This window comes from Streptomyces sp. NPDC054866 (assembly GCF_053610745.1).
The window spans coordinates 55,227-112,897 of record NZ_JBSGZA010000013.1 but is presented as its reverse complement, the minus strand read 5'-3'; the positions used below and the strand labels follow the sequence as shown (position 1 = coordinate 112,897).

Here is a 57,671-nt window from a genome sequence, read left to right as displayed (position 1 = left end):
GGCGTACCGCTTCACCTTTCCCGAGGCGGTACGAGGGATCGCTGCCACCTCGTAGAAGGCGGCGGGCACCTTGAACGGTGAGAGCTGTTCCCGGCAGGCGGCGAGAATCTCTCTCCTGTCGAGGACACCGGCGTGTGCCGGGACCAGGTAAGCGGCCGGGACCTCACCGTGGATGTCGTCCGAGAGGCCGGCCACGGCGGCGTCCTGGATTCCCGGCAGCGCCAGCAGCACCGCCTCCACTTCGGAGGGATGGATGTTCTCCCCGGCCTTGATGATCAGCTCGCTGACCCGGCCCGTGAGGGTGATTTCCCCGTCGGTGCTGATCCGGGCCAGGTCGCCGGTGCGGTACCAACCGTCGCGCAGGACCTCGGCCGTGTCGTCGGGCCGCTGGTGGTACCCGGCCATGACACCGGGCCCGGAGACCCACAACTCGCCCTCTTGCTCGCCCTCTGCCGGGGCTTCGGAGTCGCGGCCGTCGCCGATGCGCGCCCGCATACCTGGCAGCACACGGCCGCAGGAGCCGGCCGCCCTGGCGGCCCCCGGCGCCGACATGGTGACGGGCCCCGCCTCAGTGCTTCCGTAATGATCGAGGAACGGAACCCGGCAGACTTCCTCGAAAGCCCGCTGGAAAGCGGGAGGAGCGGTCGCACCTCCGCTGACGCAGCCACGCAGGGCGGGCGCCCCGAGGCCGCCGTCCCCTACTTCGTCAGCTACTGCGTCAACGAGCTTGCGGTACGTCGCCGGTACACCGGCCAGCAGCGTGAAAGGGTCTTCGGTCCGGCGGAGTTCACTCAGCACGTCCGTCACGGAGAACCGTGGAAGGAGCTTGGCGGACGCTCCCGTCGCGGTCACCCCGAGGACGCACAGGAGCTGGCCCATGGCGTGATGGAGGGGGAGGGGCCAGAGCAGGCGGTCGTCCGCCGACAGGCCGAGGACGTCGACGAAACCGGACGCCACCGATGACAGCCGGTGGCGCTGGGTGGACAGCACCCCCTTGGGCAGGCCGGTCGACCCGGAGGTGTAGAGGAGCCAGGCCACCTCGTCGAGCCCGAGATCATCCGGAGCCGACACAGGCGGCTCGGTGACGGCCAGGGTCGCGTACCGGAAGATGCCCGCTTCGCCGACCGAACCACCACTCGTCTCCGCCGCCGCTGCCGCTGCCGGGGATTCGTCTCGCGCCCCGGCATCTTCGAGGAGCACCACGCCAAGGTGGGGGCGCTCCCGCAGCAGAGGCCGCAACTGGTCCAGGGAGGGCCGGTCGGTGAAGAGGACCCGGGCGTCGCTGTCGTCCAGCAGGTGTGCCAACTCGGCGGTGGTGCTTCGCGGGTCCATCGGCACCCCGACCGCGCCCGCCCTGGTGACGGCGAGGACGCTCTCGACGGCCTCCACCCGGCTGCCCAGGAGGATCGCCACTCGTTCCCCGTGCCGCAGACCGAGGCCGACGAGGTGTCCCGCCAGCCGGCCGGTTCGCAGTTCCAGCTCTCCGTAGGTCACCTGGGAACGGTCGTCCTGGAAGGCAGTCTTGGTACCGAAACGCCGGGCATGCTCCCGCAGTAGATCAGGCAAGGGGCGGAGGGCGGTCATGTGCGCTGTCACCAGGATGAACGCTTCCTCTGGATACGGGAGTTGCCGTGATCACGATAGACGACCCGCGCCGAGCAGGGGGAGCGGCGCCCGACGCGAGCCGCGACGGAGCGGAGCTGCTGTACTGCGTGGTCATGGATTGAAGTCCGCTACGGGAGCGGTGAGTTGGCTACCTTGACTCTGTCGGGGATCTTGGGGTTTTCCGGTACGCCAGCATGACCAGCTGGCATGCTCGGCCTGTTTCGAAGGCCGATCAAGTTCCGTCTCTGACCGCGCAGATCGCGCGGGCGAGCAACCCGGGCGATACGACGGCGATATGGGTAGGTAAACGCTTTGACGGACTGTGGCGCGACCACGACTTCACCGGCGGGTACCCATGCGACGGGCGCCCTGGCGCTCGGCGGCCGTCCAGTTGCTGGCGCCGAGTGGCTGGAGGCGTCATTCCTCATGGGTGATATTCCGGACCTGTGCTTCAGTACGGCTTTTCCTGGGCGAGTTGGCGTTCGAGGGGGGGTGCGGTAGCAGGGGGTGATGCGGGTGGTCGCCAGGAAGGTGGTCAGGCGGCTGATCTCGTCGTTGATGGCGGTGCGTGCCACTGCGCCCGGGTCGGCGAGGAGGCGGTGGTTGATGTGTCCATCCGGGTGCTGCGCCCAGGCTCCGATGATGTGGCCGTCCCACCAGATGGTGGGGCCGATGTTGCCGTTGCGGTCGAACAGCGCCGCGGTGTGGGCGGGGTCGAGGTACCAGTGGCGGTGGCGCCAGCCCATCGGGGTGGGGTCCAGGCTGGGCAGCAGCGCCGCGCCCGGTTCGCGGGGTGTGACCTCTTCGAGGTCTTCGAGGTCTTCGAGGTCTTCGGGCAGGAGGTAGCCGGTGCCTTCGTCGAGTTCGACGGCCTGGGCGCCGGTGGCGGCGATGGCTGCGCGGGTGTCGCGCAGGCTCCAGCCGGTCCACCACTTCACGTCATCGGCCGTGGCCGGCCGGAAGGCGGCCAGGTAGTGGCGGGCCAGTGTGGATCTCGCCTCGACGGCGGGCACGGCGGGCAGCGGCTGAGCGGGCGTCCAACGAAACTGTGCCGAGGTCCATGATCCGGCCGGTCGGGAGCGGCGGATGCGGCCTTCGGCCGCGAGGACACCCAGGACGGTCGAGCTGGCGCGCTGTCGGGACTCATAGGACTTGCCGGGGAAGGTGATCAGTTGCTCGCGCAGGGCGGGCACGTCCGCGGCCAGTTGGGCGGCGCTCGCCTCTCCACGTGCCGCCATCGCGGTGAGCGTGTCCTGTTCCACGGCGATGTAGCGCCGCTCGTCCCAGCCGAGGGACCGAGACAGCTTGTCCATCGCATCGGCGCGCAGGCGGACGGGGTCCTGCGCGGTCGCGGAGCGTACGGCGAGCGCGAGGTGGGCGGGCACCACGAACATGGTTCGGCGCATGCACCGTATGCGTTCCAGGACGGGTCCGTCGGCCGCCGTCTGGTAGAGAGCGTGGTCGATGGCGTCGGCCGTGGGGGTGTGGATGCGGGCGGCCGCGGTGAGGAAGACGGTCGCCGGGTCGGTGGCGTGCAGGCCGATGAGGGCCTTTGCCACCTCGTGCACAGTGTCCACGCGGGTGGGGCCATCGAGCAGCTGCCGCCGGACGAGACGGGCGCGGCGTTGGTCGGCGGTGATGCGGGGCAGGGCGTTCGTCATGGCTGGCTCACGTGGTCGGTCCGAGTCATGGGGTTCTGCTGCTCCGGTCGACCGGCGGGCTCGCTTGCGGGCGGGCCGGAAGGGGCTGGGTGGGCAGCACCGGCCGGGCCGCTGGGGGCAGCGGCCCGGCCGGGAGGCGGTTGTCCGGGAAGTACCGGTGACGGTGATAGGCGGTGGTGTCAGCGCACGAGCTTGATGCCGAAGCGGGCGCCGCCGAGGGCGAACTGGATGGCACTGTGCATGTGGGCGTACATCTCCATACCCCGGCTGGAGACGATCGGTCCGAGGTCGACGACGTCCTGCCAGCCGTAGGCACGCAGGAGCTCGGCGACCTGTGCCTTGGCATCCGCGTCCTCGCCGGCGATGAACATCGTGTGCTCGCCGCCGCCGATGTCCTTCGGGTTGACGGCTGTCTCCTGCTCCTGGGTGACACAGGCCTTGACCACCTTCGTTTCCGGCAGGGCGCGCTGTAGGCGCTCGCCCAGGCTGTCGGAGTCCACCGGATCCAGGGCGGGCATCACACCCCAGGGAGTGGGCCAGGGGTGTTCCCGCTCCGGGTTGTAGAGGAAGGGCACGGCGTAGTCCATCAGGGTCTTGCCGGCCAACTGGTCACTGATCGAGGTGAGCGCCGCTACCGCGTTGGCGCCGTCGATGCCGTTGATGACGAAGTCGGCCTCCGCCGCCGCCTCCCCGAAGGTCATGAGTTCGATGCCGGGGTGATCGGCGAGCCACTGCCCGAACGGCGCGGTGCCCATGAAGTCGGGTTCGGTGCGGGCGAGGGTGGCCTTGGGGTCGCGGGTGCCTGTGACAACGGTGTGGCCGAGTTCGGTGAGCTTGGCGGCGTGCGCACGGCCTCCGCCGCCGGTACCGAGGACTGCGATCTTCATGCCGGCACTCCGTTCTCGTGGCTGTTCTCATTGCCGGTTTCGCACAGGAACCAGTGGTTGGCCCACGGATCCTGGAAGACGGCGACCGTGCCGCGCCTCGGCGAGGGTGGCTTCGATGTCCTGGGTCCCGAGGAAGGGCACCGCCTTGCCGGTCTGCCAGAACTGCGACAGGTCACCGGACTGCGGGTTGCCTTCCCACATCAGCCCGACCTGGGCGCCGCCCGGGCCGGTCCCCATGATCGGGTAGCCGGGGTGTGCGCTGCTTGCCATGGACTTTCTCCTTCACGGCCCCCCGTTGACTACATCTCCACCATAACATTGGTACGGACGTCCGTACCAATAGAGTGGTGCGAGAGTGACCCCCCACGCAAGGAGCCTGGCCACCGTGACCGAGAAGACCCGCCGCACACGCCGACACGACCCCGACCGCCGGGAACGGATCGCTGAGGTGGCCGAAGAGCTGATCGCCGAACGCGGCTTGGAGGGGCTGACCCACCGGGCGATCGCCGAGCGAGCCGACGTCTCGCTCTCCTCCACCACCTATCACTTCGCCGACCGCGAGGCCTTGATCCGCGCCGCCCTGGAACGCGCCGCCGACCGCTTCGCCGGCTTCGTACGCTCCTGGGCCCAGGAGCACGCCACCGCCGGCCCCGACCAGATCGCCGAGGCCCTGGCCGACAGCGTCCTGGCCTGCCTGGGCGAAGGCCGCACCAACGCGGTCGTCGAGTACGAACTGCACGTCGCCGCCCTGCGCCGCCCGGAACTGCGCGAGGCGGCCGGCCTGTCCGCACACGTCAGCACCGAGGTCATGACCCCCCTGGTCGGCCCTCTCGCCGCCGCGACCATCCCCCCGCTCATGACCGGACTGTGCCTGCACGCGATGACCGCACCCACAGCCCCCACCCGCGACGAAATCCTCACCATCCTCCGCCACGCCCTACTCCCACCCCGCTGAACACGGCGACAGGGTGACGTCGCACCTACTCGGGATAGGGAACGCCCGCGCCGCCGGACGGTTCGCCCGGATCGCGGGCGGCCAGGCGACGGCCACGCGGCGTGCGCGGCCGGAGAAGGGGAGGCAATCCCTGCACCGCAAAGATGCGCCCGAGGAACGGCGTCCGGCCGAGCTACTCGCGATGTTGCCCGGCTGGGCCGGGGAAAAGTCCTGGCGGCAGGTGGACGGGGTCACGGGCGGCACGGCGCGAACCACCATGAACGCGCTTCTGACGAGCATCTGCCGGCGTACGGAAGTCCGTGAGCACCCTGTAGGTCCCCCTCTGGTGGGTGCGGATTTGAGTCGGTGAGGTGATGGTGGGGCGGGGGTGTCGAAGAGCATCTGGAAGTGCCGCTGGTATGCCGGGTGTTGGGCGTCAGCGCGCGGGTTTCGGCTTGTTCCGTCAGCTGGCGGTCACATCTCCCGGAACGGTGTCGGCCGGATCCATGGAGCGGTGGGGGCACGCCGTCGTGCGGGCCGACCCGGATGACTTGAACGCATTGTCCGACCGCTCGTGTCCGAAACGCTCGGGGGCGCGGGGTGATCGGTGCGATGCGCCGGTGACAGGCCCTGAGCGGGGTGTCAAAGTTTCGTCACGCGGAACCCAGCGGGCCTCCGGCCGGACCCGTGCCCCTGTCCTGATGCCCTGGCGCCCGTCCTTGAGACGCCAGTTCATCGCAGCACATCTCACCAGTACGCCCTCAGTCCGCAACGCCGCGGGCCCAGGGCTGGAGAGGGCACACGATGGCTTCATGGAACTGGAACGACCAGCAGAAACCCACCGCGACGATCGGCGTCCGAGCCACCGCCGGAGCGGTCACCGTCCAGGACGACCCGCAAGCAGCCGAGCGGCCCTACGTCTTCGTCCGCGGCTACGACTCGAAGCTGCACGCGAACTGGTGGGACGGCGGCAAGTGGGCGTGGGCGGATCACGGCACACCGCCCGGACGTACTCTCCTCGAAAAGGTCGGCTCCCTCACGGTCCGCGACACACCGAGCTCGGCACAGCGCCCGTACACGTTCGTCATCGCTGACGACTCCAGGCTGTACGCGAACTGGTGGGACGGCAGCACATGGCACTGGAGCGACCACGGCACGCCCAGTGGGCGCAAGGTCCGCGAGGGCGTCGGAGTCGTCGTGGTCCAGGACAGCCCGGCAGCGGCCGAGCGCCCCTACGCGTTCGTCATCACCGACGACTTCCACCTGTGGTGCAACTGGTGGGACGGCGCAGCGTGGCACTGGGCCGACCACGGCACCCCGCCCGGCCACACCATCTCCCGCCCGCTCGGCGTCACCACCGTGCGCGACACGCCCACCTCCTACGCCCGTCCCTATGCCTACGTCATCACCTCCGACTCCACGGTCTGGTGCAGTTGGTGGGACGGCAGCACCTGGACGTGGGCCGATCACGGCAGCCCGGCCGGTCAGCCGGTCAAGAAGGGCGCCGGTGTCATCAGCGTCCAGGACAGCCCCACCGCGCCTGAGCGGCCCTACGTGTTCGTCCAGGGCTACGACTCCAAGCTGTACCTGAACTGGTGGGACGGCAGCACCTGGCACTGGACCGCCCAGGGCACCCCGAGGGGGCGGCTCATCCTCGACTCGGTCGGCGCCATCACCGTCCAGGACGCACCCACCGCCGCGCAGCGCCCCTACGCCTTCGTCATCGGCGACGACTCCGAGCTGTACGCGAACTGGTGGGACGGCAGCGCGTGGAAGTGGGCGGACCACGGCACCGCGACCGGACGCGTCATCGAACGCCCCGGCGAGGTACTCACCGTGCAGGACACCCCCAGTGCCGCCGAGCGCCCCTACGCGTTCCTCATCACCGACGACTCCGAGTTGTGGGTCAACTGGTGGTCCCTGCCCTAGCCCATCGAGGCGAGCGGGCCGCGGGCACACCCTGCGGCCCCTCTCTTCGCTTCTCCCCGCGCAGGAGCGACCACCGAGGGTCGCATGGGATCACCGAGGGCTGTCGGCTTGGGCCGCCGCTCAGGCGGGGCCGTCCGCTGCGGGGCCGGTCGGCCAGGCCGGATAACCCCGCAGTTGTTCCACCACTCACTCCGCAACTGTCCACGCCGCGAGTCAAGTTCGGCGAAGGGGCGTTGGCGAACACGGTGGGCGGGCGCACACTCACCACAACCTGCCGGGCGGACGTTGGCGACAATGCGATCCCACCCCCGGCCAGGTCCTTGCCAACGCGCACCGACCTCAACCGTTCCGCCTCGTGATGCGCAGAACGTCGTAGTGGCGGTTACGGCTTGGTGATGCGCCAGCTGCCGGTGCTCACGTCGGCGCGGTTCACGTAGCGGCTGGTGCTCACCTCGTGCCACTTGTCGTCATGGGCGGCGCGGCCATTGATGTCGAGGAAGCCGCCCTGGCCGTCGTTGAAGTCGTTGAGCAGGTGGACGATGTCGCCCACGCGCACCTTGCCGTCCTGGGCGGAGGACTTCACGGCGAGGACGCGCCAGCTGCCGCTGCTCCGGTCGCGATTCTTGGAGTCGGTGGTGCTCACGCTGTGCAGCGCGCCGGCGAGTGTGGCCGGGGCGCGCCCGTTGATGTCGAGGTAGCCGCCCTGGCCGCCGTTGAACTGGTTCTCCAGGTGCACGATGTCGAGGCTGAGGACCTCGGTGCCGTCGGCCTTGCCGGAGGCCGAGGTGATCTTCCAGGCCCCGGACAGGCGGTCGCGGTTGGCGGTGGCAGCGGTGCTGACGCCCTTCTTCGCGCCCGCCTCGGTTGCGTTGCCGTAGATGTCGAGGAAGCCGCCGTCCTTCGAGGTGTACTCGTTGTGCAGTGCGATCACGTCGCCGTACTTCAGTTCGTTGGCCATGCTTCTCCCCACCCTTGGAGGTGCGGCGCCCACGCGCCGCACCGTCGCAGGACGTATGTATGTGATTGCGGGACGTGCAATGTGCGAGAGGGATGGGCCGGATGGCGTGGTGCCACCCGGCAGGGAGGGGTTATGCCCGGACTTGCTGGAAGGCCCAGAGGCTGTTGTCGGAGCCGCGGTGGGGGACCACGATGCGGTTGTCGTGATACCTGGCCGGGATGGGCAGGCCGGGCAGATTGCCGCCGAGGCGGTCGACTTGGGTGAAGGTGTCCTGGTTGGGCTTCTGCTGCTCGGTGACGTAGAGGCTGCGGTCGTCGGCGACGACGAAGACTTCCAGACGGCCATCCATGGCGATGATCGCCGTGGGGGTTTCCATGATCTTCCCCGACAGTGGCTGCGGGGTGTTCCAGCTGGCGTACCCGGCCTGCTGGGCGGCGTGGTAGCCGGTGGTGCCCGCCCGCCAGAAGACGCGGACGCGCTGGTCGGCGTCGGTGACCGCGAACGGACTCCCCACGACACCGGCATTGCGCTCCGAGACGATGAAGTACGTGGTCCAGCTGGTGCTGGAGTCGGCGGCCTTCTGGGCGATGCCCCACACCTCGTCGGAGGCGCCGTGGACGAAGACCTCCAGGCGGCCCTCGCCGTTGCGCGCGACGGTGGGCGCCAGCTTGTTGTTGGCGGCGGTGCCCCCGCCGAGGCTGTCGGGCTGGTTGAAGCCCGCGTAGTCCACCTGGATCTGGTCGATGTGCCACAGGGTGCTGTCGGTGCCGTTGTAGAAGACCGATATGCGGCCGTCCGCGTTGAGCGCGGCCGCCGGGTTGCTGGCCGCGCCGGAGGCGATCTTCGCCGGGTTGCCCCAGCCACCGTTGATGACCTGCTGACGCAGGTGCCAGATGCTGTTGTCCGGGCCGCGCCAGAAGACGTGGATGTGCCCGCCGGGGCTGCGCAGGGCGACGGGACTGCCGTCGACCGTGCCCGCGGTGCCGGGGAACGGGTGCCAGTCCTTGTTCCAGCTCCAGTCGGCGTTCTGCCACTTGTGGTAGAGATCGCTGCCGCCACCGCGGACGAAGAGCTCAAGACGGTCGTCGGCGTTGGGCGCCACACCGGGGTCGTTGACGATGCCCCCGCCGAGGCCTAGCCCTGCCTGCCAGACAGAGCCGGGTGTTGTTGAAGGTGCCACGGAAACCCCCTGCTAGAAGCGAGATGGAGTCGTGCCGATAGGGACAGTAGCCACGGATCGCCGACCGTGAGCTCCCCTGTGCCGACGATTGGCCGGGAAGCAGCCCCCCGGCCGGATAGACCGACTTGCGCCTTGTCTGCCAGTGCCCACAACCTGCGGGGTCGCCAGAGGCCACCACCGCCCCGGCCCGCGACTACCTGCACCACCGCCCCGGGCCAGGCGCCGAAGGCGGCCAGCCCGATCAGGACAGGAGACAGGGAGCCACTGAACGAGCCCCGGCGGCCGCAGCGGACCACCGGGGCCCAACGGACCGGGTAGGTCAACTGACCCAGTTGAACGGGACGTTGAGGTACGTGCCGTGCTTGACGATCGGCCCGTCGTAGGTGACCTTGTTGCCTTGGCCGTAGTCGACGATGACCAGACGGTCGCCCTTGAAGATCCGGATGTCTTTGCCGATGGTGTGCACGGCATCGAAGTCACCGGAGAAGCCCGCCGGAAGCTGGGCGAAGGTGCCGTGCTTGACGATCGGCCCGTCGTAGGTGACCTTGTTGCCCTGGCCGTAGTCGATGATCACCATGCGGTCGCCCTTGAACATCCGCACCTCGTTGCCGATGTTGATGACGTCGTCGATGTCCTGGGCGAAGTCCGCCGGGACCTGGGCGTACGTGCCGTGGCCGGTGACCGTGCCGTTGTAGGTGACCTTGTTCGCCTGGGAGACGTCGACGATCACCAACCGCCCGCCCCTGAACAGCCGTAAGTCATTGCCGATGAAGTGCACCCCGTCGATGCCGTTGGCGAACTTCGGGGGCACCTGGGCGAAGGTGCCGTGCTGGGTGGTCTGCGCGTTGTACGTGATCTTGTTTCCCGAGGCCGTGTCGATGCACAGCACCTGGTCTCCGCGGAACAGCCTGATCTCACTGCTGATCGCCACTGCTGCACTGATCATGGTGCGCTCCCCTTCCTCGCAGGACGCCCTCGACGCAACGCGCATCACCCCAGCGGCGGCCACACGGTCGTCGCCGTACGGCACGTAGGGAGGGCACCCCGGAACCTATCCCTCTCGCGCCTCAACGTCTCCCGGGTATACGGCACTTCGACCGATTCGCATACCATCGGCCGGAAAGACCCGCCTTGTGTTGAAGAGTGAAGCAAGTGGGGCGATCTTGCCTGAGCGGGTCCAGGCGTGGGGCAGTTGACGATTCCGGAGCCTGCCGTTGCTGGGGAGGCGCGTCGGGTTCGGAGCCCGCCCACGGCGTGACGCTTCGGCTCGACGACACAGCGGACAGCCGGACTCCGGCGTGGCCGTCACTGCCCCGCAGGCGTTGAACTGACTCCGTAACTGCCCACGCAGCGAGTCAAGGTTGAACGAAGGGGCGTTGGCGAACACGGTGGGCGGGCGCACACTCACCACAACCTGCCGGGCGGACGTTGGCGACAACGCGATCCCACCCCCGGCCAGGCCCCTGCCAACGCCCACCGCCCCTCCCCGACAGTTCCGGCTCGCGTTATGCGCAGAACTTTTGGATAGGCGCTTCGATGATGAGATCCGCAGCCGTGAGGAGCTGGCCGCGTTCGTTCGTGGTCTTCAGCAGGAGTACTTGGGGCGGGGGTATGAGCGGGAAGACGCCAGCCTGGACAGCTCTCTTGCGGCCCTTGCGGCCCTTGCGGCGTGGTCGTCGAACGGGGCCGAGCCTGGCAGGCGCGCCGCCCGGGGCCGACGAGCTGCACTGCCATCCCAACGGAACGGATAGCAGTGCGCTCTGTGGTCAGGAGGGGTTCGGCGGCCGAATCGGTCTGGCGCCCAAGCCGGAGAGCGGGACGGGCATCAGGGCTTGAACGGAAGCGTGCAGGCCGAAGCCACGTACCCCGTTACGCCCTTGTAGGTCACCTTGACCCACTCATTGTCGTTGATGGTCCCCTTGCTGCCGCAGAAATTGTGCTTGCCGCCGTAGTAGTGCTTGTAGCTCTGCCCGTTCATGAGGGCCTGTCCCGCAGCGCCTTTGGGGAACAGACCAAGAGCCGTGCTGGTCTTGGACGTCTTGGCCCGGATCTTCACCGATTCTTCCGCCCAGATCTTCGATGTCGCAGCCGAAGCCGCAGGCGCCGACACCATGACTAGGGATGAGGCGGCGGCGGCACCGATACCGAGCATCGTCAAGGTCTTCCGCAAGGCAAGTTCTCCTTGGTGTACTAAATCTGTATCTGTCGGGCAGGCCCGCCTGAAGTGAGAGGGCCTGCCCTCCGGTGGGCTGACTCACCGATCGTTCCAGGACCCGCCAACGCTTCGCCAACAACCTTGTTACGGGCGAGGGTTAGCCGCCGCTGCGTCCGGTGTCGGCCGCACTCGCGTCCGATACGGAAGCCGACCTGGAACAGGCGGGTTAGCAGCCATCCCCTGCCAGGGCCTTCGTTCCCGTCTCCGTCTCAGGGCGCCGGGGGGGCGGATCAGATCAGTTCTTGTGGTCCGTGGTCAGCCGGCGCGCGGGGTTCCCGTGGCGAGTGCGGTGGTCACGGGGTGAGACGGTGAAGTGAACAGCCGTGCGGTGGGCCCCGACTCGACCGCATGTCCCTCGGACATCACGACCAGGTTGTCCGTGCGGTCGGCGACGAGGCGCAGATCGTGGCTGACCAGCACCAGGGACAGCCCCCGTCGGTCGCGAAGCTCGGCCAGCAGGTCCATCACGTCGAGGGCGGTGTCCGCGTCGAGGGCTGAGGTGACCTCGTCGCAGATCAGCACGTCGGGGTCGGTTGCCAGAGCGCGGGCTATGGCGACGCGTTGGCGCTGGCCGCCGGACAGTTCGTGGGGGTAGCGGTCGGCGAAGGCGGCGGGCAGGCCGACCTGGTCCAGGAGTTCCAGGACGCGGTCGGGGACCTCGGCCCGCCCGGTACGGCGATGCAGCAGGAGCGGTCGGCGCAGGGTGGCCCCGACGGTGCGGCTGGGGTTGAGGGTGCCCAGCGGATCCTGCGGCACGAGTTGGAGGCGGCGGCGCTGCTCGCGGGAGCGGCCGTGCGCAGTGGGGGCGAGACAGGTGCCGTCCAGGCTGACGGTGCCCGCGGTGGGGCGGTGCAGGCCCACGAGGGTGCGCAGCAGCGTTGTCTTGCCCGAGCCGGAGGCGCCGACGACGCCGAGGCTGGTTCCGGCGGCGAGGGTGAGGTCGATGGCGTGCAGTACGGGGACGCGGCGGCCGCGGTGGAGGTGGGCGGCGTGCAGGCCGGACGCGGTAAGGGTGGAAGGGCCGTTGTGCTGTGTGGGTGCGGGCTCGCCCGGGACGGGTGATGGGCGGGCAGCCGCCCGGAGACGTGGGCCGGTCAGGTCAACGACGTCGTCGGCGAGGCGGGTGATCAGGTCGGGGTCGTGGCAGGACAGGCCGATCGCTATGCGGTGGCTCTCGGCGAGGTGGCGCAGGAGGTCGGCGATCTCGTCGCGCAGCGCCGGGTCGAGTCCTGCGGTGGGTTCGTCGAGGAGGAGGACGGCGGGTCGGCGGGCCAGGGCGCGGGCGAGTGCCACTCGCCGCTGCTGGCCGCCCGACAGGCCGCCGATGCGGCGGTCGGGCAGGCCGTTGTCGGTGGGCAGCCGGACTTCGGCGAGCTGCGCCCGGATTGTCTCGGGGCTTGCGTCGACGGCGACTTCGGCGAGCAGGCGGCGTACCTTCATGCGTGGGTTGAGGGCGGAGCCCGGATCCTGGCCGACGTAGGCGAGGCGGTGCCGGCGCAGGGTGCGCAGGGCGGGAGCGGGCAGGGCCAGGGGGTCCTGACCGAGGACAGTGACGCTTCCTGCGGTGCGCTCGGTGCCCGGGGGCAGGGTGCCGGTCACGGCTCGCAGCAGTGTGGTCTTGCCGCAGCCGGAGGGGCCGACGACGGCGGTGATGCGGCCGGGCGCCAGCTCCAGGTCGGCCCCGTCCAGCAGGAGGCGGCCGTTCGGAGCAGTGATGGTGAGCCCCGAGATTCGTACAGTGTTCGCCCCGTCTGTCGCTTGGGTGTCGGAGTACCAGTCGGGCATGTGGTTCACAGCGCGGGCACCGCCTTCCGGCCGGTTGTGGGGACGAGGGCGGCGGCCGCCAGGTTGACGGTCATGGCGAGCAGGCCGATGGCGATGCTGGGGGCGAGGACGGCCCACGGATTGAGGACGATGCCGCCGGAGTTCTCCCGGATCATCAACGCCCAGTCCGCGGCGGGTGGTTGGGGGCCGACTTGGAGGAAGCCCGCGGTGGCGACGAGGTAGACGGCGGCGACGAAGCGCAGCCCGAACAGCGCGAGCAGGGTGGCCCGCAGGTTGGGCAGCACCTCCCGGACCACGAGGTACCACAGGCGTTCGCCGCCGACAGTCGCTGCCTCGACGTATCCGGAGGCCGCCACGGGCGCGGCGGCGCCGGCGACCAGGCGCACCGCGTACGGGACGCCCAGGACGACGGACGCGGTGACGACGGCGAGTCGTCCGCCGTCCGGCCAGGACAGGGTGACCAGGAGGATGCCGAGCACCGCGGGCAGCAGCATCAGTACATCTGCGGTGCGTTCGACGATGCGTCCGATGGCCGGGCGCAGGGCGCTGACGGCGCCGAGCACGGCGGCCAGCGCCGTGACGAGGACGGCGACGAGCAGGGACGTGATGACGAGTTCGCGTCCTCCGGCGAGCACACGGCTGAGTACATCCCGGCCCAACTGGTCGCCGCCCAGCAGCGCGTCGCCGCCGGGTTCTGCGTATGGGGCGGTGACCGGGGCGTCGATGGCGTGCGGAGCGAGCCAGGGTCCGGCCAGGGCGAGCACGGTGAGCAGCAGGGCGGGCAGCACGCGCAGGGCGACGCGGCGGCGGGCGTGGCGCGCAACTGGTTCCGGTTTTACGACGGTCGTGGTCATGTCCGGCCTCCCGAGGCCCAGGAGCGTACGAGGTCGGCGAGCATCAGCACCCCGGTGATGACGGCTCCCGTGACGGCGACGACACCTGCGATGACCGGGCTGTCCCTGTCGGCGACCGCACTGGCGAGGACTGAGCCGATGCCGGGGTAGTTGAAGATGGTCTCCACCACGACGGCGCCGCCCAGCAGCATGCCGGTGGAGGTGGCGATGCCGGCCGCGATGGTGGGCAGGGCGCCGGGCAGCAGGTGGTGGGTGAGGATCCGGTGCCGGGGGAGTCCGTCGAGGACGGCGGTCTCGATGTGCGGGGCCTTGGCCTCGTCGGCGAGGGCGGCCCGCACGATGCGTGTGTTCCAGCCGATCTGGGGGATGGCCAGGGCGAGGACGGGCAGGACGAGCATCCGCCAGGAGGCGGGCGAGCCGTCGGCGTCGGTCAGGGTGACGGCGGGCAGCCAGTCCGTCCACAGCGCGAAGACGAGGACGAGGGCGACGGCGACGACGAACTCGGGCAGCGCGAGGATGCCGGTGGCGCTCGCCGACACAGCCCGGTCCAGTGGGCCACCCGGCTTGGCCGCCGCCCAGCAGCCGAGCGCGATCGAGGCGACGAGGGTCACGAGGAGCGCGAGCCCGCCGAGCAGCAGCGTGTTGGGAAAGGGGCGGGAGAGCAGGTCGGCGACTGGTTCCCCGCGGGCGGAGGTGCCGAGGTCGCCGGTGGGCAGGCCGGTCATCCAGTCCCAGAACCGTTCCGCCACCGGCCGGTCCAGACCCAGCAGATGGCGTCGCTGGGCGAGATCCGCCGCGCTCTCGCCGCGCTCGGAGGTGGCACGCGCCGCGTCACCCGGAAGCAGCTCGACGGCGGCGAAGACGACGGCGAGCAGCACGGCAAGCAGCAGCATCCGGCGTGCGAGTACACCGACCGCGTACGCCGCCGTACGCATCACAGCCCGAACCGGCCGCGGCACCAAGGCCGCGGCCGGTTCGCCCCGGGTCAGCGAGCCAGCCATGCAGTCTCAAGCTGGACGCGCCCGTAGCCGGGCAGGGTCGGCAGATTGCGCACGGCCGCCCCCGCGAGGTCAATGCCGTCGGCCATGCCCCACAGCAGGTAGCCGGACTCGTCGTACTCGATCTGCTGGAGCTCGTGCAGCACCTTCGCACGCGCTGCCGCGTCCTTGGTTCCCATCGCCTTCTTGTACGCGGCGTCGAACTCCTTGTTCTTCCAGCCGGCCTCGTTCTGCCCGGAATCGGACACCATGGTCTTGCTGGCGAAGAACACCACGGAGTCGTTGGTGCCCCAATAGGTGATGTACAGGTCGCCCTTGAGCCAGGTCTTCTCCCAGAACGTGGCCGACTCCTGCTTGACCACCTTCACCTTGATCCCGGCCTCGCGGACCTGGGAGGCGAAGAGCGTGGCTGACTCTGCGAGACCGGCGATGTCCTCGGTGGTCAGCAGCTTGTACGTCTTCGATGTGTCGAAGCCAGCTTCCTTCAGCAGTTGCTTGGCCTTTGCCAGGTCGCGCCCCCGCTGCGGGATGTCCTTGGCGTAGGCGGGGTCGCCGGTGCCGAGGATGTCGTTGGCGACGGTGCCGTAGTCGGACAGCACCTGCTTGACCATGGCCTCGCGGTCCACGGCCAGGCGCAGCGCCTCGCGCACCTTCGCGTCCGCGAACGGCCCGTCGGTGGTGCGCATGACGATCGGCATCGCCATGTCGTTGGGGCGGCGCACGACCTGGATGCCCTCGCGCTTCTCAGCCGTACGGGCCGCCACCGCACCGACGTTGGAAGCGACGTCGATCTGCCCGGCGAGCAGCGCGTTGGCCATCGCCTGGGGGCTCTCGAAGATCTTCACCTCGATGGCGTCGAGGTACACCTCCCCGCCGTACCAGTCCTCGTTGCGGACCAGCCGGGCGTTGCCGGAGCGGAACCAGTCCAGCTTGAACGGGCCGGTGCCCGGCGCTTTGCCGAGGTCCTTCTCCGCCGTGTCCTTCTTCAGCACGAACGTCGTCAGGCGCGTCAGCTGCGGCAGTTCGGCGTTGGCGTACTCGGAGACCAGGACCACGGTGTCGTCGCCCTCGGCCTTGATGTTCTCCGGCTTGATGCCCGGCAGACGGGACGCGCCGGAAGGGGTGTTGCGCAGCCGCTTCAACGACCATACGACGTCGTCGGCGGTGACCGGCGTGCCGTCGTGGAACTTCGCACCCTTTGCGAGGGTGAAGCGCCAGGTCTTCAGGTCGTCCGACGCCTCCCAGCTCGCGGCGAGGCGGGGAACGGTGTTCGGCTTGGTGCCGGGGACGGTGAGGGTGTCGTGGACCAGCGAGATGACCAGGTAGTCACTCTCGTTGGCCTGGGTGCCGTGCGGGTCACGGGTGATGGCCGAGGCGCGGCCCAGCGCACCGACCCGGAGGGTGCCACCGCGCCGCGGCTTCTCGCTCGCCTTCGCGGGTGACTTGGCCGAGGTCTCGTCCCCGCCGCCGCAGGCGGCCAGCAGCGCGGCCGCACTCATCCCACCGCCGGCCCACAGCACTTGACGCCTGTTCACGTTCACGTACGACCTCGTTCCAGTCACATGGGACAGATTGCTTAGGTGTGCCTACCCTAAGAAATCCCCTGAGCGCAAGGCATGCATGGGCTCTTCCCCTTGATCTGTCGGAGCGTCAATCGGCGCACAGGCGCGCGCATCGGCGCACGTGAGGCCGGTAGCCCGCAGTAGAAGCACTGAGTTCTAGTTAGGGTTGCCTTACCTAAGTGTGGCTGATACGTTTCCGCAGCGATCGCACAGCCGACCCACAGGAATCTCACAGGCCGGCGTTCCGAGCTCCACCTGCACCCCGCACCCACATCCGAAAGGGATGTCTGCGCCATGCCCACGGGAGCCGCACCCGTACGGCAGCTCACTGCGAACTCCGTCGACGAGCTGACCGACATCGCCCACAAGATCCTCGCCGAGTTCGGCAGTTCGGCCGCACGGCCCGAGCTGCTCCGCCGGGTGGCGACCGCCGCCACCCGCCTCGATGAAACACTTCTCCAAGCCTGTCGCCCGGTCGACACGGACGACGGCCTCTACATCCTGCGCGGCCTGCCCGTCGAAGACGACGGAATCGGCCCCACGCCCGGCAGTTGGGCCACCGCGGGAGACCGCGCCGCCGCCTGGGACGTGATCCTCCTGCTGCTCGCCACGGCCATGGGCCACCCGATCGCCTGGGAAGGCCAGCAGGAAGGGCGCTTCGTGCACAACATCGTGCCCTCGCCCGGCCGCGAGGCCGAACAGACCGGCGCGAGCAGCACCGTGCTGCTCAGCCCGCACACCGAGGACGCCTTCCACCCCGGCCGCGCCCACCTGCTGCTGCTCGCCTGCATGCGCAACCACGACGCCGTCGCCACCACCGCCGCCGGCATCCCCAAGGTCCGCCTCAGCCCGGAGGACATCGCCCTGCTGTCCCGGCCGGTGCTGCCGATCCTCCCCGACGACGCCTACGCCGAAGCACAGTCCTTCACAGGCGAGGAGCCGCCGAAGGTCCCCGCCCTGTGGCAGACCGAGAACGGCCTGACGCTGCGCTACGACCCCGCCTACACCCCGCTCGACGAGGCTCCCGCCGACTACCGCGCCGCCTACGACCGGCTGACCGCCGAACTGGAACGCGTGTCGGTCGCCGTCTCCCTGGAGCCCGGTGACGTCCTGGTCGTCGACAACGACCTGGTCGTGCACGGCCGGGTGCCGTTCAAGGCCCGCTACGACGGCACCGACCGCTGGCTCAAGCGCGCCTCCGTCCGCGTCCCCGGCCGGCGCAGCCGCCCCCTGGCCGAGGCGGACGAACACGGCTACGGGCAGTCCGCGCTCGTGGCCCTCGTCTGACCCCCCGTCAGCATCCCCTCAATCCCGAAGGGAAAGCCGTGACCGGCACTTCCGCACGCACGGACAACGCCCCGACCGACATAGCCGCAGACGACAAGACCCTGCGCATCCTCAGCACCAGCGACATAGCCGGCATCGAGATATCGCTCAAGGACGTGGTCGGCGTCGTCGAGCAGGCGTACCGCACCCTGGCGGACGGCAGGTCGGCCAACCCGCGCAAGCTCACCGTCAAGCCCGAGGACGGCCACTCCGTCTCGTATGCCATGCTCGGCCGCGACGGGGTCCGCGAAGTCGTCGCGATCAAGACGTCGTACAAGCACGGACTGGACAAGTCCCGCGACGAGCAGCACTACTACACGGCCCTCACCATCTACGACGACACCACCGGACTGCCGGTCGCGATGCTGGACTGCGGCCGCATCGGCTCGCTGCGCACCCCGGCCGTCTCGGCACTGCTGGCCCGGGAGTGCGCGGCACCCGACAGCCGCGGCGCCCTCGTCATCGGCACCGGAACCCAGGGCCGGCTGGCCCTGCCCTTCCTGCTCACCACCCTGCCCCAGCTGGAACGCCTCATGGTCTACGGCACCCACCCCGACGGGCTCACCGCTGTCCGGGAGCAGCTCCGTCACTACTTCCCGGACCGGGAGGTGGAGGTCGTCGACGACGTACGCGCCGCCGCGGCCGACGCCGACGTAGTGGTCGCCACCGCCGGACAGCACACGCCCGCCTCCGTCGAGGCCGCCGACCTGAAGCCCGGCGCCGTATCGATCCTGGTCGGCCACGGCATCGCCCCCTCGACCCTGCACCAGGCGGACCGGGTGATCGCGACCAGCGAGGCGCAGATGAAGGTCACCGGCACCGACATGGCCGACCCGGACGGCAACTTCCCGCCCGTGGACGCGGAGTTCCCCGAGGTCCTTGCGGGCCGGGCCGAGGGCTGGCGCGCGGGGGACCAGCGGATCTTCGCCTACAACAGTGGCCTGGTCGTCACCGACATCGCGCTCGGCCACCGATTCGCGCAGCTCGCCATCGAGCAGGGGCTGGGAACGCGGGTGTCGCTGTGGCAGTGACCAACCCGACGGCCGCGCCCCCACTGCCGGCCCACCCGGATCCATGGCTCGACGCGATCCTGGCAGGCCCGCTGCCGCACGAGCTGTCGTACGCGCTCGGCGGCCCCTTCCATCTGCTGCTGCCCGACCGCTTCGACGCCAACGCCGCCGCCTTCACAGCCGTCCTCGACGAGTTCGGCGTCGAGGGACGCGTGTACTACGCGAAGAAGGCGAACAAGGCCGCCGCATGGATCGAGCGGTGCGCCCTGTCCGGGACGGGCGTCGACGTCGCCAGCGCCGGCGAGCTCCAGGACGCTCTGGGGCACGGGGTGCGCGGCGAGCACATCGTGGTCACCGGGCCCGCCAAGGCGGACGCCCTGCTGCGCGTCGCCGTGCTGCAGAGCTGCCTGATCGCCGTGGACGCCCTCGACGAACTGGACCGGGTCAGCGCGGTGGCACGGTCCGTCGGCCGCCCGGCGCGCGTGCTCCTGCGGCGGCTTCCGCCCATCCAGCCCCACAGCCGCTTCGGGCTGGACGACGGCGAGTTGGAGACGGCTCTCGTACGGTGCCGGGACGCCGGACTCACGATGGAGGGCTTCTCCTTCCACCTCTCCGCCTACGACCCGCTGATGCGTGCCGAACTCGCCGCCGAACTGGTCGACCTGTGCCTCAAGGCGAGGACGCTGGGCCTGCGCGCCGACCGGATCAGTATCGGCGGCGGGTTCGCCGTCGACTACACGGACGCCGAGCACTGGGAACGCTTCCAGCGCGACCAGCGCCCCGAGCACTATCACGCGGGCAAGTCCTTCGTCCCGGCCGACTTCTACCCGTACCACTCGCCGGTGGCGGGCCCCGACGCCCTGCGCGCGGTCCTCGCCGCGGACGGTCTCGCCGGGCAGCTGCGGGAGGCGGGCGTGCAGCTGCTCCTCGAACCCGGCCGGGCGCTGCTGGACCGGGCCGGCTGCACGGTCTTCCGCGTCCAGGGCGTCAAGGACCGGCCCGGGTACGGCATCGTCACCGTGGACGGCAGCAGCCTCAGCCTGTCCGAGCAGTGGTTCAACAGCGAGTACCTGCCGGATCCGGTGCTGCTGCCCGCCCAGGCACCCCAGGGTGAGCCGTACGCCGCCTGCGTCGGCGGTGCCACCTGCCTCGACTCCGACATGATCACCTGGCGCAAGGTGCGGTTCCCCACCCGCCCGGCCCCCGGTGACCTGCTGGTCTACCCCAACACCGCCGGCTACCAGATGGACTCCAACGAGTCCCCCTTCCACGAGCTTCCGCTCCCCCCGAAGGCCGTCCTCGACACCGCCGGCGGTACGACCCGCTGGCGGCTCGACCGCCATCCACTCGCCTGACTCTCTCCCCTCAAACACAGGAGCCATCCGATGGACAAGGCGCTCCCGCGCCCCGCCGTGGTCGGCAGCGTCTCCGACCTCATCGGCCACACCCCGCTCTTCGAGCTGTGCCGCACCGACACCGGCAGCCGACTGCTCCTCAAACTCGAGCAGTTCAACCCGACCGGCACCGCGAAGATCCGCATGGCCCGGCAGATGATCCTCGACGCCGAGGAACGTGGCCTGCTGCGCCCAGGCGGCCGGATCGTCGAGTCCACCTCCGGCAACACCGGCCTCGGCCTGGCCGTGATCGCCGCCGAGCGCGGCTACACCTTCACCGCCGTCGTCGACCACCACGCCGCCGCCGACAAACTCCGCGGCATGAAGGCGCTCGGCGCCGAACTCATCTACGTCGCCTCGGAGGGCGACGAGGAGCTGGCCACGGCCGCCCGCGAGGAGTTCGCCGAGAAGCTGGCGGCCGACAGCGACAACGCCTACTTCACCGAGCAGCACAACAACCCGGCCAACGGCGACGGTTACCGGCCCGTGGCACATGAACTCAACTCCGCCCTGGACGGCCGTATCGACATCCTGATAGGCGCTGTGGGAACCGGCGGCGGGCTCTTCGGAACCGGCGGGGAACTGCACAAGACCGTGCCGGGGGTGCGGATCGTCGGGGTCGAACCGAAGGGGTCGATCGCCTTCGGGCCCCCCGCCCACGACTACTACCAGTCCGGCACGGGCACCCCCGAGGGCGCCACCATCGGCGCCATGGTCGACTACGACCTGCTGGACGAGGGCGCCAAGGTCGGCGACATCGAGGCGTTCGCCACCGCGCGCGTGCTGGCCCGCCGTATCGGCCTGCTCATCGGCGGCTCCGCGGGCGGCGTGGTGTACGAGGCACTGACCCGGATGACCTCGCTCGCGCCCGGTACGACTATGGTCGCGCTGGTCAACGACGGTGGCGAGAAGTACATGGACACCGTCTTCAACGACGACTGGATGAACGCCCGAAACCTCATCGATCCCCACATTGAACGCGAGGTCGACGAGTTGCTGACCAAACTCCGCGAGAACTGACACCGATGCCGACACCACTCACCACACTGCTCCGGGACAGTCGCGCCCTGGCGACCTTGGCCGTACCGCTCGTCCTGACTCAACTCGCTCAAGTCGCCCTCACTACCACCGACACGGTGATGATGGGCCTGATGAGCGCCGAGGCACTGGCCGGCGGCGGCCTGGCGATGGTCATCTTCAACCAGCTGCGCACCATGGGCGTCGGCCTCGTCACCGCCGTCGGCAACCAGGTGTCCGCCGCCTCCGCCCGCGCCGACGAAGACGAGGATCTCACCGAGGCGGCGCAGGAGGAGGTCCGGGACGTGGTCCGTGCCGCACTGGCCCTGGCCACCCTGGCCGGTGTCGTCGGCGCCCTCGTCATCCTGCTGATCGGCCGGGCCGTCGCCTACCTCGGCCAGGACCCGGACGTCGTCGACACCGCCTGGCCGCTGCTGCTCACGCTCGCACCCGGACTGATCCCTTGTCTCTGGTTCCAGGCGATACGTCAGTTCACCGTGGGCATGCGCCGGCCGCAGGCCCTGCTCCAGATCACCATCGCCTCGGTGGCCGTCAACGTGGCACTCAACTGGGGTCTGATCCACGGCACTTGGATCCTGCCGGAGCTTGGCCTGCCGGGCATCGGCCTCGCCACGACACTGGTGTACGCCCTCACTTGCGTGGCCCTGTACGCCTCGGCCCGCCGCGACCCCCGGCTCGCCCCGCTGCTGGACATCCGGATCTGGAAAGCGCGTCCGGTCACCCTGCGCCGGCTGACCGGCCTGGGCGTGCCGATCGCCGCCACCTACGGCTCCGAGGCGGGCTTCTTCTCCGTCGTCGCCCTGCTGATCGGCACCTTCGGCAGCGCCGCGCTGGCCGCGCACACCGCCGTCAACCAACTGATCTACATCGTCTTCCAGATCGCGGTCGGCCTGTCGCACGCGGCGTCCCTCAACGTCAGCCGCGAACTCGCCCTGAACCGGATCGACGCGGCCCGGCGCATAAAGAACACGGCGCTGGCGTGCGCGGCGGCCGTGATGGCCGTGGTCGGCGTCGTCTACCTCATCGTCCCCGGCCTGGTGCTGCGCCCGTTCCTCGACCCGTCGGCCGCCGGCGGGCACAGCGCCACCGATATCGCCACGAACCTGTTGCTGGTCGCGGCCGTCCTGCAGTTCTTCGACTGCACCCAGAACATCGGCGTCGGCCTGCTGCGCGGCCTGGACGACACCAAGAGCGGCTTCCGCATCACCCTGGTCGGCTACTGGCTGATCGGCCTGCCCGCCGCCTGGCTCTTCGGCCACCTCGCCGGCCTGGAGACCATCGGCGTCTGGGTCGGCCTCCTCACCGGCCTCGCCGCCACCGCCCTGCTCCTGCTGCGCCGCTACCACCAGGCCCTGTCCCTGCGGGCGGCCGCGCAACCGGCCGTCGCCTGACAACTCGCGGCTTACTGACGCTGCGGGCGGCCCGCCTGCGGCCCGACGCACACCCTGGACGGCGCGCTCGCCCAGAGCGCGCCCGAGTCGGCCGATGGACGGGGGCCCGCCACGAAGTGGCGCGAGCTCCTCTCCAGCAAGTGGTTACGGCGGGCTGCTTCCGATCGATGCATGTGAGGTTGCGTCAATGTAGAGATGCAACGGTTGAGTTCGAGTGCGAGGTTACGGATTCTCATGCGTTGATTGAGCACGCCAGGCGCTACTACACCGCCTCTGCTCTTGATCCCGAAGGGAAAGAGGTGCAGAACGTTGCGGTTGAGCTCATCATGGCTTGTGGTTTCAAAGGCATGCGTGCGATACCTGGGCACGGAGATGTGAATGTGCCCGGGGTTGAGATACGTGATTGCGCAGTGGGTATCGACCCCCAGGCTCAGTGGCGCTAAGTCCTGTCAACCGAACGCCCCTGGTGACACCACGAGTTGGATGGGCGGAGGGGGGGCTGGCGTGGTCCTGGACAGGTGACGGTTCCACCCGGCGGCGCTCAGCAGTGCGGGGTGGCGGGGGCACTGAAGGGTGGCCTTCGCGCGACAGCGGCTTCCTCGTCTGGGAGGAAGTCTGACCTGCGAGTACCGGGGCGGCCGCAGCCGGGACGATCACGGTTTCGGTCAAGTCCATAAGAAGTGGGTCATATCCTGTTCAGGCCAGCGAGCAGGCGCACGAAGTCCGGTTTGCGCCTTTGGTTCGTCCCGGCGGGACCGGTATCTACAAGAGCATGCCGCGATCACGCCCGTCGCCCGACGCTCACCCGTGCATGCGCCGTGCCGGTCAGCCATGGCGAAAACGCCAATGATGGTCCGCGGGCGGGGCGACCCGCTTCCGGCCCGGCAGGCCGTCATCCTGGCGGGTGGACGAGGAAGCCGACTCCTACCGCTGACCTCCGAGCGGCCCAAGGCGATGGTGCAGGTCCACGGGGTGCCGATCCTGCGCCATCAGCTCGACTGGCTCGCTCGTTGTGGAATCGAACGCGTCGTGGTCTCCGCGGGACACCTGGCCGCGGTGATCGTCTCGTACCTCGGCTCCCGTGCGTCGCCGCCACGGACCGAGACCGTCGTGGAGACACGGCCACTGGGGCGTGGCGGCGGGCTACGCCGGGCCGCGCGGGCCCTGCCGTATCCGGGCGAGCCGTGGTTCGCCGTCTACGGGGACATCTGGACGTGTTTTTGCCTGTGCGGGATGCGCGCTCATCACCTGCGCGGTGGGGCCGCGGCGACCATGGCGCTCGCCGGTCCCGGCCTACCCGGCAGAGTGGTCGCCTACGACGAGCTCAGCCGGGTGACGGACCTCGCCCCGACCGCTCCGGGGCCGGAACGGGTGAACGCCGGTGTGTACTTGTTTGCCTGGCGGGTCGTCTCCCTTCTCCCTGAGGAGGGAGACCACGCCGACAGCACACTGCCCCATCTGGTCGGTGCCCGCCAGATGGCCGGTTACGCGATCGACGCACCCTGGCAGGCGGTGAACACCCCGGCGGACTTAAGCAGGCTGGAACGCGATCTGGCCACATGGCAGGCCATCGTCAGGCTGGGGCCTGGCCACCTCTCAGGAGAGACCACCCCTGGTGAATGCACTGCGTGATGGAGCGATGTCTCCATCGCCTGACGAAAGGAACGGAAGGCGAGCGCGTGCTGCTTCTGCCGCACGGGGCGAGGGGGGCACCGCACCCACAGGTGCCCTCGGCACGCGACCAGGTGTCAATCGCACGCAGGCCGCCCTCTCGTTCGATTGGCCGGTTGGTGATAGGGCGAAGGCGAGAAATCAATGGGGGAGTACCGGACATCGGCGACCTCGGAGCTGCGGCAACCGGCGGGCTCGCATCGGCGGCGCAGGTCGTGACCGCTCCCGCACCACCCAGGGGAGGCCCCAACCGATGTGTACGTGGTGAGCGACGGGGATCCGTCGGGCGGCGTACCGATGCAGAGGTCGCATCATCCAGGGACATGGCATGGCTACGCGTTCCCGGTGGCGTCCGGGGCGGGGCGCCGGGTCTGCCGGGCGCTGTCGTCTACAGCGTCGCCGGGGTGGCGCCGTAGCGGGCATGGGCGTGGTGGAGGTAGGGCGTGATCTGGGCTTTGGCCGCTTCGGGTTCATTGGTCAGGGCCATGAGGATCTCCGGTGCCAGGGCAACAGGTTGATGCATCTGCTCGTACAAGTCGACGGCGGTTTGCTGGAACCGTTTGCTGATCAGTTCGGGATCGATGAAGTAGGGCGTCTGGATGCCGTAGGCGACGCTGGTGTCGATCTCGTGGTCGACCCAGTCCTGGATGGACTGGGTGAGTGTGCGGCGTTGGAGGGGGGCCCGCTCGGGGGTCAGGTGGTCCAGGATCCCTGCCGCCGGGGCCGGGCCGAGGATCACCTGGGCGAGATGCGCGGCGATGACTGGGGCGCTGTGGAAGCCGTCGCGGAAGGTGCCGGTGGCGAACACCGCTCCGCAGGACGGCGCCCGGCCGATCAGGGGCAGTCCGTCCAGCGTGACCGGGCGGCGCCCGAACAGCCAGCTTCGTACGTGGGAGTAGGCCAGGCGGCGGTCGAACAGTTCGTAGGCGTTCTTGAGCAGGCTGGCGCAGACCCCGATGCGTGGGCCGGCGATGGGATGGAACGACACGATGTTGGTGGCGCCCACGTACTCTCGCCCCTGCCCGTCCAGCGGAACGAGGTGCACTCCGCAGGCGCCTGCCTGGTTGGGAGTGCGCACCACCGAGTCGAAGCCGGGGAATCGTTCGCGTTGGGTTTCCACGGCCAACCCGGCCCCGTGCAGCATGGGCGGGACCAGCCCTGGTGGCAGCTGTTCGATGAACTGCTGGGTCTGGCTTCCTGCGGCCAGCACCACGGTTCCGGCCGCCATCACCTCCCCGTCGTGCAGCTGTACCCCCGTCACCTGGTCGTTGCTCATCTCCAAGCGGCGAGCCTGCTGCGGTACCAGGTCGACACCGTGCCGGCGCAGCGCACGCTCCAACGCGGCCAGCACCTGGCGTGCGTCCAACGCTCCTTCCCGAGGCAGGTGCAGGATCTGGCGGGGCCGGGCGTGTACGTCCGGGCACAACCCGGCGATGTCGGCGGCATCGGCGTCCTGGTGCGGTTCGGCGTGGGCCTGGACGGCGGCGCGAATGGCCTCGAAATTGGCGATGACCTGGTCGGGCGCTTTGGAGCTCAGGACGACGTACGTCCCATCAGGCTGCTGCTTGCCGAGTTCAGGCATGTCCGCGGCCTCGCGCAGCCGGGCCAGCCAGTCGGGCCAGGCATCCAGGGCTTGCTTGGCGATCTGGAACTTGGCCTGCGCCGCCGGGTGATCGAAGGTGCGCTGGGTGACCTCGCCGAAACAGTTCAGCATCGCTCCGGCAGCTGCCGACGCGGCCCCTGGTCTGTCGGGCGGTCCGATGACCGCAACCGTAGTTCCCTGACCTCGTTGCACGACCTCCCAGGCGACGGCCAGTCCAATGATCCCGTTCCCCACGATCACCACGTCGGCGCTCGGCACGCGAACCTCCTCATAGCGTCACAAACAGTCACGTACACAGATTCGACAGCATGCCCTACGGTGTGCGAAACCGAGCATGAATCGCAGGTGGGGGCCGCAAATGCCACTCGAAGCGCGTGACGGGCTTCAGGACCGAGCTGGCCCGCACGCCGCCGACCACGTCGCCGACCGGACGTGCGGGCGAGACCGGCCACTCACGCCGGTCTGCTCACGCCTCCCGGCACCGATGGCCCCGGCCGCCGCCATCTCGACACCCGTCGGCTCCCCGTGTTCGACGCCCCCGGTCCACCATGTTCGGGGCATCACCTGCAATTCATCTCGTTTCACTGGTGGAGAGGCAGTATTTTCAACCCTGCGCCATTCCGGACAGGTGCGCCGCGCGAGCCCTGAGCGCTCCCACGTTGACTCCCCCTGGCGACACGCTTACGCCCCTCGGGGCTAGGGCAGCGGATTCAGCGGATTCATCGGGCTAGCGTGATGATCATGACGGTCTGGGAGATGCGGTTGGCCACGCAGGCGGACGTCGAAAGGATGGCTGCACTCCGCGCTTTGGTGATGCGAGAAGACTTCGAAAGGGTCGGGCGCTACGACGAGCAGCAACTGCGACAGAGGGTGCGAGACCGGTTTACTCCAGGCCATTGCTGGGTGATCGAGGTCGCGGACGCATTCGCGGGCTGCGTGTCGCTGCGGCCGGACCGCGCTGTCTACTGGCTGGAGCATTTCCTTGTGGTCCCGCCCCTGCAGGGCCGCGGAATCGGGTCGGCGGTGCTTCATGATCTGCTGGAGCGCTGCGACCATGAAGGAATTGCCGTCTGGCTGTATGTACTGCAAGGCAGTCCAGCCCGGCGCTTGTATGAGCGACACGGTTTCACACTTGAACCAGAGGATCCGCCCGAGCCCGACTCTTTGCTCATAACACGTCAACCAGCCTGAGAGCCTGCTAAATGGCTTTGTTCATGGGAACGGGCTCTGGCCCCAAAAGAGGATGCTGCCTGCGATCTTGGCTGGCGGACACCTGCGGTTGTTCTCGGCATGGCTGGCGTGGTGGGCGGGGAAGGAATCTCCGCATGCGGACGGTGAACGGGAGTAGGAGCGGCGGCCTTCCTGTATGGCGCTCGTACACCGGGGCGCGCCCGTCCAGGCCCTGCTCGATGAGCCAGTCACGCGTGCGTGCGAGGTCGCGCTCCTACACGCGTTCCAGGAAGCGGAGCGCGGCGAGCTCGTCAAGCGGTCTCAGCGAGGCCAGATGAGTTCCAGGTCCCAGGCGCTGCGGCGCTGGGCGGAGCGGATGGCGGTGCCGCGGCGGTGGCGGGCGGGAAGGGGGTCTGGGTCTGGTTGGAGGGTTGGGGGAGTGGTGGGGTCTGGGACGGGGTGCCGGGGTCGGTCAGGGCGGGGACCCGGGTGATGAATTCGGGGTCGGTCAGGGGAAGTTCCAGGTCGACGTCGACGGTCTGTTCCAGGTCCAGGGCGGTTCCGATGCGTACGGAAGCGTCGGCGACGACGGCGAGCAGGTGCCGGGCCCGGTCCGCGTCCGTGTATGCCCGGTGCCGGTCGGTGACTGGGAGCGTGGGTCTGGGGGCGCGGCCGAAATCCGTGGGAAGTCGATGACGCGTTGTGGGCAGTGACCGAGCCGCCGTTGCCCATGGTGAGCGTATGACTTCACCGCAGATCAGCGAGAGCCACTGACGGGTTGTGGGAAGCACTCGACGGGGTTGAGGTAGGAGAGCGCCTCGAGCGGCTGATCGGTGAAGAAGCGGGCCATCAGGTCAGCAAGGTCCGTATCGCGTTCGATCTGGACCAGGTGGTCGGCATCCTTGATCGTGGTGAACCGCGCCCGGAGCCCCTGTGCGACTCGCCGCCCTACGGGAGGTGGGGTGATGGTGTCGTGTTCGCCGGTGAACACGAGGACGGGAGCGGTGACGGCCGGCTCGGGCAGGCTCCACGGGTGGGACAGGAGACGCTCGTGATGGGTGATGTCCATGGCGAGTTCACGCTCGGTGAGCTGGGCGAACCTCTGCCCCATGAGGCGTGCTACAGCAGCCCGTCGCCGCACCAGTCCGTGGTCGGGCGGGGCCATGAACTGCTCGACCATGTCCCGGGCCAAGTCGTCGAGCAGGCCCTCGTCCACCATGCGGCGCCAGCGTTTGGCGGAGGCGGTGTATTCGGGGGAGATCTCTACGGCGGTTCCTCCCAGCATCAGACGCGCGATCCGGTGCGGGTGCCGTTGTGCGTACCGCAGGGCGATGGAGGCTCCGAAGCAGGCGCCGAACACGTTGACCGGTCCGAGCGCGAGCGTGTCGACGGCATGGCGGACGGTGTCGGCGAGGAAGTCCATGCCGTGCTCGACGGGGAGGGGGTCGGCGTCCCCGTAGCCGGGCAGTTCCAGGGTCAGCATGCTGGTGTGCGACAGGATCTGCCGCTCGTACCGCAGCCAGGAGTGCCGGTCTTGCGAGGAGCCGCCAAGGACGACTAGGGGCTCGGTGGCCGCGTTACCCGCAGTGGCTGTGCGGGCCACGAAGCGGAATCCGCGGTAGTCCAGCTCGTGATCCGTCGCTTGAATGCAGGTGCTCAGAGACATTCCGTCTCTATAGCATCGGCCGGTTGGCCGATGAGGGTGTTTTCCGGCGGGTTCATCCGTGCGAGTGTCACGCCGTGCTCCCTTGGGCGAGGGGAGACGTTCCGTGCCGTCTGTGCAGGTCGACCTGTTCATACTCGGGGCATGCGGATGCTGCTGGTGACATGGGGCTCGACGGGGGACGTGGCCCCGTACGTGGGGCTGGGGGTGCGGCTGAGGGCCGCGGGGCAGGAGGTGGTGGTCGCCACTTCGGAGCGCCACGCACCCAGGTTCCGCCTCCACGACCTGCCGGTGCACGTCCTCCCGCTGGCCCGGCAGGAAGAGTCCGCGCTGGCCGCGGACCGGTTCGACCGACGGCAGAGCCCCAGCCGGATCCGGCGCAGGATGCGCAATGCCCAGGACATTGCTCAAGTGATCGCCCGCGGCGTTCTCGACGCGGTCGGGCAGGGCGCGGACGTGATCCTCGCCCATCCTCTGGCCCATCCCTTGTGTGCCGTGATCGCAGAGGGAACGGGCCTGCCCTGCGTCGGCATCTACACGGCCGCACCAGGGATGCTCCTGCCCCGGCTGAGTGCAACTCCTGTGATGGCCCGCCACGGTTACCGTCTCGCTGAAACCCTGGCGCGAGCGGCCATGAGTCCCCTGTACGCTCCGGCTCTTACCTGGATCAACCAGGAACTGGGGACGCGGCGGAGAAGGGCCGGGACTCTCGGCGAGGTCCTGCGCGGTCAACGTGTCCTGTACGGGTACAGCGGCGCCCTGTTGCCGAAGGATTCCCCTCTGTCCGACGGTCACGCGTGCGTGGGGTACTGGTGGCCGGCGCGGGACCCTGGCTGGCGCCCCGACGAGCGCCTGGTTGATTTCCTCGCCGCGGGGCCGGCTCCCGTGTACTTCGGGTTCGGCAGTGTCTCTCCGGGCGACGCGGAGCGGTTGGGCACCATCATCAAGGACGTCGTCCGCAGGCTTGGCGTACGCGCGGTGGTACAGGCCGGCTGGCAAGGCCTTGATGTCTCCGCGGATGACGTCCTGACGATCGGCGAGTGCCCTCACGACTGGCTCTTCCCCCGCATGACCGCCCTGGTACACCACGCCGGCCCCGGGACTGTGGGTGCCGGTCTGAAGGCCGGGGTCCCCACCGTGCCTGTGCCCCTCTCCCTCGACCAGCCCTTCTGGGCCCGCCGTATGACGGCCCTGGGCCTGGCCCCCACCTTCCTCGCCGCACGCCGGCTGACGGTACGGAAGCTGGCCGACGCCCTGCACACAACACTGCACGACCGGCAGTACCGTGACCGGTGTGCCGAGCTCTCAAAGATCATCGGCAGCGAAGACGGAGCGGCAACCGTCTTGAGCTCGCTCTTGACTCCTGAGTACCAAACTCCTTCCTGCATCTCCTGACGAAATGGCCTTCGCGTCCGCCGGGCCGCAGTGCGAACACGCACTCCGCGTGCGGATGATCTGCGGGCCCGGCTGCGGGCGACCCGGTTCGCTCCGGACCTGGACAACGAGGACGAGAAGTACGGCCTGTCGACCGCCTACCTTCGCCCGCTGGCGGAGTACTGGGCGGACGGCTTCGACTGGCGAGCCGCGGAGAAGCGGCTCAACACCGACTTCACCCACCACCGCCTCGACATCGGTGGCACGCCGGTGCACTTCATGCGTGAGCCGGGCAGAGGGCCGGCGCCGGTGCCGCTGATCCTGATCCACGGCTGGCCGTGGACGTTCCTGGACTGGAGCCGGACGACGGGCCCGCTCACCGATCCAGCCGCCCACGGCGGTGACCCGGCGGACGCGTTCGACGTGATCGTCCCGTCGCTGCCCGGCTTCGGGTTCTCCACCCCGCTGACCAACGGGCGCGAGAACCACGTGTCCATGGCAGACCGCTTCCACACCCTCATGACCGAGGTCCTGGGCCATGACCGGTATGCGGTCTGCGGTTCCGACTACGGCGCCCAGGTCGCCGCCCAGCTCGCCCACCGCTACCCCGAGCAGGTCATCGGGGTCCATCTGGGCATGCCCTCCGAGCTGCCGGCGTTCCAGGGCGACCGCTACTGGGACTCCACCGGCGGTCGGCAGGCCCCCGAGGACGCCTCGCCCGAACTGCGCGCCGATTGCAAGTGGTACGACGAGACGCTCGTCTCGCGCGTGGCCACTCCGCTCACGGGGCGCTCAGGAGAAGTCCGCGGCGGTGATGCCGTCGGGGTGTCCGGGCGGCCACTCCACCAACTCGATCCGGTAGCCATCCGGGTCGGTGAGCCACGACGTCTTCGGGCCGCGAGGGCCGCCGGGGTACTGGACAGGTCCCGGCTCCAGGCCGGCGGCGGTCAGCCGCTCCAGAGTGGCGGCCAGTGTGTCCACCTGGATCGCGAGGTGGTCGAAACCGCTGCCCACGTCGACGCGTCCGCCGACGGGACGGTGGACCAGTTCGAGCGAGGCCGCCGGTTCGCCGGGGAACTTGAGGGTCACGAGGTGACTCCCGTCGCCGCCGTCGACCCTGCCCAGCTCGACGTAGCCCAAGGCGGTGTAGAAAGCGAGCGAGCGGTTCAGGTCGGTGACGCGGTAGGCGACGAAGAGCGTTTTCATGCGGTCTCCTCGGGGCGGCGTACCCGGTAGCGGAGGTGCGTGACGTCTCGGTCCTCGAGCCGCCGGACGAGGTCGAGTTCGATGTGATCATCACCGAGGTGGTCGAACAGCCGCCTGCCGTCCCCGAGGAGGACCTGAACCAGGTGGATCTCCATCTCGTCGATGTGCCCGGCTCGCAGGAGCGCTTGGGCCGCGCCTGCCCCGTGGACCATGACCGGCCTGTCCCCGGCAGCCGCGCGAGCCTGTCGGGCGCAGTCCTCGACGTCGGTGACAAATCGCGCGTGGCCGGGTGGCACGTCCCCGTCGTCCACATGGTGGGTGAGGACGAAGATCGGCACACCGTCGTGATGGTCGCCCTGCCAACGCCCGGCGAGTTCGAAGGTCCGACGGCCGGAGATTACCGCGCCGGTCGCCAGCGCCTCGCGATAGACCTGTCCGCTGGGACCGTCGGATTCCCGGTCGTCGAGCCAGTTGAAAAGACGTCCACCGGCACGGCCGAGCTCCTGGCCCGGTCGATCGTCCGGACCGGCGACGTAGCCGTCGAGCGACATCGACATGTACAGCCGAATCGGATTGCTCATTCTGGCCTCCATCTCCCCTCCATGATGTGGGGATGCTCCGCGTCCCGCCCCGTAAGGGCGGGAAGGTCACAGTGGAAGACTTGAGGCAGCAGGCAAACTCATCGACCTGACGAGGCGAAAGTCAAGAGCAGTCAATCGGTTGAGGTGGTTCAGGCTGCGTGAGCCTCGGAGGGTTCGACGAGCCGACCGCGCTCGAGGAGGGCGCCAGCCCGCACCAGGGAACCCCAGGTGGGGTGCGTCCCTCCGGAGTCGTTGCAGTACAGCCTCGCTCCATCCGTGCTCGGCACGGGCGGGAGAGCGACATCCACGCCGTGGCCGCAGCCCGCGGCCACGTGCCCTACCCGGTGGCCAAGCTAGCTAAAGGGAGGACCAAGGGGCGGCGGCGTCCAGGGTGCAGGTGCCGCCGCCCGTGGGAAGTGGCTCAGTCGGCCTGGTGGTCGGCCTGCTTGGGCAGGCAGAACATCAGGGCCCACATCAGGGCGAGGAGGCCGCCGGCCCACCACAGCACGGTGACGAACGCGTGGCGGTTGACCGCGCCGTCGGGAGAGCCGCCGGTGATGGCGAAGAACACCACGGCGGTGAGCGCGGTGCCCAGCGCGATGCCCAGGTGAATGGCGGTGTTGAACAGGCCCGAAGCCGAGCCGGCGGCCTCGTGCGGGACCTTGGCCAGCGATAGGTCGGCGAGCGGGCCGGAGACCATGCCAAGGCCGAAGCCGATCAGCACCACCGGAGCGGTCATCGCCAGCAGGGTCAGGTCGGCCTGGTGGCTGCCGATCTGGAGCCCGTAGGTGACCATCGCAGCGGTCGCGATGAGGGCTCCGGTCTGCGGCAGACGGCGGGCGAAACGTCCGGCGGTCTTCGCCGCGATGGTCGCGCCGCCCAGTTCTCCCACGGAGAGCAGCACGAAGGCTACGGCCGCCTCAAGCGGGCTCAGGCCCAGTCCGCGCTGCAGGTACAGCGTCCAGGTCATGAAGAACAGGCCGCACAGCAGGCCGTGCAGCAGGTCTGCGGCCATGCCCCCGGTGAACTGCCTGACCCGGAAGAGGGACAGGGGCACCAGCGGGGCGTTGTCCTGCCTGCGCCGCTGGTGGCGCAGGAAGACACCGAGGACAAGGAGGCCGGCGGCGAGCATGACGAAGCACCACAGCGGCCATCCGTGGGCGTGGCCCTCGGTGAGCGGGAAGAGGATCAGGACGATGGCCAGGCCGGACAGCAGCATGCCGGCCAGGTCGAGCCGGTCGGCCTTGCGGACGGTCGATTCGGGGATGAATGTGCGTCCGATGAGGAGTACGGCCAGCCCGACGGGCACGTTGACCAGGAAGATCGGCCGCCAGGACAGCCCGAACAGGTCGGCCTGGGTGAGCACGCCGCCCAGGACCGGGCCCAGGACGTTGGCGATGGCCAGGACGGCCCCGTACAGGCCGAATGCCTTGCTGCGGTTCTGGCCTTCGAAGGTGACGTGCATGGTCGCCAGGACCTGCGGGATCATCACGGCCACGCCGACGCCCTGGAGCAGGCGGGCGCCGATCAGTACGCCTGGGCCGGTGGCCAGTCCGCACAGCAGTGAGGCGGCGGTGAACACGACGGTGCCGATGAGCAGGATTCTGCGGCGGCCGTAGATGTCACCGAGCCGTCCGCCGGTGATCAGCCCGACGGCGACGGGCAGGGAGTAGGCGGTGGTCAGCCACTGCACCGCGACCGGTCCGGCGCCGGTCGACTCCTGAATCGCGGGCAGGGCGGTCAGGACGACCGACTGGTCGAGCATGTTCATCAGCTCGGCGGTCAGCAGTACCAGGAGAACGATCCAGGCCCCCATGGCCATCTTCGAGGGGCCAGGAGATGGGCGGGTCGGGGTCTGGGTGGTGGTGTGCTCTGGCTCGTTGCCGAGCGCGGAGGAAGACAAAGCGGGAGCTCCTGATCCAAAGGAATCGGGGAGCCCTGCCGACAGCCGCACCGGTACCGGAGAACACGAAACCCGGGGCAGACGACAGAGCTGCACCCGGGAAGGAAAACTGCGGGGATGGGTGACGCAACTCAGGCCAGCGCGACGTCCGCCCCCGGACACGTGCGACACAACAGCACGCGGGGAACACGGACGACTACATGGCCTGGTTGATAAGACGTCACCCCAAGATCGACACAGAAGGAACAGGAAGTCCGATCACTGCCACCGAAACCTCGGCGCAGGAACTCGAACACACTACAACACCCCCACGCCACGCCACGCAGCAGAACGGACCCGCCCCCTGCTCGGCCGCGACGCTCAGCCTCCCCTGTCAGAAACGGTCCTTTGTCCGAGCCCGGCAGGCTACGCGCAGCGGGGTGTCGTCGCAGCTCAGAGCGCCTGAGGTACCGGTCGTGTGTCAGTGGTCCGTGGCAGACTCGAAACCATGATGCCCCGGTCGAGATTCACACCGCTCCCGAATGAACAGTGGGAGTGCATGGAGCCCCTTCTGCCGCCGGCCGAGAGCCGTACGGGGCGAGCGGTCGGGGGCCTCGACGTGACCGTGGGCGGGCGTTGAGATGGCCGATTTCAAGGATGAACTGTCGCCGGAGCTCATCGGGCGTCTCGCGGGTGACCTTGCGGGTGCCTCGGCCTCGTTCGACCGGATGGCGTTCGAGCAGCTCGCGGGCACCGGTATCGGTGAGCTGGAGCTGAAGGCCCGTATCGACTGGATCGCCCGTGCTCTCGCGGCGACGATGCCGACGTTCCCCGAGGAAGCCGGCCGGGTGGTCCGTGGCGCCCTCGACAGCGGGGGTCTTACGGGGTGGGCTTCCATGCCCGTCAACGCCTACGTCGCCTCTGCGATGCTGGGCCGGCCCGATGTCGCGCTGCCGCTGCTGGCCGCGCTCACTTCCCGCTACACCGCCGAGTTCGCTATCCGCCCGTTCGTCGAAGCCCACTACGAGGTCACGATGGACCAGCTCAGGGCGTGGACCACCGACCCGGACGAACACGTTCGGCGGCTCGTCTCGGAGGGCACGCGCCCGCGGCTGCCCTGGGCGTCACAGCTCTCGCGGTTCGTCGCCGACCCCGCTCCCGCGCTGGCGCTCCTGGAGCTTCTCGTCAACGACGAGTCCCTCTACGTGCGCCGTTCCGTGGCGAACCACCTCAACGACATCAGCAAGGACCACCCCGACCTCGTCCTCGTCACCGCCCGGCGATGGCTTGGCGGCAGCACGCAGGGCGATTTCGTCGTACGTCACGGCCTGCGGACACTCGTCAAGCGAGGACACCCAGAGGCTCTCGCGGTTCTCGGGTTCGATCACCATGCTCCGATCGAGATCACGGACCTCGCCTGCTCGCCCTCCACCGTCTCCATCGGGGAAGCGACCACCATCACCTTCACGCTGCACGCCACCGACGCGACGAGAGCGGCGATCGACTACATAGTCCACTACCAAGGGGTTCGCGGCCCCAAGGCGGGCAAGGTGTTCAAGCTGACCACCCGGGACCTCCCCGCGGGCCAGGCGGTCGGCTTCTCACGCCGGCACCGGTTCGCGTGCCTCTCGGTCCGCACGATCCACCCCGGCCCGCACCGCATCGAGGTCCAGGCCAACGGACGCGTCCTCGGCGCGACCGAGGTCCACGTCACCGCCGCCGAAACATCGCAAGGCCCAGCCTGAGCCTGCTGAACGATGGTGTTGCGGGAGACACCGAGGAGCTTCGCGATCGAGGTGACGCTGTTCTCCGGGCGGGCGAGCAAGTCGCGGGTGTGACGCCGCGGAACTCACCGCGCTCGCCGACCACCTCACTGCCCACGGCCTGGTGATGGAGATGCTCGCCGGGCCATTGCCCGGGATGTACGACGCGAGCTGGCCGGGCCGTCTGCTGTTCGTGTTCTTCGCGGCGATGGCGGAGACCGGGCGGGAGAACATCCGGGAGTCGACCCTCGAAGGGCTCGACACGGCGGCCCGCAAGGGCAAGCGTGGCGGTCGGCCGCCCGTCATCAGCGAGGACATGCTGCGCACCGTGCTACGGCGCCGAGCGAACGGCGAGTTGGTCGACAGATCCAGCCCGACCTGATCATCCCCACCGGCAAGCGCCAGGGCCCGGCTCCCAGCGTCGCCCGCGTCTACCGCGCGCTCGCCGAGCACGAGAAGAGGGAGGCGTACCCCTAAGCCGTCGAGGCGGCGCCCGCCGACTTCGCGGACCTCCGGGACGCCGACGACATCCCGCACCCGCACCCCCGGCGAACCCAGCAGCGCGCCGAGGGCCACGAGGCGAGGTCAGCGATGAGGATGTCGCTCGTCTGTCCCCGCTGAAGTTCAAGAACCTCAACGCCTTGGGTCGCTCTAGCTTCACCCCCTCCGCCCTGCCCCAGGGCCTGCGCCCGCTGCGAGCCCCGAACGCTCCCGGGCTCGACGAGGACGACGACGGGGACGAGTGGACAACCTCGGAAGCCGGATCGGCCCCGGCGCTGTCCCACGGGGGAGCTAGGCAGGGGCGGGCAGGGGGGGCGGAGATATTGCGTTGCACGGGCAGGGGGGAGTCTCTTACCTTTGTCCAGTTCTGCCGGTGCCCGTTCCGGGGCCCGGCGCTGTGTTTTGAGGTGATGGCATATCTCCCAGGCCGTGTAGCCGCTCGTTCTGAGGCGCTCTTTCCAGATGTCCGCGATCGCGGACATCTGACGTGTGCCTCGACGGCGGTGCTCCCGATGGCCTGGGCTGATAGCACCCTCCTTTCCTCTGTCGCGCAGTAGGCGCACAGGGCATGCCTGGGCCTGCCCTGTCCCCATTTCTCCGTACGCGACAAGGATTTCCCTCGTGTCAACCGACACCCATACCCACGGTCAACCACGCCCCACCGGGGCCGGCCGGGCCGCCACGATCACTCTGGTCGTGATCTTGATCGCCGAGCTGATGAACGCGCTCGACGGTTCCATCGTCCACACCGCACTGCCGTCCATCCAGGCGGACACCGGGGCGACGAGCGCCGCGGTGCAGTGGATTCCCGCCGCCTACACCCTCACCTTCGCCCTCGCCCTGATCACCGGCGGACGCTTGGGCGACCTCTTCGGGCGCAAGCGGGTCTTCGTCGCCGGTACCGTCCTGTTCACGGTGGCGTCGCTGCTGTGCGGGATCGCGACCGGCCCGGACTTCCTGGTCGCCGCCCGGGCCCTGCAGGGCGCCGGAGCGGCGGTGATGGTGCCGCAGGTCATGGCCACCATCGCGGTCACCTTCCAGGGGGAGTCGCAGGCCAAGGCGTTCGGCATGTACGGCATGATCATGTCGCTCGGCGGCGTCCTCGGCCCCGTCCTGGGTGCGGTCCTGACCTCCGCGGACATCGCCGGTCTGGGCTGGCGGGCGATCTTCCTGATCAACCTGCCCATCGGGCTCGCCACCGTGCTCTTCGCCCTCCGGTTCATCCCGGAGTCCCGCGACCGGCAGGCCAGGCGCCTGGACCCGCTGGGCATGCTGCTCTCCGCTGCGGGTCTGCTGCTGATCGCCTACCCGCTCACCGTGGGCGGCGAGAAGCACTGGCCTGCCTGGAGCTTCGCCATGATCGCGGTTGGTCTGGTCGTGCTGGCCGTGTTCGTGGCCCAGCAGAAGGCCAAGACCGCCAAGGACGGCTCCGCGCTGGTCGCGCTGTCCCTCTTCAAGAGCAACGCGTTCGCCGGCGGGCTTGCCGCGCAACTGGTCTTCGGGCTGGTCTCCGGGGTGTTCCTGCTGACGTGGGTGCTGTTCATGCAGTCCGGCCTCGGCCTGACTCCAGGGCAGTTCGCCCCGGCGTCCGTCGCCATCTCCATCGGCGGCATGGCCGGCGCGATGCTCGCCTCGAAGTGGGCGGGGCGCCACATGCGCCGGGTGCCGCAGTCCGGGGCAGTCCTGATCGCCCTCACGCTGGTGGGCTACCAGCTGCTGGTCTCCGCCCAGCAGACCGCGACGCCGTTCGTGGCCGCCGTCACGCCGATGATCCTGGTCGGCGCCGGGTTCGGCATGGTCGGCGCGGGACTCGCCGGACTCACCCTCAGCCAGGTCGGCCACGAGGACGCAGGGTCCGCGGCGGGACTGTTCAACACCGCCATGCAGCTCGGCACCGCGCTCGGGATCGCCATGGCGTCGGTGGTGTTCTTCCAGTACGCCCCAGCAGGCAGCCACGGCGCCACCGTGACCCACGCCTTCGCGGGAAGCGTCTGGTACGTCATCGCCGCTCTCGCGGTGATGTGGGCGCTGATGTTCCGGCTCCCCAAGCCCGCCAAGAACGCCTGACCCACGGCCGGCGGCCCGCCCCTCACCGGGCGGGCGCCGGCCCCTTCCCCCCCTTTTTCCTTGGCTGGCGTATTCCGCCGCAGTCGACGTGAGGTGATGACCTATCGCCCAGGCCCGGTAACCGTCCTCGTTCCTGGCACGGACAGCACCCTCGCGGTGCCATACCGCCCTGCCCGAAACGACGGCGCCCCACACCGGCCGGGCCCCGTACCCCCTTCTTCTGCCTGTGTGCAGTCGGCGTACGAGACGGCCCTGGCCTGCCCGTACCCCCCACCTCACAGGAACAGGAACCCCTTCCGTGTCCCACGGCACCCACCAGACCACCACCCCCACGAGCAGCCCACCCACAGGCCACCGTGCCCGCACCCTCACCCTCGCCGTCGTCCTGACCGCGGAGCTGATGAACGCGTTGGACGGCTCCGTCGTCTACACCGCCCTGCCCACCATCCAGGCCGACACCGGCGCCAGCACCGCGGCCCTCCAGTGGATCCACGCCGCCTACGCCCTGACCTTCGCCCTCGGCCTGATCACCGGCGGCAGGCTCGGCGACCTCTATGGCCGCAAACGGGTCTTCCTCGTCGGCACTGGCGTCTTCACCCTCGCCTCCCTGCTCTGCGGAATCGCGACCGGACCGCACCTCCTGATCGCCGCCCGCGTGCTCCAAGGCGCCGCGGCCGCGGCGATGGTGCCACAGGTCCTGGCCACCCTCCATGTCACCTTCGACGAGCACTCCCGTACGAAGGCGTTCGGTCTGTACGGAACGGTTATGTCGCTCGGCAGCGTCGCAGGGCCGGTCCTGGGCGGCGTCCTGACCCAGGCCGACCTGTTCGGTCTGGGCTGGCGGCCCATCTTCCTGATCAACCTGCCCATCGGCATCGCCGCCGTCATCCTCGGCCTGCGCTACATCCCCGAGTCCCGCGACCGCACCACCCGGCGCCTGGACCCGCTCGGCATGCTCTCCTCCGCGCTCGGCCTGCTACTGATCACGCTCCCGCTGACGGTGGGCGGTGAACATCGCTGGCCCGCTTGGTCGTTCGCGGCGATGGCCGCCGGCCTGCTCATCCTGGCGGCGTTCGTGGCCCAGCAGAAGAGCAAGATGCGCAAGGACGGCTCCCCTTTGGTCGTCCTCTCCCTCTTCACCGGCCGCACCTTCAGCGCAGGACTCGCCACCCAACTGGCCTTCGGCCTGCTGTCGGGTGCCTTCTTCCTGTCCTGGTCCCTGTTCATGCAGGACGGTCTTGGCCTCACCCCCGGGCAGGCCGCCCTCGGCTTCGTCGCCGCATCGCTCGGCGAGATGGGCGGGGCCTGGCTCGCCATGAGCCTGGTCCGCCGCTACGGCCGTGCCGTCCCGCAGGCCGGAGCCCTGCTCGCCGCCACCACACTGGCCGGCTACCACCAACTCATCACCACAGAGGGCACCGGCATGGGGACCGTACTGGCCGCCGCCCCCATGCTCGCCGTCGGCCTCGGCCTCGGCATGATCGGCGCCCCGCTCGCCGACCTCACCCTCGGCAAGGTCGCCCACAAGGACGCAGGATCGGCCTCCGGCCTCTTCAACACCTCCACCCAGCTCGGCATCGCACTGGGCACCGCCCTGACCACCGTGGTCCTCTTCACCCACACCACCGCCGGCACCCGAGGCCCGGCCATGAACACCGCCTTCGCCGACAGCCTCTGGTACGTCGTCGGCACACTCATCGCGATGTGGGCGCTGCTGCTCCTGCTTCCCCGACGGACTCGCTCGAGCTGACATACGAGGGGCGATGGCGTTCCGCACCGTCGCCGCTCGCACGCATGGCTGTGAACGCGAGTTGGGGCTCTGGCCCACTTCTTGTGGTGACGGCCTGGCTGCTGCCCCGTGCCCGGTCGGAAGGCCTGACCCCCATGGTTCCGGGACGGAATCGACGGGGACGATCACGGTTTCGGTCGAGCCCACAAGAAGGATGCTGCCTGCGATCTCGGCTGGCGGACACCTGCGGTTGTTCTCGGCATGGCTGGTGCGGTGGGCGGGGAAGGAATCTCCGCATGCGGACGGTGAACGGAGTAGGGGCGGCGGACTTCCTGTACGGCGCTCGACCCCAGATGCTGACTGGCCCCGGCTACCTGCTGCCGACCGGAACGGCAGGCATCTGGCGCGATGAACAGCAGGATCTGCTGGTGGTCGCGGACGGCGGGCACGCTGTGGACCTCTTCACCGACCCCCGGTGGAGCCGCGCGGCGGCGGTCCGCAGCCCTGGGAAGCATCCGAACCGCGGTTCCACGGTGTTCACCGGCCTGGATCCGCCGTGCCACACGCGTCTGCGTGGGATGGTCGCCCGAGCCTTCACCCCGAGCGCGGTACAGCAGTGGCAGCCGGCCATTGCGCGGCGTGCCGAGGAGCTGGTTGCCACACTGCGCTCGTCCTGCCGGACAGTCGATCTCCTGTGGTCGTTCTGTCTTCCGTTCGCCTTCGGCGTCCACTGCGAGTTCCTCGGCATACCCAACTGTGCCCGCCGGCCCTTGCACCGTGTGTGGTGGGCCTCGTTGTGGTCCGCCGACGACGAGGCGGAACGCCGGCGGACCGCATGCGCAGTGCGTCGGGTACTGGCTGACCTTCTCAATCCTCGTGACCGGACTTCCCTGACGGGAGTGTTCGCCGGTCTCCGCGCAGCCCTGCGCTGTGGGAGGCACAGCGATACGGACGTCCTTGATGTGGCACAGACGCTGGTGGGCGACGGCGCTTGGCTCGCTGCCTCACAAATCGCGCAGACAGTCGCCAGTTTGCTCATACGATTCGGAGAACTCCCGCCGGACCAGGCCACGCTGCGCCGCGCGGCCGAGGGATCGCCACGCAGCACGCCGGCGATCACCCTGGCCATGCCCCGTACCGCCGTGGCTCCCCTGCGCCTGGGATCCCTGCGCATCGCACCAGGCCAGCGGGCCACCGTGGCCATTGGCCTGGCCAACCGCGCCTCTGCCGTACGAGATCAGGCCGTCATATCGCCCGGGTCGGGGGAGATCGACCGGGACCTCACCTTCGGACATGGTCCGCACTACTGCCTGGGCGCCTCCTTGCTCGCGATGGAACTGCACACCGCTCTCACGGCGTTGGCCACGGCGCTGCCAGGCCTGGCCATGGCGGCGTCCGAAAGAACCCTGCCGTGGTTTGCCACCCCGACAGTTCGTGGTCTGCGACACCTCCCAGTGACCTGGGCATGCGGCCGACAGCTGCGCCACTGACACCGCCCGCACCAACGATCTGTTCTTCACGAGATCACCAACAGCGCCAAGGCGGTGGCTGGCGCTGCCAGGATGTGAGGTCCAGTCCTGGCCGACTGGCCCAGCCTTCTTTCATCGCGGCGAAGAAGGCTGGCTCCGGCTCCAGGTGCATCACGTTCGGCCACAGGACAAGGCGCACCGAATCGGGTGCCTCAGCGACCATGACGAGTGTCGTATCAAACGCATCATTGTGATGTGGTGGACGACCCGCCCCACGGATGAAGTGCAGCACATCACGCCCACCCCGGGCGCCGGGCGCTCCTGGGACTCGCCGCCCCCGACGGTGCTCCGGGCACCGTGCCCTCTCCGGCACCGCCGACCGCCTCGCCGGCTTCGGAGGCGTCGCGCCGGTGCCCCGTGACTCCGGCCGGCTCAGCGGCAACCTGCGGCGCCCCAACCGATACAACCGGAGGCTTCAACGGGTCTTCTACACCTCCGCGTTGTTCAGCATCCGGCACTGCGAGGACTCCCGCCGGCCAGCCGTCCTCGCTCTCGCCCGCCGCCGCGTCAACGTCCTCTGAGCCCTCCTGCGCGACGGACGACGCTACGAACCCACGCCTCCGGTTGCTCTCGCGGCTTGACAGACGGCATTAGGAATCAGTCAGTGACGGGCCGGGTCGGGTGCCGGATCTGACGCCTCCGCCCGATGAGGTCCGCTTACTGCACGCCGCCCTCACACGACTGGTTGCACCGCCTCTATGATCGACCGGCCGCAGAACGACAACGGGTGGAGGGCGCGATGCCTGGTCAGATCGCCGCAGTGAGCCGTAACGAGGTGTACTCGTTCAGCAAGCCCAATCGCGATTCCATCACGCTGCTTCCGGGGATCGGAGTGGAAGGTGACGTGCACGCAGGTGAGACGATTCGCCACCAGTTCCGCATGACCTACGAGCCGGACCTGCCCAACCTGCGCCAGGTCCACCTGATGCACGAGGAACTTTTCGACGAACTCGCGCTCAACGGCTTCAAAGTCTCTGCGGGCCAGCTCGGCGAGAACATCACCACGCGCGGGGTGGAACTGTTGAACCTGCCCACCGGCGCTCTGCTCCATCTCGGGGAGCAGACGGTGCTTGAGGTGACAGGATTGCGCAACCCGTGCTCGAAGATCAATGACTTCCGCAAGGGCCTGCTCGGTGAGGTCTTTACTATGGACCCCTTGTCCGGCGAGTTCACCTTCAAGTGTGGCGTCATGGCTGTGGTCCGCCGTGGAGGGACCGTCCGCGCCGACGATTCCATCCGGGTGGAGCTTCCGCCCCGCCCCCACCGCCCGCTGGAACGGGTTTAGGCGCCGATCATCGCGATCGGGCTGCGCAACCTGCGTGAACACGACCCGGCCGGGCCGGCGTTGCTCCGCTTCGGCCACGTCCAGGGAGTTCCCGCCACGGCCCTGAAGTTTTTGAGTCGGTTGATCGTTCGCTCGACCTCGTTACGGCGTTTGCAGATCGTCTTGGCGAAGCAGGTGGGCCGACCGCCCTGCTGGGGATCGCGGTCGCGGGCTACGGTGGGACGAGCGGCGCGTCCGGCAACGGGGCCCCGGCCGGCGCTCCGGTAGGCGCCGCCGCCAAGGTCGCCGGGCAGGCTGGCCCTGCCCGGCGGTCTTCCCACGCTCAGGCATGTTCGCGATGGCCGTCGTGCCTGCATCCCGATCAGAGCTTCGTGTGCGGGAGGGGCCGGACGGCGGCGGGGCGGAGCATCTGCCCGGCTGCCAGTTCGCGATAGATCGGATTGTTGGTGAGCAGTTCCTCGTGGCCTCCGCCGGCGGTGGCGCGGCCGTGGTCCAGTACGACGATCTGGTCGGCGTGCTGGACGGTGGAGAGACGGTGTGCGATCACCAGCAGGGCGCATTCCCGCGCGACGTCCTTCATCACTGCGGTCAGCGCGGTCTCGTTGATGGCGTCGAGGTGGGAGGTGGGCTCGTCGAGCAGGAGGAGTTGGGGACGGGCGAGCAGGGCACGGGCCAGGGCGATGCGCTGGCGCTCGCCTCCCGAGAGGGTGTTGCCGCGGTCGCTGAGCATGCCGGACAGGCCGCCCCGCAGCCGTCGTACGACATCGTCGAGCTGGGCGAGCTCGATGACGCGCCGCACGTCGGCCTCGGCGGCGTGGGGCACGGCATAGGTGATGTTGTCGCGCAGGGTGCCGTGGACGACATGGGTGTTCTGATCGACGACGGCGATCTGATCGCGGCATTCCGCGCGGGTCAGTTCCGTGGCGGGCCGCCCGTCGAAGATGAGGACTCCGGAGTCCGGTTCGTAGAACCTGGCCACCAGAGCGAAGATCGTGCTCTTTCCGGCGCCCGACCGGCCGACCAGGGCCGTCTGGCTCCGGTGGGGGGCCGAGAAAGTGACGCCGCGAAGGACCGGGCGGTCGGGGTGGTAGCCGAAGGTGAGGTCTCGCAGTGCGAGGGCGGGTTCCTCAGGCGAAGCGGCTTGTGGAGCCTCTTCGCAGGGACGCGCCCGTACCGTCAGGTGCCCGGGGTGAGAGGGTTCCGCAGGCAGGTTCAGGGCCTGTTCGATGCGCTGGTAGGCGCCCATGCCGCGCTGGATCAGGCCCACCGCACGGAAGACCGAGGACAGCGGCAGGACGAGGTAGGAGGCGTACAGCAGGAAGGCGACGAGGTCGCCGAGGGAGTTGGCGTGGCCGGTGACGCGCAGGCCGCCGATGACCAGGACGAGCAAGAAGGAGCCCTGGACCGCGAGCTCGACCGCCGGGCTCATCACTGACGCGAGTTTCGCGGTCCGCACGCCCGCGTCGTGAGCGGATTCGATGCGTTCGCCGACGCGCTGCGCTTCGCGGTCCTCGGCCCGGTGGACGCGGACCATCGGCAGAGCGCCGAGCGCGCGCTCAAGGTCTGCGGCGATCGCGCCGACGGAGTTCTGCATGTGCTCGGAGGCGGCACGGATGCCCTTCAGCAGTGAGGCCACGACCGCAGCGGCGGTCGCCACGGTCAGGGCGACCAGGACAAGCAGCAGCGGATCGATCCACATCATCAGGGCAATCGCACCGGCCGCGACGAGGGCTCCCGTGACGAGGTCGACGAGAGCCTGGGAGACCACCTCCCTGAGCAGGGTGGTGTCGGCGGTCACGCGGGAGATCAGATCGCCGGTGCGGTGGCGGTCGTACTCCCGCATCTCCAGCCGCAGCAGTCGCGCGACCAGGCCGTGACGGAGCTGGCGTACGACTCTCTCGCCCATGCGTTCCAGGACGAAGCGGCCGACGGCGCCGGTGGCTGCCTCGATGATGAACAGCACGGCCAGGAGCAGCAGAAGTGGCCAGAATGCCCGTCCGTGGTCGCCCGCGTCCACGATCTGCTTGGCGACGAGAGGCTGGGCGAGCCCGAGGACCGAGGCCACGAGAGTGAGCACGGTGGCCACGACGATGGAGGCCCGGTGCCCGGTGGTGAGCCGGTACATGGTGGCCACCGCGGCCCGTGTCGAGCGGTCCGGCGCCTTCGCCTGCAGGTCGGTCATGGGCGGGGAGGCCGGTTCGTGTCCGGCGGCCCCACCGCGAGCAGCCGCGCGAAGTAGTCGTCGGGCACGTCTTCGCCGATGGGCCGGCCCTCTGCCTCGATCCAGGCGTGCGCGTTGAAGGGGGGCACCACGCTTGCCCCGGTGCACCATGTGGGCCAACTGCCCGTCAGCCGGCACAGCAGGGCGGCGGCCAGCGAGCGGGGCAGACAGCCTTTCGGACCGGCGCAGAGCAGGCTGACCGCGCACACCGCGTCCCGGGCCTTCTTCGCCTGTGCGGCGGTGGCCGGCGTGGCTCCGCGACGTACGACACCGAGGACCGCGCGGATCCGGCGGGGGGACAGCAACGAGAGCACGACGGCGGGAAGCAGCACGAGGCGGGCGGCCAGACGCCGGGTGAAGGGGACGCCAGTGGGCCGCTCCAAGGCGCTCGGTGTCGTCATGAGGCCAGCCCCGACTCCCGCAGTTCCCGCACGAGAGCCGTGACGTCCTGCTCCGCGCGGGCCCGGTCGATGTCGAACTCCGTGACGAGCGCGTCGACGGCCGCCACTTCCTCGCCGCCGTCGAGGAGGGTCTTCACCACCAGGGTGCCGGTGGGGTTGAGTTCCCAGTAGTCGCCGCTGCGCTGGTCCAGGAGAACTGTTCCGTATTCGGTCTCCGCGGTGGAGACATCGGGGCCGAACCGCAATGCCATGGTGGGTGACTGCCTTTCTCCGGTGGCGGATCTAGCGGGTGCGGGTGGGGGAGAGGCCACGCAGCCACACTTCGGCGGCGATGGTGGAGTAGAGGATCGCGTCACGCAGCCCGGGAGCGGAGGGCCGCTGAGCGAGGCGACGCAGCGCTTGGCCGTCGACCAGGCCGAGCTGTTCCAGCCTGGAGTTCTCCCACAGGGCCAACAGGTCGGCGCGGTGCCGACGCAGCCCGTCGGCGGCGTCCATGGCGGCTGCGGCCTTGGTGGTGCGCCGCAGGCATGCCTCGGGCACGATGCCGCGCATCGCGGTGGTGAGGACGGGCTTGTACGCCCAGGGCGTGACGCGTTCGTCCGGCCGGATCGCGAGGCACGTCTCGATGACGCGGTCATCGAGGAACGGCGAGGCCATGGGTACGCCGGCGCGGGAGGCCATGCGGTCCCACTGGCGGATGATGCGCGTGCACGAGCGGATCGCCTCCAGGTCTGCGTGCAGACCACGGTCCGGGTGCAGCGGTGTGACCGTCGCGGCCGCCTCACTCAGGGCTTGCTGCGCCAGCCGTTCCGCGTCGGGCGTCACCCAGTCGAAGAGGCGGGGCGGCATGCCCCAGCCGAGACTGGTGGCGACCGTGACAGGGGCAGGGTCGCGCAGCCGGCCGCTGGAATCGGCGAGCCACTGCCCGTACGGCCGTGAGTCGGCCAGCGCGCGGACAGTGGCGCCGAGCGGCCACTGCCACAGCGCCCGGAAGCCGCGCAACTGCCGCAGCGCGAACAGCGGACGTGTGCGCGCCAGCCGGTGGTAGTACGCCTCGGAGCACCACGCCACATGGTCGCCCCCGATACCCGTCAGGTGCAGCCTGCTGCCCCGCTCGGCCATGCCGGGCAGATGATGTAGTACCCGCGAACGGTCCATGACACCGATGGTGGGCTCGTCGAGCAGGTCGTCGATGCTGAGGAGATCGTCGTAGACCAGCGGCGAGGCGTCCGCGTCCCAGACCACATGCTCGACGTCCGGCAGGTGCTTCGTCGCCTGCCGGGCCCAGTACAGATCGGTGTCGGCGGGATCGCGCCCCGGCCAGGTGCTGGCCACCACGTTGGCGGGGGACCGGTCGGCCAGGAAGCAGATGGAGGTGGAGTCCAGGCCCCCGGACAGATCGCAGCTCACCACGCCGCCTCTGCGGGTGCGGGCGTCGACGGCCGCGGTGAGAGCATCGCGGACCAGCGGTGCGCCGTCGGCGAGCGTACGGACCGGCTCCGGTGGGGTCCACCACCGCGAGTGGCGTACGGTCCGACCGTCCGCGGCGACGATCAGCGCGTCTTGTGGCGAGACAGCGGTGACACCACGCCAGAGAGACTCTTCGAACAGCGGATACGGGGCCGGCCACAGCAGCCGTACCGCCAACTGCTGTTCGTCGGGCGCGGTGCCGAGCGCGTTCGCGAGTAGGTCGGCGCGGGTGGCGGCCACCGGCACGCCGTTCACGGCAGCGTGGAAGACCAGGCGCAGCCCGGACGCGGTGCCCTGCACCCTGAGTTGCCCATCGAGGGTGGCGATGAGGTGGAAGCTGCCGGGGAGGGAGTGGGCCAGTGCGTCCAGTTCGGCGAGATGGCGCAGCCGTCCTGCGCGGCGCTCCAGTTCGGCGGCACTGATCGGGCAGCAGCCGATGACAGCGAGGGCCGCGCTGCCGGCATACCCGGTGACGACTTCCTGGTCGTCCCATTGCCCTACCAGCCATGGCCGGCCCGAGGGGTGCTTGAGGGTTCGTGTCCCGGGGTGGGCGAAGGCGCGGGCCACGGCGGCCGCGTCCTCATGGTCGTTGAAGACCGCGAAGTGCGCGTCGCCGGGGCCCGTCCCCGCACTCTCGTGCAGTTCAGCCATGACGTCAGGTCAGAAACCGTCGGTCGTCAGTTCTTGCTCAGGATGAGTCGGTCGTTCCCGTGCCGCTGCAGCAGCCCGGTTTTCTTGCGGAACGTCCCGAGCCGGACCAGCGTCGGCGCTTCGTAAGCCTTCTTCATGACCTCTCCTCAGGTAGAGGATTGACGCCCGCTTCCCTGGTCGACAGCGCACGGGGGTCCCGGTCTGCTGCCGGCCGGCCCGAGGCTCATCTGGAACCGGGGCGGGAATGTGGACGCAGCACCTAGCTACGTGCATCACCGCATGGGATGACAAGGGCACCGAGGGAAAATAGACAATATGGAAAACTCAAATGCGGTCCGTGGCCGCGGCGTTGCCTTCGGATTTAGTCTAAAACTGCATAATGTAAGGCTGCTCTGCATGTATGGGCGAAAAAACGTTCTGACCTGCGTATCGACAGTCGTCTGCTGGTCGTGCACGGAGAGGGGACAACGGAAGACGGGCGGAGCCGCCGGGGGGTACTGGGTTCTTGGGCTCGCGCTTCGTCTCCCTGCCGGAATGGGCGGCTCTTTCTCCTGGTCCGGTAGCTCTCTTGCGTCAGCATCGGACTCCGTGTGACGCGTTCCGGGCAGGTGTCGTGTCGAGCTGACGGTGCCCGGTCATCGCCCAGATCGTTGGCGTACGCCTGGTGCTCCGTGGGCAACGGCGAGGAGCAATACATCCGTATTGAGTTTGACCATGGTTGAGGGGCCGGGTGACCCTGGACCGTCCGTTCGGGGGCACCCGGCATCTCACATCGCGAAGGGGCTACGGCTTGGGCGAGAAGAAGCGGCGTAAGCGGCCCAGGAGTTCGACTCACTATGTGTCCTCGTATGAGCCGCTGGGAAATCCGGGGCCGGACACCAGTGAGGGTGACGCCCGTGATGAACGGGTTTCTGCGTTTTTTGGTGAGGTGTCGGAGCTGGCGTTCGAAGCCGGGCCTCGGGGGCTGGAGCTGTCCCGGGTCGATGTCGAGACGGGCACCTGCCTGTTCCGCAGCGAGCCGGAGGCGGACCCACGGAAGGTTATCCGCGAGACCGGAGGGCTGTCAGAAGAGGAGGTAGCGATGTCGGAAGGGCCGGAGGGGATGGTCCTTCCTGGATCTCCCCCGTGGGCGCATCTGGCGTGGCTAGTAGGTGAGTTGCCTTTCGTGTACTCGTTCCGCGGTTACGGGCCGGAGGGGGGTCCGGAGCTGTGCGGAGTGGATTCCCCTACCCGGGAGTGGGCGGATGTACTGGTCGACCACAAGGGGGAACGGTGGCGGGTGCGGGTGGTGCTGGAGGGGCGCAGCGAGCCGCTGGAGTACCCGGGGATGATGATCGGTGAGCTGTTCGGGGCGGGTGAGCACCGCAAGCGGCGGTTCCGGAGTAAGCAGGCCCCGTATGTGATCGACCCAGGACTTTAGAGGGGCGTCGTGGGATACCAGCATCCCATGGAGGTGGTCCAGGAGGGGAGCATGACTGGACTGCCTGGGGCTGGCCGAAGGACCCCTCCTACCGGATTCCGGTGGGGCAGCACCCCTAACTGTAGAGGGCGAGAGTGACGCAGGGCCCGCCACGCACATGTGGACGCACGCTGCTGGTCAATCCGGGCCGAGCGTGACGTCGGGCGCTGAGACCTGGTTGTGGTCTTCCAGCCTGACGTTGTCGTGCCGGAGCGGGTGCCATGTCGTTGTAGCCGAGGGCGTCGGGGGCGAGCCGCCGCCTCACGCGACCCTGGAGAGCCGCCACCGAGCCTGATATGAGACGTGCGTTCGGGCCCGGGCAAGGGCCAGATGTGCTCTGCGTCTAAGGTGGGATTGTGCATCGTTTCGAGGTCGTGACAGCCGTCGCCGCGCCCCCGCACCAGGTGTTCGCGGTATGCCTGAACGTCGAGGTGCACACCCGCTCGATGGCCGAATCGTCGGAGCGAGCAGTTGGCGGCAAGACCCGGGGAGAGCTGGCGCTCGGCGATACGGTGACTTTCCAGGCTCGCCATCTCGGCCTGTCCTGGCGGCTCAAGGCCCGCATCACCTCCTACGACCGGCCCCGATGTTTTGTGGACGAGCAGGAGTCCGGACCCTTCAAGCGATGGCGTCACGCCCACTACTTCGAGCCGGATGGCGCCGGCGGCACCATCATGAGGGACGTCATCGACTTCGCCTCACCGCTGGGGCCTGTCGGACGCATCGTCGACAGACTCCTCCTGAGCCGGTATATGCCCCACCTCATCAGAACCCGCAACGCCTACCTGGCCAGCACTTTCGACTGAGTGGCCGGGCCAGGCGCTGTCCTCCGCGCTGCGTGCCCTGCAGGTACGGCTCGCCGGAGACGCACTCTCCAGCCTGGCGATGATCACCGAGTGGACCGTACTGGGCATGCCCGTCGCCACCGGGCACATCGAGCTCGCCGGAACGCCGGCACGGATCAGGTGGGGCAGCGCACCCCGCAGGACAGACGGCGTCGGCAGCGCGGGATCGCCCAAGCTCTGCAGATCCAAAGGCGAGGTCTTGTACTAGAACTTCCGCACATGGGCGGGAAGACCGGGATCGACCACAGGCGAGGTATTGCGGGCCCCGATCAACGCCTCAACGTCCTGTACAGATTCTCGTCCCTGTCGCGTCATGCTCCGCGTTGTGCCCGTGTCGGTGAAGGCCACGCCACCAGACCAACGCCCAGCGGCAGCGGCCGGAGTTCTGCTGCTCGCCCGGGGATTGTCAGTGGCGACGGTCATGATGATCTGTATGGCGATCACGATGACGAATTACGCACTGACATGGACCGACCCGCAGGGCAATCGGCACGGGTCAGCCGTCGGCTATGACGAGGCGAGCGCGCAGGATGAGCAGAGCAGCGCTTCAAGGCGACTGGCCGCACCGACATCGTCATCGATCAGGTGAAGCCGGGCGAGCTGCCCGTCGTTACCGCCTAGCCGGTGGGGCGGAGGGCTTGGGCGCGGCGAGGTTGGTCGGTGTGACTGCGCCGGGGCCGAAGCCGGCGCGGGCCTGGTCGGCGGCTGCCTCGATGAGGCGTGCTTTGTCGTCATCGGCGTCGAGGCTGAGCTGGTGGTGGGCGGTGTCCGCGGGGGTGAGTTCGGCGCGCTGACCCAGGCTGCGGACGCGGGCGTGCTGCAGGCCAAGCGCCTCATATAGCCTCCGTAGGCGGCGCGGGTGAGGCCATGGCTGTGGCCGGTGGCCTCGGGCAGGGTGACGCGGCGGGTGGTCGTGGAGCGGTCGGCGTAGCGCACCGTCAGGATCATGACGTGGCACACCTGCTGTTCGCCGCGCAGCCGGATCCCGAGCTGCTCGGCGAGCGAGAGCAGAGCACGCCGGTGCTGTTCGGGGTCGAGTTCGTCGCGATCGAAGGAGCGCTCGCAGACCGCGGTGCGCACAGGGGCCTGGGGGACGAAGGGCCGCTGATCGATGCCGTGGGCGTGCTCGTGCAGGGTGCGGCCCATCTCCGCGCCGAGCAGGCGCTGCACGGTGAGCAGCGGCGCATCGGCGAGCTCGCCGACCGTGGTCAGGCCAACCCGGGCCAACTGGCAGGCGGTTGAGGGGCCCACCCCGTACAGTGCGGCGACCGGCTAGGGCTGCAGGAACGCGGCGATCGCGTACGGATCGGAGCCGAGCACGGTGATCTGGCCGGGCGGGGTGACGGCCGCGGCCATCGCCGCGAGCATCGCGTTCGGCCCAACGGCCGCGGTGCTCGGGACGCCGTACAGGGCCAGGGCCCGCAACCGGATGAGCTGGGCCAGGCCCTCGGCGTCGGGCCGGAATCAGCCCAGGGCGCCGGTGAGGTCCAGCTCGACGTTGTCGGGCGGCAGCGCCCGCAGGCGGGGCGTGATTGCCTCCATCAGCGTCAGCAGTTACTCGAACAGCCCGCCCTGCCCGTTGTGGGGGAGGTGGAAGTGGACCCGCGCGATGCACGGTGCCGTGCGGTGAGGCCGTGCGGCCGGGGTGCTGGTCATGGTCACCCCGCCGATCCGGGGATCACCAGGCGCCTCAGAGTGCCTCGGTTCCCTCCCGCGGACGGGCGTGCTGGCAGGGGCCGCTTTCGGCGGCCGGCTCACCTTCCGGCGAGGGCGGACACCGTGCGGTCAGCAACCGATCAGACCGCCCTGATGTCTTCCTAGCCATGGCCCAGTGGAACCCGCCCCATCCGCTTTCCTCGCCGCACTGCGGCCAGGACGCCGACGCTCAGAGTCCGTCCGGCTGTCCCGGCCGTTCTGTAGCCCCGCATCAGGCTTGCTTGGCCCATCTTGCCGACGCTGACCGAGCCGCATACTTCGCGACGCTGAGGCCCGGCGATGACGTCGATCACCGCGGTACCACCTTCACCGAAGGCCTGCTCGATGAACTGCTCAATGCGCTTTGCCCCCCTGTGCGTCGGTCGCCGCAGGCCCCGAGAGAGCGTCGCGCTCAGCTGGGCAGAGCACGCTTCACCTCGGCCACGTTCAACTGCAACGCTGACTTCGGCCGAGCCACCTTCCATGGCTTCGCGGATTTCGGCTCGGCGACCCTCAACGGCGAGGCGCGATTCTATTCAGCTCTCTTCATGCACGGTGCCACGTTCGAGGACACGACCCTCAACGGCAGGGCCTACTTCAACGGGGCGTTCTTCAACGAGAACGCCTGGTTCAAGTCGGCGGTGTTCAACGACCAGACGGAGTTCGGGGGAGCGACCATCAAACAAGTCGCATGGTTTGAGTTGGCGACCTTCACCGGTGATGCCAACTTCGGGAGGACGACCTTCACCATCGGAGCAGGCTTCGAGCACGTGGTCTTCAAGAAGAAGGCCAGCTTCGGTGGCGCCACCTTCAACGGCGACGCCAGGTTCGGGGCGTCAACCTTTAGCGGTGACACAGATTTTGGCGCCATGACCGTCATCGGCGACGCCCGCTTCGAGGCGGCGGTGTTCGAGGAAGCCACACTGGTGGGGCCCTTGGTGTGTGCGGGCAGACTCGTGCTGTCAGGGGCATCATTCGGCGGGGCGGTGTCGATCACTGCGGCTACCCGGCGCGTGGAATGCCGCCGCACTCGCTGGTCCTCAAGGGCCTCCCTCGAGCTGCGGTACGCCGGCGTGGACCTGGCTCACGCTGTGTTCGAGTACCCATTTAGACTCTCCGCCGCTCCGACCCCCTTTGCCCGCCGGGATGGACGAGCGGTGTCCGAAGAGCCGCTCGATGGCGCTCAGGGCAACGCCGATGTGCGACTGCTGTCACTGCGCGGCGTGGACGCTGCCCACCTGGTACTTGCCGACCTGGACCTGGCACGGTGCCTGTTCACCGGCGCCGTGCACTTGGACCAGATCCGACTGGAAGGCTCCTGCACTTTCGACACCGCCCCCACCGGCACATCCCGGCAACATCGCCACTCCGCACCAAACCTTCCCGACTCCGAGACTGCTTCCTCCCGGGCTTTGCGATGGCCGCCCTGGCTCCCGGTCCGGTTCACCCAGCGCGGCACGCTCGCCGAGGAACACGCCTGGCGGGCCCGACAGCCCCGGACCGCTCCAGGCTGGAACCCGGCCATTTTTGACGCGCAGCATGCCGGGCCCGCGCAGCTGGCACCGATATACCGAGCGCTGCGTAAAGCCTTTGAGGACAGCAAGAACGAGCCCGGAGCCGCAGACTTCTACTACGGGGAAATGGAGATGCGCCGCCACGATGCAGCCACCAAGCCCGCCGAGCGCTGCCTGCTGACCGCATACTGGGCGCTGTCCGGCTACGGATTACGCGCCGCCCGCGCCCTGGCCTGGCTGGGAGCAGCGCTGCTCGTCACCCTCGTACTGATCATGGGCCTCGGCCTGCCTGACCATTCCCCCAGGCAGACAGCGACCGGCACCGTTCCGGCCGGCGGCGGCCGGGTCTCACTGACCGTGGACAAGCCCGACCCCAAGCTCACCAGCGGGTTGGGCGAGCGGTTCACCACCGAGCGGTTCGACAAGTCCGTGCAAGTAGTCCTTAACTCCGTGGTGTTCCGATCCAGCGGCCAGGACCTGACCACCGTCGGTACCTACACGGAGATGGTCAGCCGCTTCACCGAACCCGTCCTCCTCGCTCTGGCCATCCTCGCCATGCGAGCCCGTATCAAACGTTGACCACAGCTCGCCAAGCTCTGCGCAGCCCACTGCGCCCGGCAGCCCCGATTCAACGTATGGGCGCACGGCGACACAGCACCTTCGCCTGGCGTGGGTCTACAACGCGCGTCATGCGGTGAGGCCTCCGGCAAGACGACAGGCTCCTACCACCACCGGTGGCGGGTGCGCATGCACAAAGGCTGGTGGGGACCGGCGCGTTGGGCTTGGCACGGGCTCCGGGGCGAGGTCGCGGGGATACGATCGGGGTCCTTGTCCGGGACGTTCGGGTGGGGGGACTTTCGTGGCTGAGCTGGTCCAGGAAAAGCAACTGGATGTGTGCGTGGACTCCTTCGCGTTCGCGTTTCAGGAGTCCTGGGACGCTGACCTGCCGGTCGTGTTTCCCGATGCTTTCGATGCCGATGTGTTCGTGAACGCGTTCCCCGGGCGCGTCGATCTTTGCAGTGCCGGCCACACGCACACTGCGGCGGTGACGGTGCAGGTTTGGGACGGGGATCCGGCCGCGGAGGATGAGGCCACGTGGGAGGTGCGGGGTGAGGTGGGATTTGAGTCGGTGAGTGGTGATGTCGCGGTGTGGACGCCCTCGTTGGGGCGTACCGATGACCTGATCGAGCTTGGCCGAAAGGGCCCGTGGCGGGTGCGGGCGCACTGCACGGGGCGTGCCGAGCTCGCTGAGCTGCGGGAGTCACCGGAGCCGGTCGTCGGCATCGAGCGCTATCTGGTGCAGTTCTTCCCCGCCAGCTGATCCGAGGTCAGGGGGCGGCCGGCGTTCGCTGGCCGCCCCCATGCCGTCAGGATGTGATCTTTACAAGGAAGGCGTCGTCGTCGGTGTCGGCGAGCATCCTCGAACCGCCTTTTCGGCGCTGAGGGGGGAGCGGCGACACCAGGACACTCCGCGGCGCCCGGAACCTGAGCCCCGATCACCGATCAGCGTCCCCCTCTCGGGCCCCGCCACGTCAGACAGGGGCCCGAGCGAGGGACGCTACGCTCCCGCGAGAGGGTGCGTCAGCCGGACGTTGCCCGTTCCAATGGCAGCTCAGTGACCTTCACCGGCTCGGTCCCGGCCGCACTGTGCCGCGCCGACCAGTTCTCCAGCGCTGCCCCGCACGCGTGGTCGAGGTGGTGCAGGCCCGAGAGATCCAGCCGGATGGGACGGTCCTGAGGCAGCGCCTCCAGGCTGTCGAGGATCTTCGGCAGCCGCAGGAAGGTCGCATTGCCCGTCAGGCACGCCTCGATGGGACCGGCGCCCTTGTCGGTGACCTCCAGCCTGATATGCGAGGCCTGCCAGGCGGTCTTCGCCACGGACAGCGCCAGACCGATCAGAACACCCTCGAACATGTTCACCGCGACGATCGCCACCGCGGTGACCACCAGGATCAGCGCCTCGCCCCGGTGCGCGCGCCATAGCGCCACTGTCGAACGCAGTGGGATGAGCTTCCACCCCGCATGGACGAGGATGCCCGCGAGGGCCGGGATCGGGATGAGCGCCAGTGCGAAGGGGAGCAACGCCGCGAACAGCAGCAGCCATACGCCATGAAGGACGCGCGAGGCCTTGGTCCGCGCGCCTGCCTGGACATTGGCGGAGCTGCGCACGATGACCGCGGTCATCGGCAGCGCGCCGAGGAACCCGCTCACGACGTTGCCTGCGCCCTGGGCGATGAGCTCCTTGTCGTACTCGGTGCGCGGCCCGTCGTGCAGCCGGTCCACGGCCGCCGCGCTGAACAGGCTCTCGGCCGACGCGATCAGGGTGAAGGCCAGAACTGTCCCGAGCATGCTCACGTCGGCGAGCCCACCGATGGCGTCGAGCCCGGGCAGTTGAATGGAGCCGGCCAGCCCTTGCACCTCGACCGTGTCGACCGGCATGGCGAATGCCAGAGAGGCCAGTGTGGCCAGCGCGACCGCGGCGAGCGCCGCCGGAACGGACCGTACGGGCCGCGGCAGCCGCTTCCACACCAGCATCACGGCGATGGTGCCCGCGCCGAGAGCGAGGGATGCGAGGGCAGTAGTGCTCCCGGCGGCATCGACCAGTGCCCGGGGCAGCCCGGAGATCTTGCCCAGGCCGGAGGCCGGGGCCGTCATGCCGGCCGCCGCGTACAACTGGCCGGCGATGATCACGAGTCCGATGCCGGCGAGCATGCCCTCGACGACCGAGACCGAGATGGCCCGGAACCAGCTCCCCAGTCTGAAGGCTCCCATGGCCAGTTGGAGAAGGCCGGACGCGAGCACGATCACCCCGAGTGCGGGCAGCCCGAATTCCTGCACGGCCTCGAAGACCAGAACGGTCAGTCCGGCGGCAGGGCCCGAGACCTGGAAGCTACTGCCGCGCATCATGCCGGTGACCAGACCGCCCACGATGCCGGTGATCAGGCCCAGTTCGGCCGGCACACCGGAGGCCACGGCGACGCCCACGCACAGCGGCAGGGCGACCAGGAACACGACGAGCGAGGCGGCGAAGTCCTGCCGCAGATGAGGGAATTTCGTCCGGAGGTCCACGGTCGCGCTCACAGGGCCTGGAAGGTGTCGCTGTGCACGTCATGGGCCAGTACGGACCCCGTGTGCACTTCGTAGAACCAACCGTGCAGGCGGAGTTGGTTCTGCGCGAGGCGGCTTTCGACGTAAGGATGGGAACGAAGTCGCAACAGCTGTGTCAGCACGTGGTTCTGTACGGCCTGGGCGACGGCTGGGTCTTCCACCACCCCTTCGGGCCGGGGCGTCGCGTGCGCGAGCCAGTCGCGCACCGCGGGGACGGAGGTCAGGTCGTCACCGCGTAGCAGCGCGCCCACCGCGCCGCAGTGCGAGTGGCCGCAGACGACGATGTCCTGGACTCCGAGCACCTCCACCGCGTACTCGATGGTGGCCGCCTCGCCCGTGGGCTGCTCGGAGGCGTACGGAGGGACGATGTTGCCCGCGGTCCGCAGCTCGAAGAGCTCACCAGGACGGGCCCCGGTGATCAATGAGGGGACGACCCGGGAGTCGGAACAGGTGATGAACAGAACCTGCGGGGACTGGCCCTCGGCCAGTCGGGCAAACTCCTCGGGTCGTGCCGCGGACTGTAGGTGGAAGGACCGGGCGTGATCGATGAGGGGCTGCATATCGGAAAGTTCCTCCTGGCACGCCAATGGACGGCGCGTCGGTTGGTGCGAAGCGGTGGGCTCGACAAGATCCACAGTGGCGGAGTGATCCTGAAGACAACCTGAAGCCACCTGAACCCGCCTTCAGGTGGCCGGTGGCAGGGGGCCGACTGTCCGCTTGTCGCCCCCCCAACCCTCCGCTCACACCACGGCGCCGGAATCCCGCCCCCGTCCGCGCCGCTCCAGCGGGCTGCGCGCTCCGTCGTCCTCGCCGCGCTTGGGGTGCACCGGCGGCGCCGGGCGGCTGCCCTCGAGTTGCACGGCGATCGGCACGGCCGTGAACACCGTCGACGCCATACCGATCAGGACGCCGGCGATCAGCGCCATGGAGAAGTCCGCGAGCGAGTCGCCGCCGAGCACGGCCAGGGCGGCCAGGATGAACAGTGCGCCCATACCGGTGTTCACCGTGCGCGGCAGCGTCTGGATGACGGCCTTGTTCGCGGTGGTTTCCAGGTCTGCCGCTGGCTCGCGGCGGCGCGCCTCGCGTACCCGGTCGAAGACGACGACGGTGTCGTTGACGGAGTACCCGATGACCGTGAGCAGGGCCGCCAGGAAGATGCTGTCCACGGGCTTGCCGAGCCAGGCGAACAGACCCACTACGAGCAGCACGTCGTGCACCATCGCCAGTACCGCCGCGGCGGCGAACGTCCACCGGAACCGCACACTGAGGTAGACCAGCTGGGCGGCTACGGCGATGCCGAGCGCGATGAGCGCGTGCCGGCGCAGCTCGTCACCCAGGCTCGGCCCGATCAGCTCGTCGCGCTCGACGGTGACCTCGCCGCCCTCCTTCGCCAGCGCCGATTTGATCGTGTGCTGCTGGTCGTTGCTCAGCTCACCGGTGCGTACGGAGATGTCCCCGGCCCCCGACTCCTGCACCACCGCGCGCGGGAACCCGGCGTCCGTGACCGCCGTGCGGGCCGCGTCCACGTCCACGGGCCTGCTGGTGCTGTACTCCAC

Annotated in this window: 46 protein-coding genes and 3 pseudogenes (2 of these 49 cut by a window edge); 23 read left to right on the top strand and 26 right to left on the bottom strand. The window is 69.1% G+C overall.

What is annotated here, in order from left to right; genetic code table 11:
• From ACWGI2_RS40160 to ACWGI2_RS40145, 4 genes are all read right to left on the bottom strand, one after another.
• Positions 1-1,584 carry the start of a type I polyketide synthase gene (locus ACWGI2_RS40160; RefSeq protein ID WP_453700921.1) on the bottom strand. Its footprint begins 6,930 nt before the window's first position, so 1,584 of the gene's 8,514 nt are visible here — the first part of the coding sequence; it begins with the start codon at positions 1,582-1,584; its stop codon lies beyond the left edge, outside the window.
• A gap of 149 nt (positions 1,585-1,733) precedes the next feature.
• The gene (locus ACWGI2_RS40155) at positions 1,734-3,266 is read right to left on the bottom strand and encodes a winged helix DNA-binding domain-containing protein (protein WP_453700920.1); all 1,533 of its coding nucleotides are present in this window, start codon (positions 3,264-3,266) and stop codon (positions 1,734-1,736) included.
• A gap of 179 nt (positions 3,267-3,445) precedes the next feature.
• On the bottom strand, positions 3,446-4,153 hold the full coding sequence (locus ACWGI2_RS40150; RefSeq protein ID WP_453700918.1) for an NADPH-dependent F420 reductase: 708 nt from the start codon (positions 4,151-4,153) through the stop codon (positions 3,446-3,448).
• Between the two features lie 27 nt (positions 4,154-4,180).
• Entirely contained in the window at positions 4,181-4,423 is a 243-nt protein-coding gene (locus ACWGI2_RS40145; RefSeq protein ID WP_453700916.1) for a hypothetical protein, read from the bottom strand.
• Between the two features lie 115 nt (positions 4,424-4,538).
• Between ACWGI2_RS40145 and ACWGI2_RS40140 the strand changes: the two genes are divergently transcribed.
• Together ACWGI2_RS40140 and ACWGI2_RS40135 are read left to right on the top strand one after the other, a co-directional pair.
• The gene (locus ACWGI2_RS40140) at positions 4,539-5,108 is read left to right on the top strand and encodes a TetR/AcrR family transcriptional regulator (protein ID WP_453700915.1); all 570 of its coding nucleotides are present in this window, start codon (positions 4,539-4,541) and stop codon (positions 5,106-5,108) included.
• A 783-nt stretch (positions 5,109-5,891) separates the two neighbouring features.
• Entirely contained in the window at positions 5,892-7,016 is a 1,125-nt protein-coding gene (locus ACWGI2_RS40135) for a hypothetical protein (protein ID WP_453700914.1), read from the top strand.
• 382 nt (positions 7,017-7,398) lie between these two features.
• On the opposite strand, the gene ACWGI2_RS40130 is transcribed toward ACWGI2_RS40135, so the two are convergent.
• The 8 genes from ACWGI2_RS40130 to ACWGI2_RS40095 all read right to left on the bottom strand — a co-directional run bounded on the left by ACWGI2_RS40130 (position 7,399) and on the right by ACWGI2_RS40095 (position 16,547).
• Entirely contained in the window at positions 7,399-7,974 is a 576-nt protein-coding gene (locus tag ACWGI2_RS40130) for a hypothetical protein (protein WP_453700913.1), read from the bottom strand.
• Between the two features lie 130 nt (positions 7,975-8,104).
• Positions 8,105-9,154: a hypothetical protein gene (locus tag ACWGI2_RS40125; RefSeq protein ID WP_453700911.1), complete on the bottom strand. Its 1,050-nt coding sequence runs from the start codon at positions 9,152-9,154 to the stop codon at positions 8,105-8,107.
• Positions 9,155-9,473: 319 nt separating this feature from the next.
• On the bottom strand, positions 9,474-10,100 hold the full coding sequence (locus ACWGI2_RS40120) for a hypothetical protein (RefSeq protein WP_453398235.1): 627 nt from the start codon (positions 10,098-10,100) through the stop codon (positions 9,474-9,476).
• 879 nt (positions 10,101-10,979) lie between these two features.
• Complete coding sequence (locus ACWGI2_RS40115) at positions 10,980-11,324, bottom strand: hypothetical protein (RefSeq protein ID WP_453398234.1); 345 nt, start codon at positions 11,322-11,324, stop codon at positions 10,980-10,982.
• Between the two features lie 300 nt (positions 11,325-11,624).
• Positions 11,625-13,163, bottom strand: coding sequence for an ABC transporter ATP-binding protein (locus tag ACWGI2_RS40110; RefSeq protein ID WP_453700910.1), 1,539 nt, complete (start codon positions 13,161-13,163; stop codon positions 11,625-11,627).
• On the bottom strand, positions 13,160-14,008 hold the full coding sequence (locus ACWGI2_RS40105; RefSeq protein ID WP_453398232.1) for an ABC transporter permease: 849 nt from the start codon (positions 14,006-14,008) through the stop codon (positions 13,160-13,162). Before ACWGI2_RS40105 ends, ACWGI2_RS40110 begins: the two co-directional genes overlap by 4 nt.
• Positions 14,005-15,009: an ABC transporter permease gene (locus ACWGI2_RS40100; RefSeq protein WP_453700909.1), complete on the bottom strand. Its 1,005-nt coding sequence runs from the start codon at positions 15,007-15,009 to the stop codon at positions 14,005-14,007. The genes ACWGI2_RS40105 and ACWGI2_RS40100 overlap by 4 nt, the downstream gene beginning before the upstream one ends.
• Positions 14,994-16,547, bottom strand: coding sequence for an ABC transporter substrate-binding protein (locus ACWGI2_RS40095; RefSeq protein WP_453700908.1), 1,554 nt, complete (start codon positions 16,545-16,547; stop codon positions 14,994-14,996). Before ACWGI2_RS40095 ends, ACWGI2_RS40100 begins: the two co-directional genes overlap by 16 nt.
• Before the next feature lie 315 nt (positions 16,548-16,862).
• On the opposite strand from ACWGI2_RS40095, the gene ACWGI2_RS40090 reads away from it, so the two are divergent.
• From ACWGI2_RS40090 to ACWGI2_RS40065, 6 genes are all read left to right on the top strand, one after another.
• On the top strand, positions 16,863-17,855 hold the full coding sequence (locus ACWGI2_RS40090) for a TauD/TfdA family dioxygenase (protein WP_453700907.1): 993 nt from the start codon (positions 16,863-16,865) through the stop codon (positions 17,853-17,855).
• A 38-nt stretch (positions 17,856-17,893) separates the two neighbouring features.
• Positions 17,894-18,925: an ornithine cyclodeaminase family protein gene (locus ACWGI2_RS40085; RefSeq protein ID WP_453700906.1), complete on the top strand. Its 1,032-nt coding sequence runs from the start codon at positions 17,894-17,896 to the stop codon at positions 18,923-18,925.
• Positions 18,916-20,259 carry an alanine racemase gene (locus tag ACWGI2_RS40080; RefSeq protein WP_453700905.1) on the top strand — a complete coding sequence of 448 codons (1,344 nt, stop codon included), beginning with the start codon at positions 18,916-18,918 and terminating at the stop codon, positions 20,257-20,259. The genes ACWGI2_RS40085 and ACWGI2_RS40080 overlap by 10 nt, the downstream gene beginning before the upstream one ends.
• A gap of 30 nt (positions 20,260-20,289) precedes the next feature.
• Entirely contained in the window at positions 20,290-21,318 is a 1,029-nt protein-coding gene (locus ACWGI2_RS40075) for a cysteine synthase family protein (RefSeq protein WP_453700904.1), read from the top strand.
• 5 nt (positions 21,319-21,323) lie between these two features.
• Positions 21,324-22,727, top strand: a complete 1,404-nt coding sequence (locus ACWGI2_RS40070; RefSeq protein WP_453700903.1) for an MATE family efflux transporter — start codon at positions 21,324-21,326, stop codon at positions 22,725-22,727.
• 831 nt (positions 22,728-23,558) lie between these two features.
• The gene (locus tag ACWGI2_RS40065; protein WP_453700901.1) at positions 23,559-24,359 is read left to right on the top strand and encodes a nucleotidyltransferase family protein; all 801 of its coding nucleotides are present in this window, start codon (positions 23,559-23,561) and stop codon (positions 24,357-24,359) included.
• Between the two features lie 427 nt (positions 24,360-24,786).
• On the opposite strand, the gene ACWGI2_RS40060 is transcribed toward ACWGI2_RS40065, so the two are convergent.
• Positions 24,787-26,259 (bottom strand): NAD(P)/FAD-dependent oxidoreductase, encoded by a 1,473-nt coding sequence (locus tag ACWGI2_RS40060; RefSeq protein ID WP_453700899.1) that lies wholly within the window; start codon positions 26,257-26,259, stop codon positions 24,787-24,789.
• 483 nt (positions 26,260-26,742) lie between these two features.
• Between ACWGI2_RS40060 and ACWGI2_RS40055 the strand changes: the two genes are divergently transcribed.
• A complete protein-coding gene (locus ACWGI2_RS40055; RefSeq protein ID WP_453700897.1) occupies positions 26,743-27,192 on the top strand; it encodes a GNAT family N-acetyltransferase in 450 nt (149 codons plus the stop codon).
• Between the two features lie 736 nt (positions 27,193-27,928).
• On the opposite strand, the gene ACWGI2_RS40050 is transcribed toward ACWGI2_RS40055, so the two are convergent.
• A complete protein-coding gene (locus ACWGI2_RS40050) occupies positions 27,929-28,837 on the bottom strand; it encodes an alpha/beta fold hydrolase (RefSeq protein ID WP_453700896.1) in 909 nt (302 codons plus the stop codon).
• A 141-nt stretch (positions 28,838-28,978) separates the two neighbouring features.
• Between ACWGI2_RS40050 and ACWGI2_RS40045 the strand changes: the two genes are divergently transcribed.
• Complete coding sequence (locus tag ACWGI2_RS40045) at positions 28,979-30,229, top strand: glycosyltransferase (RefSeq protein WP_453700894.1); 1,251 nt, start codon at positions 28,979-28,981, stop codon at positions 30,227-30,229.
• A gap of 30 nt (positions 30,230-30,259) precedes the next feature.
• A pseudogene (locus ACWGI2_RS40040) lies at positions 30,260-30,838 on the top strand (epoxide hydrolase family protein); the annotation flags it as partial.
• A gap of 162 nt (positions 30,839-31,000) precedes the next feature.
• Here ACWGI2_RS40040 and ACWGI2_RS40035 read toward each other — a convergent pair.
• The 3 genes from ACWGI2_RS40035 to ACWGI2_RS40025 all read right to left on the bottom strand — a co-directional run bounded on the left by ACWGI2_RS40035 (position 31,001) and on the right by ACWGI2_RS40025 (position 33,898).
• Entirely contained in the window at positions 31,001-31,414 is a 414-nt protein-coding gene (locus tag ACWGI2_RS40035; RefSeq protein ID WP_453700930.1) for a VOC family protein, read from the bottom strand.
• Positions 31,411-31,995: a dihydrofolate reductase family protein gene (locus ACWGI2_RS40030; protein WP_453700893.1), complete on the bottom strand. Its 585-nt coding sequence runs from the start codon at positions 31,993-31,995 to the stop codon at positions 31,411-31,413. Before ACWGI2_RS40030 ends, ACWGI2_RS40035 begins: the two co-directional genes overlap by 4 nt.
• 421 nt (positions 31,996-32,416) lie before the next feature.
• Positions 32,417-33,898 (bottom strand): MFS transporter, encoded by a 1,482-nt coding sequence (locus ACWGI2_RS40025; protein WP_453700891.1) that lies wholly within the window; start codon positions 33,896-33,898, stop codon positions 32,417-32,419.
• A 620-nt stretch (positions 33,899-34,518) separates the two neighbouring features.
• Here ACWGI2_RS40025 and ACWGI2_RS40020 point away from each other — a divergent pair.
• The 7 genes and pseudogenes from ACWGI2_RS40020 (at position 34,519) to ACWGI2_RS39990 (ending at position 42,751) form a co-directional block, all read left to right on the top strand.
• Positions 34,519-35,622: a DNA alkylation repair protein gene (locus tag ACWGI2_RS40020; protein ID WP_453700890.1), complete on the top strand. Its 1,104-nt coding sequence runs from the start codon at positions 34,519-34,521 to the stop codon at positions 35,620-35,622.
• A gap of 145 nt (positions 35,623-35,767) precedes the next feature.
• Positions 35,768-36,022 carry a recombinase family protein gene (locus ACWGI2_RS40015; protein WP_453700889.1) on the top strand — a complete coding sequence of 85 codons (255 nt, stop codon included), beginning with the start codon at positions 35,768-35,770 and terminating at the stop codon, positions 36,020-36,022.
• 740 nt (positions 36,023-36,762) lie between these two features.
• Positions 36,763-38,208: an MFS transporter gene (locus tag ACWGI2_RS40010; protein WP_453700887.1), complete on the top strand. Its 1,446-nt coding sequence runs from the start codon at positions 36,763-36,765 to the stop codon at positions 38,206-38,208.
• A 298-nt stretch (positions 38,209-38,506) separates the two neighbouring features.
• The gene (locus ACWGI2_RS40005) at positions 38,507-39,958 is read left to right on the top strand and encodes an MFS transporter (protein WP_453700886.1); all 1,452 of its coding nucleotides are present in this window, start codon (positions 38,507-38,509) and stop codon (positions 39,956-39,958) included.
• A 275-nt stretch (positions 39,959-40,233) separates the two neighbouring features.
• On the top strand, positions 40,234-41,427 hold the full coding sequence (locus ACWGI2_RS40000; RefSeq protein WP_453700884.1) for a hypothetical protein: 1,194 nt from the start codon (positions 40,234-40,236) through the stop codon (positions 41,425-41,427).
• Positions 41,428-41,783: 356 nt separating this feature from the next.
• Positions 41,784-42,047: pseudogene (locus ACWGI2_RS39995) on the top strand (transposase); the annotation flags it as partial.
• 158 nt (positions 42,048-42,205) lie between these two features.
• The gene (locus tag ACWGI2_RS39990; protein WP_453700883.1) at positions 42,206-42,751 is read left to right on the top strand and encodes an MOSC domain-containing protein; all 546 of its coding nucleotides are present in this window, start codon (positions 42,206-42,208) and stop codon (positions 42,749-42,751) included.
• Between the two features lie 361 nt (positions 42,752-43,112).
• Here ACWGI2_RS39990 and ACWGI2_RS39985 read toward each other — a convergent pair whose 3' ends face one another.
• From ACWGI2_RS39985 to ACWGI2_RS39965, 5 genes are read right to left on the bottom strand one after another with little or no spacing between them, the layout of a single operon-like run.
• The gene (locus ACWGI2_RS39985) at positions 43,113-44,933 is read right to left on the bottom strand and encodes an ABC transporter ATP-binding protein (protein WP_453700882.1); all 1,821 of its coding nucleotides are present in this window, start codon (positions 44,931-44,933) and stop codon (positions 43,113-43,115) included.
• Positions 44,930-45,373: a lasso peptide biosynthesis B2 protein gene (locus tag ACWGI2_RS39980; protein WP_453700880.1), complete on the bottom strand. Its 444-nt coding sequence runs from the start codon at positions 45,371-45,373 to the stop codon at positions 44,930-44,932. The genes ACWGI2_RS39985 and ACWGI2_RS39980 overlap by 4 nt, the downstream gene beginning before the upstream one ends.
• Positions 45,370-45,624: a lasso peptide biosynthesis PqqD family chaperone gene (locus tag ACWGI2_RS39975; protein WP_453700879.1), complete on the bottom strand. Its 255-nt coding sequence runs from the start codon at positions 45,622-45,624 to the stop codon at positions 45,370-45,372. Before ACWGI2_RS39975 ends, ACWGI2_RS39980 begins: the two co-directional genes overlap by 4 nt.
• A gap of 31 nt (positions 45,625-45,655) precedes the next feature.
• Positions 45,656-47,494, bottom strand: coding sequence for a lasso peptide isopeptide bond-forming cyclase (locus ACWGI2_RS39970; protein WP_453700878.1), 1,839 nt, complete (start codon positions 47,492-47,494; stop codon positions 45,656-45,658).
• Positions 47,495-47,520: 26 nt separating this feature from the next.
• Positions 47,521-47,631, bottom strand: coding sequence for a keywimysin-related RiPP (locus ACWGI2_RS39965; protein WP_453398218.1), 111 nt, complete (start codon positions 47,629-47,631; stop codon positions 47,521-47,523).
• A gap of 1,079 nt (positions 47,632-48,710) precedes the next feature.
• Here ACWGI2_RS39965 and ACWGI2_RS39960 point away from each other — a divergent pair.
• The 3 genes from ACWGI2_RS39960 (at position 48,711) to ACWGI2_RS39950 (ending at position 50,387) form a co-directional block, all read left to right on the top strand.
• Positions 48,711-48,914 carry a hypothetical protein gene (locus ACWGI2_RS39960; RefSeq protein ID WP_453700877.1) on the top strand — a complete coding sequence of 68 codons (204 nt, stop codon included), beginning with the start codon at positions 48,711-48,713 and terminating at the stop codon, positions 48,912-48,914.
• Positions 48,915-49,309: 395 nt separating this feature from the next.
• Positions 49,310-49,759, top strand: a complete 450-nt coding sequence (locus tag ACWGI2_RS39955) for an SRPBCC family protein (RefSeq protein WP_453700876.1) — start codon at positions 49,310-49,312, stop codon at positions 49,757-49,759.
• Positions 49,760-50,231: 472 nt separating this feature from the next.
• Positions 50,232-50,387 (top strand): hypothetical protein, encoded by a 156-nt coding sequence (locus ACWGI2_RS39950; protein ID WP_453398215.1) that lies wholly within the window; start codon positions 50,232-50,234, stop codon positions 50,385-50,387.
• Between the two features lie 21 nt (positions 50,388-50,408).
• Here ACWGI2_RS39950 and ACWGI2_RS39945 read toward each other — a convergent pair.
• Positions 50,409-51,352, bottom strand: a pseudogene (locus ACWGI2_RS39945) (DNA polymerase Y family protein).
• Positions 51,353-51,735: 383 nt separating this feature from the next.
• On the opposite strand from ACWGI2_RS39945, the gene ACWGI2_RS39940 reads away from it, so the two are divergent.
• Together ACWGI2_RS39940 and ACWGI2_RS39935 are read left to right on the top strand one after the other, a co-directional pair.
• Positions 51,736-53,586 carry a pentapeptide repeat-containing protein gene (locus ACWGI2_RS39940; RefSeq protein WP_453700874.1) on the top strand — a complete coding sequence of 617 codons (1,851 nt, stop codon included), beginning with the start codon at positions 51,736-51,738 and terminating at the stop codon, positions 53,584-53,586.
• Between the two features lie 280 nt (positions 53,587-53,866).
• Positions 53,867-54,328, top strand: coding sequence for a hypothetical protein (locus ACWGI2_RS39935; protein ID WP_453700873.1), 462 nt, complete (start codon positions 53,867-53,869; stop codon positions 54,326-54,328).
• A 260-nt stretch (positions 54,329-54,588) separates the two neighbouring features.
• Here ACWGI2_RS39935 and ACWGI2_RS39930 read toward each other — a convergent pair whose 3' ends face one another.
• The 3 genes from ACWGI2_RS39930 to secD form a co-directional block, all read right to left on the bottom strand.
• Positions 54,589-56,088: a SulP family inorganic anion transporter gene (locus ACWGI2_RS39930; protein WP_453398211.1), complete on the bottom strand. Its 1,500-nt coding sequence runs from the start codon at positions 56,086-56,088 to the stop codon at positions 54,589-54,591.
• Entirely contained in the window at positions 56,085-56,675 is a 591-nt protein-coding gene (locus ACWGI2_RS39925) for a carbonic anhydrase (protein ID WP_453398210.1), read from the bottom strand. Before ACWGI2_RS39925 ends, ACWGI2_RS39930 begins: the two co-directional genes overlap by 4 nt.
• A 180-nt stretch (positions 56,676-56,855) precedes the next feature.
• Positions 56,856-57,671: the 3' end of a protein translocase subunit SecD gene (gene secD / locus ACWGI2_RS39920; RefSeq protein WP_453700871.1), read on the bottom strand. The gene runs 1,527 nt beyond the window's last position; only the last 816 of its 2,343 coding nucleotides appear in the window; its start codon lies off the right edge, out of view; the stop codon is at positions 56,856-56,858.

What these genes read in the sequence shown, in the direction of transcription:
- ACWGI2_RS40030 (WP_453700893.1), bottom strand. Translation starts at nt 31,995, where the DNA reads ATGAGCAATCCGATTCGGCTGTACATGTCGATGTCGCTCGACGGCTAC.
- ACWGI2_RS40145 (WP_453700916.1), bottom strand. Translation starts at nt 4,423, where the DNA reads ATGGCAAGCAGCGCACACCCCGGCTACCCGATCATGGGGACCGGCCCG.
- ACWGI2_RS40155 (WP_453700920.1), bottom strand. Translation starts at nt 3,266, where the DNA reads ATGACGAACGCCCTGCCCCGCATCACCGCCGACCAACGCCGCGCCCGT.
- ACWGI2_RS40105 (WP_453398232.1), bottom strand. Translation starts at nt 14,008, where the DNA reads ATGACCACGACCGTCGTAAAACCGGAACCAGTTGCGCGCCACGCCCGC.
- ACWGI2_RS40020 (WP_453700890.1), top strand. Translation starts at nt 34,519, where the DNA reads ATGGCCGATTTCAAGGATGAACTGTCGCCGGAGCTCATCGGGCGTCTC.
- ACWGI2_RS39985 (WP_453700882.1), bottom strand. Translation starts at nt 44,933, where the DNA reads ATGACCGACCTGCAGGCGAAGGCGCCGGACCGCTCGACACGGGCCGCG.
- ACWGI2_RS40000 (WP_453700884.1), top strand. Translation starts at nt 40,234, where the DNA reads ATGCGGACGGTGAACGGAGTAGGGGCGGCGGACTTCCTGTACGGCGCT.
- ACWGI2_RS40055 (WP_453700897.1), top strand. Translation starts at nt 26,743, where the DNA reads ATGACGGTCTGGGAGATGCGGTTGGCCACGCAGGCGGACGTCGAAAGG.
- ACWGI2_RS39975 (WP_453700879.1), bottom strand. Translation starts at nt 45,624, where the DNA reads ATGGCATTGCGGTTCGGCCCCGATGTCTCCACCGCGGAGACCGAATAC.
- ACWGI2_RS40150 (WP_453700918.1), bottom strand. Translation starts at nt 4,153, where the DNA reads ATGAAGATCGCAGTCCTCGGTACCGGCGGCGGAGGCCGTGCGCACGCC.
- ACWGI2_RS40035 (WP_453700930.1), bottom strand. Translation starts at nt 31,414, where the DNA reads ATGAAAACGCTCTTCGTCGCCTACCGCGTCACCGACCTGAACCGCTCG.
- ACWGI2_RS40045 (WP_453700894.1), top strand. Translation starts at nt 28,979, where the DNA reads ATGCGGATGCTGCTGGTGACATGGGGCTCGACGGGGGACGTGGCCCCG.
- ACWGI2_RS40135 (WP_453700914.1), top strand. Translation starts at nt 5,892, where the DNA reads ATGGCTTCATGGAACTGGAACGACCAGCAGAAACCCACCGCGACGATC.
- ACWGI2_RS39990 (WP_453700883.1), top strand. Translation starts at nt 42,206, where the DNA reads ATGCCTGGTCAGATCGCCGCAGTGAGCCGTAACGAGGTGTACTCGTTC.
- ACWGI2_RS40050 (WP_453700896.1), bottom strand. Translation starts at nt 28,837, where the DNA reads ATGTCTCTGAGCACCTGCATTCAAGCGACGGATCACGAGCTGGACTAC.
- ACWGI2_RS40070 (WP_453700903.1), top strand. Translation starts at nt 21,324, where the DNA reads ATGCCGACACCACTCACCACACTGCTCCGGGACAGTCGCGCCCTGGCG.
- ACWGI2_RS40075 (WP_453700904.1), top strand. Translation starts at nt 20,290, where the DNA reads ATGGACAAGGCGCTCCCGCGCCCCGCCGTGGTCGGCAGCGTCTCCGAC.
- ACWGI2_RS40120 (WP_453398235.1), bottom strand. Translation starts at nt 10,100, where the DNA reads ATGATCAGTGCAGCAGTGGCGATCAGCAGTGAGATCAGGCTGTTCCGC.
- ACWGI2_RS39965 (WP_453398218.1), bottom strand. Translation starts at nt 47,631, where the DNA reads ATGAAGAAGGCTTACGAAGCGCCGACGCTGGTCCGGCTCGGGACGTTC.
- ACWGI2_RS40015 (WP_453700889.1), top strand. Translation starts at nt 35,768, where the DNA reads ATGGAGATGCTCGCCGGGCCATTGCCCGGGATGTACGACGCGAGCTGG.
- ACWGI2_RS40065 (WP_453700901.1), top strand. Translation starts at nt 23,559, where the DNA reads ATGGCGAAAACGCCAATGATGGTCCGCGGGCGGGGCGACCCGCTTCCG.
- ACWGI2_RS39970 (WP_453700878.1), bottom strand. Translation starts at nt 47,494, where the DNA reads ATGGCTGAACTGCACGAGAGTGCGGGGACGGGCCCCGGCGACGCGCAC.
- ACWGI2_RS40100 (WP_453700909.1), bottom strand. Translation starts at nt 15,009, where the DNA reads ATGGCTGGCTCGCTGACCCGGGGCGAACCGGCCGCGGCCTTGGTGCCG.
- ACWGI2_RS39980 (WP_453700880.1), bottom strand. Translation starts at nt 45,373, where the DNA reads ATGACGACACCGAGCGCCTTGGAGCGGCCCACTGGCGTCCCCTTCACC.
- ACWGI2_RS39950 (WP_453398215.1), top strand. Translation starts at nt 50,232, where the DNA reads ATGGCGATCACGATGACGAATTACGCACTGACATGGACCGACCCGCAG.
- ACWGI2_RS40090 (WP_453700907.1), top strand. Translation starts at nt 16,863, where the DNA reads ATGCCCACGGGAGCCGCACCCGTACGGCAGCTCACTGCGAACTCCGTC.
- ACWGI2_RS40130 (WP_453700913.1), bottom strand. Translation starts at nt 7,974, where the DNA reads ATGGCCAACGAACTGAAGTACGGCGACGTGATCGCACTGCACAACGAG.
- ACWGI2_RS39925 (WP_453398210.1), bottom strand. Translation starts at nt 56,675, where the DNA reads ATGCAGCCCCTCATCGATCACGCCCGGTCCTTCCACCTACAGTCCGCG.